Annotated in this window: 58 protein-coding genes, 1 tRNA gene, 1 pseudogene and 1 riboswitch (2 of these 61 running past the window's edge); of the genes and pseudogenes, 34 read left to right on the top strand and 26 right to left on the bottom strand. The window is 61.4% G+C overall.

Annotated features, from left to right (window positions below; genetic code table 11):
• From cyoE to QZ497_RS03805, 4 genes are all read left to right on the top strand, one after another.
• Window positions 1-516 carry the 3' portion of a heme o synthase gene (cyoE, locus tag QZ497_RS03820; RefSeq protein WP_295471213.1) on the top strand. 372 nt of this gene lie to the left of the window's left edge, so only the last 516 of its 888 coding nucleotides appear in the window; the start codon falls outside the window, past its left edge; its stop codon occupies window positions 514-516.
• 234 nt (window positions 517-750) lie between these two features.
• Complete coding sequence (locus QZ497_RS03815; RefSeq protein ID WP_295471212.1) at window positions 751-1632, top strand: glycosyltransferase family 2 protein; 882 nt, start codon at window positions 751-753, stop codon at window positions 1630-1632.
• A gap of 30 nt (window positions 1633-1662) precedes the next feature.
• Window positions 1663-2304 (top strand): CatB-related O-acetyltransferase, encoded by a 642-nt coding sequence (locus QZ497_RS03810; RefSeq protein ID WP_295471210.1) that lies wholly within the window; start codon window positions 1663-1665, stop codon window positions 2302-2304.
• Between the two features lie 94 nt (window positions 2305-2398).
• On the top strand, window positions 2399-3433 hold the full coding sequence (locus QZ497_RS03805) for a branched-chain amino acid aminotransferase (protein WP_295471208.1): 1035 nt from the start codon (window positions 2399-2401) through the stop codon (window positions 3431-3433).
• 45 nt (window positions 3434-3478) lie between these two features.
• Here QZ497_RS03805 and QZ497_RS03800 read toward each other — a convergent pair whose 3' ends face one another.
• Together QZ497_RS03800 and sodC are read right to left on the bottom strand one after the other, a co-directional pair.
• Window positions 3479-4453 carry an ATPase gene (locus QZ497_RS03800; RefSeq protein WP_295471206.1) on the bottom strand — a complete coding sequence of 325 codons (975 nt, stop codon included), beginning with the start codon at window positions 4451-4453 and terminating at the stop codon, window positions 3479-3481.
• A 119-nt stretch (window positions 4454-4572) separates the two neighbouring features.
• Entirely contained in the window at window positions 4573-5100 is a 528-nt protein-coding gene (sodC, locus tag QZ497_RS03795; protein ID WP_295471204.1) for a superoxide dismutase [Cu-Zn] SodC, read from the bottom strand.
• Window positions 5101-5365: 265 nt separating this feature from the next.
• On the opposite strand from sodC, the gene QZ497_RS03790 reads away from it, so the two are divergent.
• Both QZ497_RS03790 and QZ497_RS03785 read left to right on the top strand, forming a co-directional pair.
• A complete protein-coding gene (locus QZ497_RS03790; RefSeq protein ID WP_295471202.1) occupies window positions 5366-6004 on the top strand; it encodes a hypothetical protein in 639 nt (212 codons plus the stop codon).
• 61 nt (window positions 6005-6065) lie between these two features.
• Complete coding sequence (locus QZ497_RS03785) at window positions 6066-6416, top strand: YceK/YidQ family lipoprotein (RefSeq protein ID WP_295471200.1); 351 nt, start codon at window positions 6066-6068, stop codon at window positions 6414-6416.
• A 504-nt stretch (window positions 6417-6920) separates the two neighbouring features.
• On the opposite strand, the pseudogene QZ497_RS03780 reads toward QZ497_RS03785, so the two are convergent.
• A pseudogene (locus QZ497_RS03780) lies at window positions 6921-7364 on the bottom strand (DUF4823 domain-containing protein).
• A gap of 183 nt (window positions 7365-7547) precedes the next feature.
• Window positions 7548-8114, bottom strand: coding sequence for a manganese efflux pump MntP (mntP, locus tag QZ497_RS03775; RefSeq protein ID WP_295471199.1), 567 nt, complete (start codon window positions 8112-8114; stop codon window positions 7548-7550).
• Window positions 8115-8120: 6 nt separating this feature from the next.
• Window positions 8121-8282: riboswitch (yybP-ykoY riboswitch) on the bottom strand.
• 149 nt (window positions 8283-8431) lie between these two features.
• On the opposite strand from mntP, the gene QZ497_RS03770 reads away from it, so the two are divergent.
• Window positions 8432-10210: a bifunctional diguanylate cyclase/phosphodiesterase gene (locus QZ497_RS03770; protein WP_295471197.1), complete on the top strand. Its 1779-nt coding sequence runs from the start codon at window positions 8432-8434 to the stop codon at window positions 10208-10210.
• 112 nt (window positions 10211-10322) lie between these two features.
• Here the strand turns inward: QZ497_RS03770 and QZ497_RS03765 are convergent, their stop codons facing one another.
• From QZ497_RS03765 to QZ497_RS03750, 4 genes are all read right to left on the bottom strand, one after another.
• Window positions 10323-11696, bottom strand: coding sequence for a cytochrome c (locus QZ497_RS03765; RefSeq protein WP_295471195.1), 1374 nt, complete (start codon window positions 11694-11696; stop codon window positions 10323-10325).
• Between the two features lie 11 nt (window positions 11697-11707).
• A complete protein-coding gene (locus QZ497_RS03760; RefSeq protein ID WP_295471194.1) occupies window positions 11708-13477 on the bottom strand; it encodes a GMC family oxidoreductase in 1770 nt (589 codons plus the stop codon).
• A gap of 27 nt (window positions 13478-13504) precedes the next feature.
• Complete coding sequence (locus tag QZ497_RS03755; protein WP_295471192.1) at window positions 13505-14224, bottom strand: gluconate 2-dehydrogenase subunit 3 family protein; 720 nt, start codon at window positions 14222-14224, stop codon at window positions 13505-13507.
• A gap of 573 nt (window positions 14225-14797) precedes the next feature.
• A complete protein-coding gene (locus tag QZ497_RS03750; RefSeq protein WP_295471190.1) occupies window positions 14798-15583 on the bottom strand; it encodes a transporter substrate-binding domain-containing protein in 786 nt (261 codons plus the stop codon).
• A 278-nt stretch (window positions 15584-15861) separates the two neighbouring features.
• Here QZ497_RS03750 and QZ497_RS03745 point away from each other — a divergent pair, with 278 nt between their 5' ends.
• A complete protein-coding gene (locus tag QZ497_RS03745; protein WP_295471189.1) occupies window positions 15862-17040 on the top strand; it encodes a GGDEF domain-containing protein in 1179 nt (392 codons plus the stop codon).
• A gap of 28 nt (window positions 17041-17068) precedes the next feature.
• Here the strand turns inward: QZ497_RS03745 and QZ497_RS03740 are convergent, their stop codons facing one another.
• The 17 genes from QZ497_RS03740 to QZ497_RS03660 all read right to left on the bottom strand — a co-directional run bounded on the left by QZ497_RS03740 (window position 17069) and on the right by QZ497_RS03660 (window position 31328).
• A complete protein-coding gene (locus QZ497_RS03740) occupies window positions 17069-19009 on the bottom strand; it encodes a methyl-accepting chemotaxis protein (protein ID WP_295471186.1) in 1941 nt (646 codons plus the stop codon).
• Between the two features lie 188 nt (window positions 19010-19197).
• Complete coding sequence (locus tag QZ497_RS03735) at window positions 19198-20829, bottom strand: methyl-accepting chemotaxis protein (RefSeq protein ID WP_295471184.1); 1632 nt, start codon at window positions 20827-20829, stop codon at window positions 19198-19200.
• Window positions 20830-21346: 517 nt separating this feature from the next.
• On the bottom strand, window positions 21347-21937 hold the full coding sequence (locus QZ497_RS03730; protein ID WP_295471183.1) for a hypothetical protein: 591 nt from the start codon (window positions 21935-21937) through the stop codon (window positions 21347-21349).
• Between the two features lie 211 nt (window positions 21938-22148).
• Window positions 22149-22835, bottom strand: coding sequence for a hypothetical protein (locus tag QZ497_RS03725; RefSeq protein WP_295471181.1), 687 nt, complete (start codon window positions 22833-22835; stop codon window positions 22149-22151).
• 557 nt (window positions 22836-23392) lie between these two features.
• Entirely contained in the window at window positions 23393-24538 is a 1146-nt protein-coding gene (locus QZ497_RS03720) for a phage major capsid protein (protein ID WP_295471179.1), read from the bottom strand.
• Window positions 24539-24547: 9 nt separating this feature from the next.
• Window positions 24548-25222, bottom strand: coding sequence for an HK97 family phage prohead protease (locus QZ497_RS03715; protein WP_295471177.1), 675 nt, complete (start codon window positions 25220-25222; stop codon window positions 24548-24550).
• Between the two features lie 245 nt (window positions 25223-25467).
• Complete coding sequence (locus tag QZ497_RS03710; protein ID WP_295471176.1) at window positions 25468-25671, bottom strand: hypothetical protein; 204 nt, start codon at window positions 25669-25671, stop codon at window positions 25468-25470.
• Window positions 25672-25791: 120 nt separating this feature from the next.
• The gene (locus QZ497_RS03705; protein ID WP_295471175.1) at window positions 25792-26082 is read right to left on the bottom strand and encodes a hypothetical protein; all 291 of its coding nucleotides are present in this window, start codon (window positions 26080-26082) and stop codon (window positions 25792-25794) included.
• Window positions 26082-27344, bottom strand: a complete 1263-nt coding sequence (locus tag QZ497_RS03700) for an AAA family ATPase (RefSeq protein ID WP_295471173.1) — start codon at window positions 27342-27344, stop codon at window positions 26082-26084. The genes QZ497_RS03705 and QZ497_RS03700 overlap by 1 nt, the downstream gene beginning before the upstream one ends.
• On the bottom strand, window positions 27341-27748 hold the full coding sequence (locus tag QZ497_RS03695) for a virulence-associated protein E (protein WP_295471172.1): 408 nt from the start codon (window positions 27746-27748) through the stop codon (window positions 27341-27343). The genes QZ497_RS03700 and QZ497_RS03695 overlap by 4 nt, the downstream gene beginning before the upstream one ends.
• A 2-nt stretch (window positions 27749-27750) precedes the next feature.
• A complete protein-coding gene (locus tag QZ497_RS03690; protein ID WP_295471170.1) occupies window positions 27751-27999 on the bottom strand; it encodes a hypothetical protein in 249 nt (82 codons plus the stop codon).
• Complete coding sequence (locus tag QZ497_RS03685) at window positions 27996-28244, bottom strand: hypothetical protein (RefSeq protein ID WP_295471168.1); 249 nt, start codon at window positions 28242-28244, stop codon at window positions 27996-27998. The genes QZ497_RS03690 and QZ497_RS03685 overlap by 4 nt, the downstream gene beginning before the upstream one ends.
• Window positions 28241-28399 carry a hypothetical protein gene (locus QZ497_RS03680; protein ID WP_295471167.1) on the bottom strand — a complete coding sequence of 53 codons (159 nt, stop codon included), beginning with the start codon at window positions 28397-28399 and terminating at the stop codon, window positions 28241-28243. Before QZ497_RS03680 ends, QZ497_RS03685 begins: the two co-directional genes overlap by 4 nt.
• A gap of 411 nt (window positions 28400-28810) precedes the next feature.
• Window positions 28811-29035, bottom strand: a complete 225-nt coding sequence (locus tag QZ497_RS03675) for an AlpA family transcriptional regulator (protein WP_295471166.1) — start codon at window positions 29033-29035, stop codon at window positions 28811-28813.
• 112 nt (window positions 29036-29147) lie between these two features.
• Window positions 29148-29831, bottom strand: a complete 684-nt coding sequence (locus QZ497_RS03670; RefSeq protein WP_295471165.1) for a hypothetical protein — start codon at window positions 29829-29831, stop codon at window positions 29148-29150.
• Window positions 29831-31036 carry an integrase arm-type DNA-binding domain-containing protein gene (locus QZ497_RS03665; protein WP_295471163.1) on the bottom strand — a complete coding sequence of 402 codons (1206 nt, stop codon included), beginning with the start codon at window positions 31034-31036 and terminating at the stop codon, window positions 29831-29833. Before QZ497_RS03665 ends, QZ497_RS03670 begins: the two co-directional genes overlap by 1 nt.
• A gap of 207 nt (window positions 31037-31243) precedes the next feature.
• A tRNA-Leu gene (locus QZ497_RS03660) sits at window positions 31244-31328 on the bottom strand.
• Window positions 31329-31451: 123 nt separating this feature from the next.
• Between QZ497_RS03660 and queA the strand changes: the two genes are divergently transcribed.
• The 6 genes from queA (at window position 31452) to QZ497_RS03630 (ending at window position 37541) form a co-directional block, all read left to right on the top strand.
• On the top strand, window positions 31452-32516 hold the full coding sequence (gene queA / locus QZ497_RS03655) for a tRNA preQ1(34) S-adenosylmethionine ribosyltransferase-isomerase QueA (RefSeq protein ID WP_295471162.1): 1065 nt from the start codon (window positions 31452-31454) through the stop codon (window positions 32514-32516).
• A 14-nt stretch (window positions 32517-32530) separates the two neighbouring features.
• Window positions 32531-33646 carry a tRNA guanosine(34) transglycosylase Tgt gene (gene tgt / locus QZ497_RS03650; protein WP_295471571.1) on the top strand — a complete coding sequence of 372 codons (1116 nt, stop codon included), beginning with the start codon at window positions 32531-32533 and terminating at the stop codon, window positions 33644-33646.
• A gap of 53 nt (window positions 33647-33699) precedes the next feature.
• Window positions 33700-34041: a preprotein translocase subunit YajC gene (gene yajC, locus QZ497_RS03645; RefSeq protein ID WP_295471160.1), complete on the top strand. Its 342-nt coding sequence runs from the start codon at window positions 33700-33702 to the stop codon at window positions 34039-34041.
• 61 nt (window positions 34042-34102) lie between these two features.
• Window positions 34103-35971, top strand: a complete 1869-nt coding sequence (gene secD / locus QZ497_RS03640; protein WP_295471159.1) for a protein translocase subunit SecD — start codon at window positions 34103-34105, stop codon at window positions 35969-35971.
• A gap of 9 nt (window positions 35972-35980) precedes the next feature.
• The gene (secF, locus tag QZ497_RS03635; RefSeq protein WP_295471157.1) at window positions 35981-36895 is read left to right on the top strand and encodes a protein translocase subunit SecF; all 915 of its coding nucleotides are present in this window, start codon (window positions 35981-35983) and stop codon (window positions 36893-36895) included.
• A 109-nt stretch (window positions 36896-37004) separates the two neighbouring features.
• On the top strand, window positions 37005-37541 hold the full coding sequence (locus QZ497_RS03630) for a glycine zipper 2TM domain-containing protein (protein WP_295471156.1): 537 nt from the start codon (window positions 37005-37007) through the stop codon (window positions 37539-37541).
• Between the two features lie 92 nt (window positions 37542-37633).
• Here QZ497_RS03630 and suhB read toward each other — a convergent pair whose 3' ends face one another.
• A complete protein-coding gene (suhB, locus tag QZ497_RS03625) occupies window positions 37634-38449 on the bottom strand; it encodes an inositol-phosphate phosphatase (RefSeq protein ID WP_295471155.1) in 816 nt (271 codons plus the stop codon).
• Between the two features lie 215 nt (window positions 38450-38664).
• On the opposite strand from suhB, the gene trmJ reads away from it, so the two are divergent.
• The 20 genes from trmJ to QZ497_RS03525 form a co-directional block, all read left to right on the top strand.
• A complete protein-coding gene (gene trmJ / locus QZ497_RS03620; protein ID WP_295471153.1) occupies window positions 38665-39429 on the top strand; it encodes a tRNA (cytosine(32)/uridine(32)-2'-O)-methyltransferase TrmJ in 765 nt (254 codons plus the stop codon).
• Window positions 39429-40205: a serine O-acetyltransferase gene (gene cysE / locus QZ497_RS03615; protein WP_295471152.1), complete on the top strand. Its 777-nt coding sequence runs from the start codon at window positions 39429-39431 to the stop codon at window positions 40203-40205. The genes trmJ and cysE overlap by 1 nt, the downstream gene beginning before the upstream one ends.
• 143 nt (window positions 40206-40348) lie before the next feature.
• Window positions 40349-40846 (top strand): Fe-S cluster assembly transcriptional regulator IscR, encoded by a 498-nt coding sequence (iscR, locus tag QZ497_RS03610; protein WP_295471150.1) that lies wholly within the window; start codon window positions 40349-40351, stop codon window positions 40844-40846.
• A gap of 44 nt (window positions 40847-40890) precedes the next feature.
• The gene (locus tag QZ497_RS03605) at window positions 40891-42105 is read left to right on the top strand and encodes an IscS subfamily cysteine desulfurase (RefSeq protein ID WP_295471148.1); all 1215 of its coding nucleotides are present in this window, start codon (window positions 40891-40893) and stop codon (window positions 42103-42105) included.
• Between the two features lie 75 nt (window positions 42106-42180).
• Entirely contained in the window at window positions 42181-42567 is a 387-nt protein-coding gene (iscU, locus tag QZ497_RS03600; protein ID WP_002552476.1) for a Fe-S cluster assembly scaffold IscU, read from the top strand.
• A 42-nt stretch (window positions 42568-42609) separates the two neighbouring features.
• Complete coding sequence (iscA, locus tag QZ497_RS03595; protein WP_295471088.1) at window positions 42610-42933, top strand: iron-sulfur cluster assembly protein IscA; 324 nt, start codon at window positions 42610-42612, stop codon at window positions 42931-42933.
• An 11-nt stretch (window positions 42934-42944) separates the two neighbouring features.
• A complete protein-coding gene (gene hscB, locus QZ497_RS03590) occupies window positions 42945-43466 on the top strand; it encodes a co-chaperone HscB (protein ID WP_295471086.1) in 522 nt (173 codons plus the stop codon).
• Window positions 43467-43510: 44 nt separating this feature from the next.
• Window positions 43511-45373 (top strand): Fe-S protein assembly chaperone HscA, encoded by a 1863-nt coding sequence (gene hscA, locus QZ497_RS03585; protein WP_295471084.1) that lies wholly within the window; start codon window positions 43511-43513, stop codon window positions 45371-45373.
• A gap of 3 nt (window positions 45374-45376) precedes the next feature.
• Complete coding sequence (gene fdx / locus QZ497_RS03580) at window positions 45377-45718, top strand: ISC system 2Fe-2S type ferredoxin (RefSeq protein ID WP_295471082.1); 342 nt, start codon at window positions 45377-45379, stop codon at window positions 45716-45718.
• A gap of 19 nt (window positions 45719-45737) precedes the next feature.
• Window positions 45738-45938 carry a Fe-S cluster assembly protein IscX gene (gene iscX / locus QZ497_RS03575; protein ID WP_295471080.1) on the top strand — a complete coding sequence of 67 codons (201 nt, stop codon included), beginning with the start codon at window positions 45738-45740 and terminating at the stop codon, window positions 45936-45938.
• Window positions 45939-46126: 188 nt separating this feature from the next.
• Window positions 46127-46552 (top strand): nucleoside-diphosphate kinase, encoded by a 426-nt coding sequence (gene ndk / locus QZ497_RS03570; protein ID WP_295471079.1) that lies wholly within the window; start codon window positions 46127-46129, stop codon window positions 46550-46552.
• A gap of 31 nt (window positions 46553-46583) precedes the next feature.
• Window positions 46584-47726, top strand: a complete 1143-nt coding sequence (rlmN, locus tag QZ497_RS03565) for a 23S rRNA (adenine(2503)-C(2))-methyltransferase RlmN (RefSeq protein ID WP_295471077.1) — start codon at window positions 46584-46586, stop codon at window positions 47724-47726.
• Between the two features lie 23 nt (window positions 47727-47749).
• Window positions 47750-48508 carry a type IV pilus biogenesis/stability protein PilW gene (pilW, locus tag QZ497_RS03560; protein WP_295471075.1) on the top strand — a complete coding sequence of 253 codons (759 nt, stop codon included), beginning with the start codon at window positions 47750-47752 and terminating at the stop codon, window positions 48506-48508.
• Complete coding sequence (locus tag QZ497_RS03555) at window positions 48508-49545, top strand: RodZ family helix-turn-helix domain-containing protein (RefSeq protein WP_295471073.1); 1038 nt, start codon at window positions 48508-48510, stop codon at window positions 49543-49545. Before pilW ends, QZ497_RS03555 begins: the two co-directional genes overlap by 1 nt.
• Window positions 49546-49548: 3 nt before the next feature.
• Window positions 49549-50658 (top strand): flavodoxin-dependent (E)-4-hydroxy-3-methylbut-2-enyl-diphosphate synthase, encoded by a 1110-nt coding sequence (gene ispG, locus QZ497_RS03550; protein WP_295471072.1) that lies wholly within the window; start codon window positions 49549-49551, stop codon window positions 50656-50658.
• 22 nt (window positions 50659-50680) lie between these two features.
• On the top strand, window positions 50681-51970 hold the full coding sequence (gene hisS, locus QZ497_RS03545) for a histidine--tRNA ligase (protein WP_295471071.1): 1290 nt from the start codon (window positions 50681-50683) through the stop codon (window positions 51968-51970).
• A 71-nt stretch (window positions 51971-52041) separates the two neighbouring features.
• Window positions 52042-52650 (top strand): tetratricopeptide repeat protein, encoded by a 609-nt coding sequence (locus tag QZ497_RS03540; RefSeq protein WP_295471569.1) that lies wholly within the window; start codon window positions 52042-52044, stop codon window positions 52648-52650.
• Window positions 52643-53797, top strand: a complete 1155-nt coding sequence (bamB, locus tag QZ497_RS03535) for an outer membrane protein assembly factor BamB (protein ID WP_295471070.1) — start codon at window positions 52643-52645, stop codon at window positions 53795-53797. The genes QZ497_RS03540 and bamB overlap by 8 nt, the downstream gene beginning before the upstream one ends.
• A gap of 136 nt (window positions 53798-53933) precedes the next feature.
• Window positions 53934-55418 (top strand): ribosome biogenesis GTPase Der, encoded by a 1485-nt coding sequence (der, locus tag QZ497_RS03530; protein WP_295471069.1) that lies wholly within the window; start codon window positions 53934-53936, stop codon window positions 55416-55418.
• Window positions 55419-55566: 148 nt separating this feature from the next.
• Window positions 55567-55887, top strand: the beginning of a protein-coding gene (locus QZ497_RS03525) for a pyridoxal phosphate-dependent aminotransferase (protein ID WP_295471068.1). 828 nt of this gene lie beyond the right edge of the window; the window shows 321 of its 1149 coding nt (coding positions 1-321); the start codon lies at window positions 55567-55569; its stop codon lies beyond the right edge, outside the window.

The following is a 55887-nucleotide window of genomic DNA, read 5'->3' as shown; positions in this document are numbered from 1 at the left end:
AGCCTGTACTTCAAGCGCAAGTCGGTGCATGGCACGCTGATCGGTAGCCTTTCCGGGGCCATGCCACCGGTGGTGGGCTACTGCGCAGTGAGCAACAGCTTCGACTTCGCTGCGTTGACCCTGCTGGTGATGTTCAGCCTGTGGCAGATGCCGCACTCGTACGCCATCGCGATCTTCCGCTTCAACGACTACCGTGCGGCCAAGATTCCGGTTTTGCCGGTCAAGCGTGGCATCCTGGTGACCAAGCGCCATATCCTGCTGTACATCCTGGCGTTCCTGGTCGCGACCCTGATGCTGACGTTCGGCGGCTACGCCGGCCTGAACTACCTGGCCGTCGCGGCGGGCCTGGGCATGTACTGGCTGTACATGGCCTGGAAAGGCTACAAGGCCGTGGACGACACGGTCTGGGCACGCAAACTGTTCGTGTTCTCCATCGTTACCATCACCGCTCTGAGCGTGATGATGTCGGTGGACTTTCAGGTGACCAAGGAGTTATTGGTGACTTACGCCTTCTGAGGCCCACCTGAGCGGTAACCCAAGCCCTGTTCTGCGGAACGGGGCTTTTTTTTGCCTGTCTGTTAGGCGGATTGGGAAAATTCCATGCGCCTGGCAGGGCCTTTCTGGCCGCGCAGTGGAAAAAAACGATCGATTGCACCATCATGTGTCCACTTTGTTAAAAGTTGCTAACCATTCAACGACAATGTCAGGTCCTCACCCGGCGTCAGACCTTATTAAACGATGAGCGACCAAATGATTTCCTCTGCACGGCCGACGGTGCAAAACGCGCCGCTGGTCTCGATCATTGCCCCCTGCTATAACGCCGAGAAGTACCTCGAAGCGGCCCTTGAAAGCATCTTTGCCCAGGACTACGAGAATTTCGAAGTCATCATCGTCGATGACGGCTCGACCGATAACAGCATTCCCATGCTGCAGGCCCTGCAGGCCAAATACCCCTTCCAGCTCCATACCCAAGCCAATCAGGGCGTCAGCGCTGCGCTCAATCATGGCCTGCGCTACGCCAAGGGCACCTACGTCTCCACCCCGGACCTGGACGACATCATGCTGCCTTCCTCGGTGCGCATTCGTGCCGAGTACCTTGACCAGCATCCCGAGGTGGGCTGCGTCGGGGCGTTGATCATCTACATGGACAGCGATGGCAACAACATCAAGTACCAGAGCCGTGATTATGTCGAGCGCCTGCACTTCGACGAGGCCCTGCGGGGTGCGGTCGTGGTGGGCGCCCCGGTGGCTCTCTACCGCATGGAGGCCCTGCAGGCCGCGGGTGGCTATGACCCCGACATCAAGGTGCAGGATTTCCAGATCACCCTGCGCATCGCACGCCAGGGTTACCGCCTGGATGTGCTGCCGGTGTGCGTGACCCGCTACCGTCGGCATGCCAACAACCTGTCGCGCAAATATCGCGTGCTGCTGGACGCCGACCTGAAGACCATCGAGCCGTACCGGGATCATCCCGATTACCAGAGCGGGCGAACGTTCGTCATTCACAAGGCACTCAAGTATGCCGTGGTCACCGACAAGGCTCATGCCTGGGAACTGTTGCGCTCCATCCCTTGGCGATACATGAATCGCACCACCTGGCGACGTTTCAAGCGCCTGATCCTGCACCGCTGAGTGCCCCGTTCAAGAACACCCTGGAGTGCCATGAAATTCCTTGAACTGCTGAGAGAACGCAAAACCAGAAAGCAGCTGCGGCGCATGGACAAGCTGGACCGTTCGGCCGAGAAGATCCGCCTGCGCTACCCACGCTATACGGTGGGGGTGGGCACCTATGGCATTCCCGAAGTGCTGGAGTTCGGTGACGACACCGTACTGCGCGTGGGGTCCTACACCTCCATCGCCGATGGCGTGCGCATCCTGCTTGGCGGTGAGCACCGTACCGACTGGCTGACCACCTATCCGTTCCCGGCGATGATCGACAAGCTCGAAGACATCAAGAACTACGCGCCCAGCAAGGGCGATGTGGTGATCGGCAGCGATTGCTGGATCTGCGCCGACGCGCTGATCCTTTCCGGCGTGACCATTGGCCATGGCGCCATCGTCGCCGCCGGTGCGGTGGTCACACGCGACGTACCGCCCTACGCGGTGGTGGGCGGCAACCCTTGCAAGTTCATCCGCTGGCGTTTCGAGGAAGCGGTGCGCGAGGAACTGCTGCAAGCGGCCTGGTGGGACTGGCCGGTGGACGAGGTCAAGTCAGTGGCGCGTACCCTGTGCAGTTCGGACCTCGATACCCTGCTGGACTACATTCGGCGGCGCAAGGCGGCGCAGAAGGTTCCGGTGGGTTGAAGCTGGCGCTGCCGGTGGCAAGCGTTTTCAGACTCCGGCGCAAAAGTTCTGGCAGAATACGGCATTGGCCTGACTCGTCCAGGCAGTCTGCGAAATGAATGAGGGCGTTATGAGTCAAGAAAGCATCAACTGGGACAAACTGGGTTTCGACTACATCAAGACCGACAAGCGCTTTCTCGCCCACTGGCGCAACGGCGCCTGGGAAGCCGGCAGCCTGACCGAAGACAACGTCCTGCACATCAGCGAAGGCTCCACCGCGCTGCATTACGGCCAGCAGTGCTTCGAAGGCCTGAAGGCCTATCGCTGCAAGGACGGCTCGATCAACCTGTTCCGCCCAGACCAGAACGCCCAGCGCATGCAGCGCAGCTGCTCGCGCCTGTTGATGCCCCATGTGCCTACCGAGATGTTCATCGAGGCCTGCAAGCAGGTCGTCAAGGCCAACGAGCGTTTCATTCCGCCTTACGGTTCCGGCGGCGCCCTGTACCTGCGCCCGTTCGTGATCGGCGTGGGTGACAACATCGGCGTGCGCACTGCCCCCGAGTTCATCTTCTCGGTGTTCGCCATCCCGGTTGGCGCCTACTTCAAGGGCGGCCTGAAGCCGAACAATTTCGTGATCTCCAGCTACGACCGCGCCGCGCCGAACGGTACCGGCGCTGCCAAGGTCGGTGGCAACTATGCCGCCAGCCTGATGCCGGGCTCCGACGCCAAGAAGAACAACTTCGCCGACTGCATCTACCTCGACCCACAGACCCACTCGAAGATCGAAGAAGTGGGCTCGGCCAACTTCTTCGCCATCACCGAAGACGGCAAATTCGTCACTCCGCGTTCGCCTTCGGTCCTGCCAGGCATCACCCGCCTGTCGCTGATGGAGCTGGCCAGCAGCCGTCTGGGCCTGACCGTCGAGGAAGGCGACGTGTTCATCGACAAGATCGCCGAGTTCAAGGAAGCCGGTGCCTGCGGCACCGCCGCAGTCATCACCCCGATCGGCGGGATCTCCTACAAGGACAAGCTGCACGTGTTCTACAGCGAGACCGAAGTCGGCCCGGTGACCCAGCGCCTGTACAAGGAACTGACCGGCGTGCAGTCGGGTGATGTCGAAGCGCCTGCTGGCTGGATCGTCAAGGTCTGAGCCGTTCGCCGCACACGAAAAAGGGAAGCCCAGGCTTCCCTTTTTTCATGGCGCCGCGTCGCCGTCCTTGGGCGGACCCAGCACGATGGCCAAGTGGCGCAGGTCGTCCACCTCCAGGCTGAAGCTCTTGCCGGAGGGACTCTGCACCAGCTTGCCCAAGGCGTAGAGGGTGAAGAACTTCACCTCGCCAGCATGGCTGAGCAATTCTTCGATGTAGCGACTGGAGCGGTAGGCCTGCATCTGTGCGGGCGAAACGTACAGCGTCACCCGCTTGCCTTCGAGGCGGTCGAAGAACTGGAACTTGAAGCCCTTGCCGTAGCGTTTGTCATCCAGCAGCCCACCGCCGTACAGCACCCGTTGGTTCTCACCCGGTTGCGCGTACTTGATGTGCCGGAAATAGCTGCGCAGGGCCACCTCGCCCTGGCCGGCAACGCGCAGGGTCAGTTGCTTGAAGTCGTCTTCCGGCAATTCGGCGCGCGCCTGGCGGTAGAAATCCACCAGGCGCTCCAGGTTGCTGGTGCGCGTCTCGCTGTAGCGCGGGGCCGCAGGCTCCTTGAGCGCATCGACCGGGGCTGCTTCGCGGGGCGCGGCGGCATGGCCTGCTGGTGCCGTCAGCGCCGGTTCCTTGACCGCCTGGCGCAGGGTGGGATCGAACACGTCGATGTTGTCGTCCAGCTTGCGCCGCGCCTGTCGCAGGCGCTGCTGCGGGTCGCTGGAGGCTTCGTCCGGTTCGTCGACGGCCTCGTCTTCCTCGACCCACTCACAATCGGGCTGGTGCTGGTAATGCGGGTTGGCACGAAAATGTGCCGCCACGAAGGTGGGATTGTCCTGAGGCTTCACGTCGTAACGCACGCCCGTCACCTTCACGCCCTGGGCGCGACAGGCTTCGCTGGAGCACAGAAACTCGAAGCGCTGGCGCGGCGGTTCCTGGGAGAAGTATTCACGGCGCGCGGCGGTGATCGACAGTTCTTGCTGCAGCTCCACGCACCAGGCGCGGGTGATGGTCTTGCCGGGTTTCATGCCTTACGTCTTCCTGATCCGTCGGGAACCCCGACAGATTGAAAGCTTTGTCCGGCCGCGACAAGAAGTTTCAGGCCCCCGGCCCGTCCTTCCGCTCACGGCCGAACGCTGTGCGTCGCTCAGCCCTTGATGACGCCGCAGGCCATACGGTCACCGCCGCCGCCCAGCGGTGCCGGGTGGTCAGAGTGGTTGTCGCCGCCGACATGCACCATCAGCGCACGGCCTTCGATTTCAGCGACCTTCTTGATACGTGGGGCCAGTACGGGATATTCGGCCTTGCCGTCGGCGGTCACGTAGATCGCCGGCAGGTCGCCCAGATGGCCGGCGTCGTCATAGGGGCCGAGGTGCTTGCCGGTCTTCTTCGGGTCGTAATGGCCGCCGGCGGCCAATGCGGCGACGGTCTTGCCGTCCTTGGTGCCGGAGTCGCAGCTGGGGTTTTCATGCACATGGAAGCCGTGAATGCCCGCTGGCAAGCCGCTCAGCTTGGGGGTGAACAACAGGCCGTACTGGGTCTCTTCCACATGCACACTGCCGATGGCCTTGGGCGCGCCGTCGGCGCTGACCAGGTTCATCGGCACGTCCAGTGACGCGGCGTGGGCAGAGAGAGAAAGCGCGCCGAGAAGGCCAAGGCAGAGGATCTTTTTCATAGGCGTTCAACACATCCTGTTTTCAGCGAAGAGGCGTGGCGCCCGGCCTGGAGTGAGGCCCGCCGGGCTGCCGTCCTGCCTTCCGGTGCGGCCACGAAGGCCTTAGCAAGCGTGGGAGGCATCGGTTTGGGCAATGCCTCCGGCGCTTGGTTCAACCCGCCTGCCGTCGCATCCTGGCGTGCGGACACGGCAAAGCGCACGGGCGTTGGCTAGGCTGAAAGGGTCACCTGAGCGATCCCGCCTTGAACGATCAATTGGTTCGAAGATGAGAGATCCTTATGCCTTCGGGTTCTACAGCGCTTGCCTGGCCCTCGTCGTGCTGGTCACCGCCGCCTTGCTCAGCGCCCGTAGCGGGCAGGCCTACGCGGTGCTCGACTCGGCCTCGGCGGTGATCGAAGCCCTGGCCGCCAGCGGCATCGCCGGCATTGCCTTTGCCGCCTACGGTGCGTGGAAGCGCGACGTGCGCCAGCACAAGACCCTCACCGTCATCTGGGAGGCCAGCGTAGCTTTTCGCGAAATCGAGATCGGCTTCAACGAATGGTTCTTCGGCCCCGCCACCGAACAACTGCATGAGCCCGACCCCGGCCGCCTCAACGCGCAACTGGCCACCAGCCCACTCGGCCAGGCTCTGCGCGCCTTCAAGAAGCAATGCATCCTGCTCGACAAGGTCGTGCTGAAAGAAAGCTGGCGTTGGGTCAACCACGCCACCGAACTCGACGTCCTGGCCCGCGCCCTGACCGCCGAATTCTTCGGCACCATGGCCAAAGGCAAAGTGCGCCCAGGCATCGTCGACTTTCTCTACCCCCACGAAGGCCAGGCCCGCCGCAAGACTCAGGCGGAATGGGAGGCGCTGATGGACACCATCGAGCGGGAGCTTGCCGAGCTTGAGGAGCGGTTTGGCTGAATGTCTTACTCATGACCCGCTATAGTGCTGCGCTAAGCAAACCGATGACTTAGTGAGAACCATGAAAAAAGGACTTTTATTGCTGGCCGCTCTGTCGCTTAGCGCCTGCGGCACCCTCGATACTGTTGTTCGAGACGACGAATACAGCCGCCGTGAACTGAGTGAGCGCGGCAGCCACTGCGATGAAATCACCCGAGTGTATAGCGGGGTCGTTTATGACTTCTGCCAACTACACGCCGATCCCGATAAGAGCGCGCATCGAACCGGTCCATTGTTACCCGGCATGATCCTGGACATGGCTTTTTCGGGAGTCCTGGATACCGTCGTGTTGCCTTACACCGTCTATCGGCAGGTTGCGGATGGCAATATCGTCATTCCGCATTCGACCTGGAAACCCTCGGATCGCTTGTAACAGGGTGGCGACGATATTGTTCGGCACTGTCGGGGAAGTTACGGGGTAATAAAGCTGCTTGTTCGGCAGTGAAGTGCCCGGTGAGTCCGGAGTCTTTGTCGTAGTATTTCTGAGCTGGCTATGCGGCAGTGAAGAAGGCGATCAGCAACGGCGCCAAGGGCAACCATTTCTGAGCTGCCTATACGGCAGTGAAGCGGGTGATGCGGCCGACCTGCTGCGCATAGAGTTTCTGAGCTGCCTACACGGCAGTGAAGCGAGCACTCGCGGATCAGCTCGTACACTGTCTTTTCTGAGCTGCCTACACGGCAGTGAAGTAGGCACTTTGATCTCTATGTCTCCGTTTTTAAAGAGCAAATACACCTAATTCATGCATTGACCCTCTTTTGGGCCTCTCATCTAACCCATTGATTTATATGGGGGGCTAAACCCGGCCCAGAAAAAGGGTTTGGTGAGCAGGTTCCACAGGTTTCATGAAGGGGCGGAAGTTGCCTGCTCGTGGTTGCTTTACTGCCCGTAGGCAGGACCCTCGAACAACGCCTTTACGAATTCGTCCACCGGTTCAGGGAGCAAGTCTTGAGGATGATCGCCGCCGAACGTGGCGAGTCCGCTGCGACCTTTGATGATCGCTGAGCTAAGGGCATCGCCGGTGGCGACTTGAATGACCTCGATCTTGACCTAGACGCGGTCGGGGATCATCGACCATTCGGTGGCTCGGTCTTCCCAGTGCAAGATGCTGGGAAAGATCAGCAGGTCCTGATCGGCCTGCTGCGCGGCGGCCAGGGCCTGGTCGAAGTCGTCGGTCTGGATGCCGATGCGGGCGGCGCGTACCTGACGCGCCAGAGAGGCCTGAATGATCTGTGCGGTGTTGCGGCCTGAGCCGATATAAGTGTGATCGCCATATGCGCCGTCGGTGGGCGTGGAGACATAGAACTTCTGTGTGCGTAGCACAGGGGCTAGCGCTTGCTGTTGGGGTGTCCACTGGTGTGAGTCGGCGCAACCGGCAAGAGCCATCGCGGCAGCGAGTAGTAGAGGAAAGCGCATCGACAGGTCCTTGTCAGAGGTTATGGCTTTGTAATATCAACCAAAGCACAAGCGCTGTCGATGGCATGCGAGGGCGAGCGCCGGCTCTCATCAGGCACTCAGGTGCTCATACAAAATCGTCGCCCCCACCAACATCAGCACCACACCCCCGATGATCTCGGCGCGCTTGCCGACCAGGGTGCCAAGCACGCGGCCGAGCATTACGCCGAGGGTGACCATCACCAGGGTGGCCAGGCCGATGGCGGCGGCGGCGATGAAGATGTTGACGTCGACGAAGGCCAGGCCCACACCCACGGCCAGGGCATCGATGCTGGTGGCGACGGCGGTGACGGCCAGGATCAGGAAGGAGTGCTGGCTGGATTTTGCTTCTGCTTCTTCGTCATCGCTCTTCAGGCCGTTGTGGATCATGTGCAGGCCCAGGCACACCAGCAGGGTGAAGGCGATCCAGTGGTCCCAGTCGGCGACCCACAAGGAGGCGGCGTGGCCGATGGCCCAGCCGATCATGGGGGTGATGGCCTCGATGACGCCGAAGATCAGGCCGGTGCGCAGGGCTTCGATCAGGCGCGGCTTGTGCAGTGCGGAGCCTTTGCCGATGGCGGCGGCGAAGGCATCGGTGGACATGGCCAAGGCGAGAAATACGAGGGAAATCGGGTTCACGGTTTGCTTCCAGCCGGGCTATGGAACAACGACACCGCCACGCGCCCGGCTTCAGGCGTGTGCAATGTCGCTGGTCTCACCAACCTTGAAGGTGTTCGTACCACGGCTGTCGTGCCGAGAATGTTGATACGAACGCTGACGGTTGCTCGTCAGCAGGCTACTCCCCAACGGAAGCGGCGATTATATACAGGTCTTGGGCAAGGTGTCTGGTGGAGCACGCGGATCGCTCTGCGGTGCTACCTGACGGCGACCCTTCGGCGCTTTTTTGCCTTTGGCCCGGCCATTTCTTTTACAGTGTGTCTAGATAGCACCCCGCCATGAGGTACCCGTCAGTGCAGGATGAAACCCCTTGCTTGCTCAATACCCCGGCACGACAGGAAGCCGTGAACGCCCTGGCGTGTTTCAAGGGCGTCAGGGATGAGATGTTCGATGAACTGATCCGTCTGGCAACCCAGCACTTCAATGTACCCATCGCGTTGATCTCGATCCTGGAAAACAATCGCCAGTGGTTCTGGGCCCAGGCCGGCATGGGCGTAGACCAGACACCCCTGGTGGATTCGTTCTGCGCCACGGCGATCCTGGCCGATGACTTCTTCCAGGTCAGTGATGCCACCACCGATGCGCGCTTTCGCGACAACCCGCTGGTGCAGGGCAGCCCTGGCATTCGTTTCTACGCGGGTTACCCGCTGGTGACCCTCGAAGGCCTGCCGCTGGGCATGTTCTGCCTGATCGATACCGAGCCGCGCGAAGGGCTGACGCGGGAGCAGCAGGCCACCCTGCAGCAACTGGCCAAGCTGGTCATGCTGCGCATCCAGGCGCTGCGCGAGAGCAGCTATGTGGACGCCACCATCGGGCTGTTCAATCGCATCAAGTTCGAAAAGGATGTCGAGGCCTATCGCTGGTCTGATGAGCCGGTCACGGTGATTGCTGCCGACATGATTTCCCCGGCCTTTCTCAACGAGATCGTCAAATCGCTGGGGTATCCGTTTTCCACGCGGGTGATGTTGCTGCTCAAGGACAAGCTCAAGCAGATCATCGGCGACCGCGACTTGTACAAGATCAGCCCCACCCGCTTTGGCTTCATGGTGCCCGGTGAGGTGGAGCTTTCGGGGCTGATCGAGCGTTTGTCCCGGGAAGTCCAGCAGCCCATCGAGTGCTCTGGCATTCCCCTGCAGCCGCGTGCCGGGTTGGGCATGCTCAAGCTCAGCCAACAGACATGGCACGATGACTGGCTGCGTTGTCTGGTCAGCTCTGCCGACCACGCGCGGCACCGTGGCAAGGGCTGGGTGTACTTCGAGCCTGAGCTGGATCACGCGCAGGTGCGGGCTTTCAGGCTGCTCACGTCGTTGTCCAAGGCGGTGGAGCAGGAAGATCAGTTCTACCTGGAGTTTCAGCCCAAGGTGCATGCCGCCAGCGGCAAGATGTGTGGCGCCGAGGCGTTGCTGCGCTGGAAGCACCCGGAACTGGGCCTGATCAGCCCGGCCGAATTCATCCCCCTGGCGGAAAAGACCCCGCTGATTCGCCAGATCAGTGCCTGGGTGGCACGACGTGTCTTGCAGCAGATGTCGGCATGGCAGGCTCAGGGGCATCGCTGGCTGGTGTCATTCAACGTTTCGGCCAGCGACATGGCTGACTCGGCATTCGTCGAGCGGATGATCGGCCTGTTGCGGCAGCAGACCATCGAGCCGAACCTGGTCGAGCTGGAGTTCACCGAAAGCGCCCTGATGACCACCCCGGAGCTGACCCACAGCAACCTGCAACGTATCCGTGCCTGTGGTATTCGCCTGGCCATCGATGACTTCGGCACCGGCTACAGCAACTGGACCTATCTGCGTACGTTGCCAGCGACCACGGTGAAGCTGGACCAGTCGTTCATGCGCGATGCCTGCAGTAACCCCAAGGACCGCGCGGTGGTCACCTCGATTATCCAGCTGGCGCAGAACATCGGCTACGAGGTGGTGGCCGAGGGCGTGGAGAGCGAAGAGCTGTTCGAGCAGTTGCGCAGTTGGGGCTGCGATCAGATCCAGGGCTATTACGTCGCTCGGCCGATGTCTGCATCGGCTCTGGTGGACTGGGCTCGGAGTCGCCAGGTCTGAGTGCACGCAAGACGGCATGCACTGGATGGGAAATCGAGATAGCCAGCCTGCTTGCGAAGATGACGCCTTTTAGGCGGTGTTCTCCGCGAGCAGGCTCGCCTGCGGCTCGGCCTTACTGCGGTCGTGAAGGGGCGAGGGCGGGTTTGGCCACTTCATGACCCGCTTCGACCTGTTGGCGTACGGCACGAACCTGCTCGGCGGACACCGCGCTCGCCTGGTTCGACCAGCCTTCGCGCAGGAAGCTCACCAGTGCCGCGGTCTCGTTGTCATCCAGGCGCCAGGCGAAAGCCGGCATCGGCAGCACGGCCGGGGCGCGGGCGGTCGACGGCGTCTGGGTGCCGGCGAGGATCACATGGATCAGCGCGGTGGGGTTGTCGGCATTGACGATGCTCGCGCCGTCCAGGCGCGGGAACACCCGCGAAGCGCCTTCACCAGCTACGAAGTGGCAAGCCCCGCAGTTGTCCAGGTAAAGCCGTTCGCCCAGGTTCAGGTCCTTGGCTGCCGTCAGCCTGGCGGTGGTCGCTGCGCTGCGTTGCGGATCATGCCGGTAGGCGGCGTTGGCTGAAGGCAGCGACTTGAGGTAGACGGCAATGGCCTGCAGGTCGGCATCGCTCATATGCGAAGTGCTGTTGGCGATGACGTCGGTCATCTCGCCGCCCACCGAGGCCTTGGCGTTACGGCCGCTGCCCAGGTAATCGACCAGTTCCTCCTCGGTCCAGTGCGGTACGCCGCGCAAGGCCGGTACCGACCAACCGTTGAGTTCGCCACCGGCCAGGTAGGTCGCGCTCTTTTCGTCCAGGCCGCGCTCCTGCATGGTCAGCGCACGGGGCGTGTGACACGAGCCACAGTGGCCCAGGCCCTGGACCAGGTAGGCACCGCGGGCAACCTGTGCCGCCTTGCCGTCGGTCGAGTCCTTGAGCGATACGGCGGCGTCTTCTGGCAGCGGCGCGAACAGCGTGCGCCAGTAGGCCAGCGGCCAGCGGATCGACAATGGCCAAGGAATGTCATGCGCTTTGTTGGCCTGGCGGACCGGTGCGACAGCGTTCATGAAATAGGCGTACAGCGCTTGGGTGTCGGCGTCGGAGGTACGGGCATAGGACGGGAACGGCATGGCTGGGTACAGCGCACTGCCGCCGTGGCCGATGCCGCGACGCACCGCGCGTTCGAATTCACCGTAGCTCCAGCCGCCAATGCCGGTGGCGCGGTCAGGCGTGATGTTGGTGGCGTAGATCGTGCCGATCGGCGACTCGATACCGCGCCCGCCGGCGAACGGCTGGCCGCCATGGGCGGTATGGCAGGCCACGCAGTCACCGGCACGGGCCAGGTATTCGCCTTGCTTGATCAGCGCCGGAGTCACCGGTTGGTCCAGCTGCGCGCTGGCGTCGCCAGAGCGGTTCAGCAGGCCGCCGACCAGCCAGCCCGACAAGGCCAGCAGCACACCAAGAGCAATCAGGATGAGCAGCAGAGAACGGGGTCTGGATTTCACTTTCGCACTCCTCATGCCTGCACCAGTGGGCCAGGGTTCTTCAGGTACTGATCCTTGATGGCCTGAGCCGCGAACAGCGTCAGTGCGCCGATCATGGAAGTGGGGTTGGCCTGGAAGTTCTGCGGGAACGCGTTACCGCCCGGCACGAACACGTTGTGCACGTCCCAGCTCTGCAAGTAGCGGTTCAGCGCGCTGGTCTTGGGCGAGTCGCCCATCACGGCGCCGCCGACGTTGTGGGTCGACACGTACTTGGTGATGTCCCAGTGCGCGTCCATGGCCAGGAAGCTTTCCGAAAAGCTGTCCGGGCCCAGTTCCCGAGTGATGTCCAGGACGATCTTGCGCAGGTACTGTTGCAGCTTCAGCTCGTTCTGTTTCCAGTCGAAGGTGATACGCGCCAGCGGCAGACCCCACGGGTCCTTGTAGGTCGGGTCGAGGTCCATGTAGTGATCGCGGTACGACATGCAGCTGGTGGTGATGCTGACTTTCATCGAGTGGCCGTACCAGTCGACCATGCCTTCCTTCCAGCCCTTGCCCCAATCGGCGGTACCGGGTGGCAGCGCGGTGCCGATCGGCGCACCGGTGGCCTGGGAACTGTGGATCTTGGCACCGCCGATGAAGCCCAGCGACGGGCCATCGACATTGCCTGGCGAGACGTCGTTGAACATCTGCCCGGTGGCACCGGCGGTGGCGAACGGGTTGAAGTGCTTGTCCTTGAAGAACAGCGTGGCGCCGCCATTGCTGAGGAAGGCGTAGCTGCGCCCGACGGTACCGGTTTCGGTGATCGGGTCGTAGGGCTTGCCGATGCCCGAGAGCAGCATCAGGCGCACGTTGACGAACTGGAAGCCCGCCAGCACCACGATCCTGGCTGGCTGGAACACGGTGTTGCCGTCAGCGTCGGCGTAGGTCACGCCCTTGGCGGTCTTGCCATCAGGGTGCAGCTCGACCTTGAGGACATTGGCATTGACCTTGTAGTCGAAGTTGGGCATGCGCTTGAGCGCATCCAGCACGGCGGTTTGCGGCGAGGCCTTGGAATAGTTCAGGCACGGGTACTTGCTGCAGTAGCCACAGTAGTTGCACGGTGCGATCTGGTTGCCGTAAGGGTTGGTCCATGCCTGCGAGACATTGGCCGACGGGTTGGGGAACGGATGGTAGCCCAGCTTGCGCGCCGCGTCGGCGAACAGTTTGTTGTTCAGGGTGTCTTGCAGCGCTGGCAATGGGTAGGGGTTGGAGCGCGGCCCCTCGAACGGGTCGCCGCCTTCCATGATCTGCCCACGCAGGTTGCCGGTATTGCCCGACAGGCCGCAGATCAGGTCGAACTTGTCGAGGAATGGCTCGATCTCGTCCCAGGTGAACGGGTAGTCACCGATGCGCATGTCATCCTGCAGCACGCCCTTCCTGTATGCCTGATCGGCATAGGTCTTGAGCTTGATATCGGTGGGTGTCGGGCGGATCAGTACACCGGTCCAGTGCAGACCCGAGCCGCCCACGCCGGTGCCTGGCTCGAAGGCACCCCACTTGCGGGTGGGCAGGGCTGTGGCGTTCATGTTGTGGCGGACGGTCATCGCCGCGGCCTTGGGGGTGGCCATGATCTTGTTGCGCACGCCGTAGGCGTACTGATCGGCTGGCTTGGGGTAGGCGAAGTCGGCATTGGTGCGATCTTCGCCGCGCTCCAGGGCGCGGACCTTCAGGCCGGCCTGGGCCAGCTCGATGCTCATCAGCGAACCGGCCCAGCCGAGGCCGACGACGACGACATCGACTTCGTCATTGGTAATGTTTGCCATAAGAAACCTTGCGAGTATTCGGGGGGATCAGCCGCGCTGGCCGCTGATGCTGACCGGCCCGAGTGGATACTTGACGTTGTGTTGGGCGACCCATTCCACGTAACTGGCGCGCGCGCCCGGGAAGCCGATGGCGATCCACGCCTTCATGCCCTTGTTGCCGCCGTAGATCGGGTCGGAAAGGTAGCCCTGCTTGGTATGGCCGAGCAGTTCGCCGAAGAACTGCTTGGACTTGAGCACGTCCTCGCCATAAGCCTTGAAGTCGATCTCGCCGCCTTGCAGCTTCTTGAGCACATCGTTTTGCGTGGCGGCGTCGAGCACCGCGAAGTTGTCGCGGTGGGTCGCCTGGCACCAGGCGTTCAGCGCCTTGATCGCATTGCGGTAGATCTGCTGTGGCGTATATGGAATCTGATAGCCCATGGTTGCCGGCGGGTTGGCCGGGAAGGGGCCTTCCAGGTAGATCTCGCTGCCCAGGTCGCCAGCCAGTTGCTGGTCGATGAACACCGGTACGTTGGTCTCCAGCGCACCCGGCCCGCGGCCGTCGGCCGGAATCAGCTTGTCGGTGGCGGCAAGGATGAAGGCCCATTCACCGGCGCTGAAAAAGCTCGGTTGGTAGGTATCCAGGCCCGGCGCGATCATTTCCGCCGCTGCGGCGGCGCTCAGGCCCTTGACGGTTACGCCCAGCGCAGGCAAGGCAATCAGAGAGGAAAGCAGGAACTTCCTTCGCGATGTCGGCTTGTTTATCAGCATGTAGGGATCACCTATGACGGCTCACAAGAAAATCCCGGACGGCACAAGCCTGCGCAGGTGGCGATATGGCCGACCTTGCCCTCTGCTGCAACGCTGGCGGCAGGTTCCCGGCCATCGCCTGGCCTGCCGATCCTTTTCTGAGGGCGAGCGCAAGCGCACGTCCACGACGAGGGGGCATGACAGGGGAGAGGTCTTCGGGAACAGGACTGGCGGGCCTGGCTGGCCGCTCTCATTGTGGTTCGTTTGCAGCGGGGTGCCGAAGCCGGGAATCGCCCGGCTTCGGACAGCGAGGTGCGACACTATGGCCGCTTGCTCATCACGGGTTGTACGATGTTAACAGACTCATTCAAGGATGTAACGAATGATTTCAATGTGATGTGATGGCTCTAAATTGCGGTTCTCGGCTAATAATGGCGCGACTTTCGAAAAAACGGAGCGGATGAAAGGCGAGCTTTAATAACCAGTTGTCTGATGAGTTAAGGCGTTTTTCACCTGCCAGTCCGCGTCTACCCACCGCGCCTCGCCACCCCCTCCTACGTTGCGGGAGGGGATGACGTCAGCCGCCAGAGGGCTTCACTCGCCAGGCATGGCCAGCCATTCGCCCTGGATCTTCTGATACGCCCCGGTGGCTTTGCTCAGATGCAGCCACTGGTCCACGTAGCTTTTCCAGGCCACGTCGTCGCGCGGCAGCAGGTAGGCCTTCTCGCCATATTGCATGTAGTGCGCAGGGTTCACCGCGCACAGCCCCGGCAGGCGCTTCTGTTGGTACAGCGCCTCGGAGGAGTCGGTGATCATCACGTCGGCTTTCTTGTCCAGCAGTTGCTGGAAGATGGTGTTGTTGTCGTGGAACGCCAACTGCGCCTTGGGCAGGTGGGCACGGGCGAAGGCTTCGTTGGTGCCGCCGGCCGGTTCGATCAGGCGCACCGAGGGTTGGTTGATCTGTTCGACGGTCTGGTACTTGGCCTGCTCTTCACAGCGCACCAGCGGGATCTTGCCATCGACGTCCAACGGGTTACTGAAGAAGGCTTTCTTCTGCCGTTCCAGGGTCACGGAAATACCGCCCATGCCGATGTCGCATTTGCCGGCCTGGAAGTCGGGCATCAGGGTTTTCCAAGTGGTCGGCACCCAGGTCACTTTGGCGCCCAGGCTTTGCGCCAGGCTGCGCGCCATGCTGATGTCGATGCCTTCGTAGTCGCCATCGGTACGCAGGAAGGTGTAGGGCTTGTAGTCGCCGGTGGTGCATACCGTCAATTCGCCGCTCTGCTGCACCTTGTCCAGGTGCGACGACGGTTGCTCGGCCTGGGCCAGGCCGGAAAGCCCCAGCAGCAGGGCGGTAAGGGCACGGGTTTGCAGTTTCATCGGCGGTTACTCGCTTGTTGGTATGAAGGCCGACAGGGTAGCCGGTTTTGCCAGGGCCACGCACCTTGGCGAGGCATGCTGCCTGCCCGCTCGCAAGCCGGGATATTTGTGGCAAATGGCTGCTATCGGTCTGCCCCGAATGGCGGCGATGAACTACCATGTTGCAGTCCAACCCCGGGCACCGGCACCGGGCGTCGCAGTAATGGAAAATTCGCTGTCCGACGCCCAGGAAATGCATACAATCCGCCCCTTTTTTCCCGATACAGGTCCGGCAGTCTATGGCCCTCGACCCCGTTACCATGCTGGTCCTCTCTCTAGCCCTCGCGGCGTCGGCAGCGTTGCACCTGGCCATCGAGTGGCGCAGCGTGCGAGCGCCGGCGCTGTTGTTCTGGAGCGCGGGGTTCGCGACCATCTTTCTGGGCTGTGGCCTGTCGTTGCTGCGCACCAGCGGCATCCTCATTCTGGGTATCTGGTTCGCCAACGGGCTGTTGATCTTCGCGCACTGGTTGTTCCTGTTCGGCGTGGCGCGCTTCACCGACACCCGGTTGTCCCGAGGCTGGTACCTGATCGTGCCGTTCTGGGTGGCGCTGTTGCTGCTGCCGGAAGGGCCGCAGTGGTCGAAGACCATGTTGTTGGTCAATTCGCTGCTGGTGGCGGCATTGGCTTTGCGTGCCAGCCTGTTGCTGCAGCCTCATGGCCGTTCGCTGAGTGTCGGGGCGGTGCAGCTGCGTTTCGTGCTGCTGCTTCACGGCCTGTTCTATCTGCTCAAGGGGCTGTCGGTGTTCCTGCCTGGCACCTTGCTCGACCTGGCGGCGCTGCGTGGACAGATCATCCAGATTTCCCTGGTCGAAGGGGTGATGGCGATCATGTTGATCGCCGTGTCGATGACCGGCTCCGAGCGTCACCGTCGGGAAAAACAGATGGCCCACCTGGCCGCACGCGACCCGCTGACGGCGCTGTACAACCGTCGTGCCTTTGAAGTCCGCGCCGCTGCGCTGCTCGATGAGGTGTCTGTGGTAACGCCGGGGGCGCTGCTATTGATCGATGTCGACAACTTCAAACCCGTGAACGACCTGCACGGGCACACCGCCGGTGACCACCTGCTGGTCACGCTCAGTGAGCAGATACGTTCGCTGCTGCCCGAGCAGGCACTGGCGGCCCGTCTGGGAGGCGATGAGTTCGCGATTCTCCTCAAGCACGCCTCGCGTGAGCGGGTGGAGAGCATCGGCAATGCGCTGCGCGAGCAGTTCAATGCCGTCACATCGGCCAGCTTTTCCACGCCCCAGCCGGTGACCCTGAGCATTGGCGCCAGCCTGTTCGACCAGCCGCCCGGTAGCCTGGCGGTGCTGATCGAACAGGTGGACGAGGCCCTTTACCAGTCCAAGCGCGGCGGGCGCGACACGCTGCAGCTTGTAGACCGTACGCGCCTGGGTGTGGCCAGCCGTCAGCCGGTCTGAGCCCAAAACGCCGGGTAGCGGTTGCGCCTCAAGACTTGAAGCGACCCACCAGCCCGTTGAGTTCATCCGACAGCTGCGACAGGCGACCTGAGTCTTCCTGTGCCGAGCTGGCCAGGTTCTCCACCAGCTGGGCTTCGTCGTAGATCTGCTGAATGTGCCGGTTGATCTCTTCGGCCACGCTGTGCTGTTCTTCGGCGGCTGCGGAAATCTGCAGGTTCTGGTCGCGGATTTCGTTCACCGAAAGCTGGATGCCTTCGAAACTGTCCAGCGCGTTCTCGATGGAAGACACGCTGGCTTGCGACAGCTCCAGGCAGCTGTCCATCTTCTGAGCGACTTCATGAGTCTTGTTGCCCAGCGCATTGAGCAACTGGTCGATCTCGCCGGTGGAGTCGGCCGTGCGCTTGGCCAGGGCCCGCACCTCGTCGGCCACCACCGCGAAGCCACGGCCCTGGTCGCCGGCGCGGGCCGCTTCGATGGCCGCGTTGAGGGCTAGCAGGTTGGTCTGCTCGGCAATGGCACGGATGGTGCCGAGGATCTGGTTGATATTGCGGCTGCCTTCTTCGAGCTTGACCATGGCCTGGGACGACTCGCCGATACGACGGCTCAGGCGGTTGACGTTCTGGGTGCTCAGCTCGATCTGCTGCTTGCCTTCGGTGACCCGCTGATGGCCGCTCTCGGCCGAGGAGGCGGCGGCGCTGCACGAGCGGGCCACCTCGTTGGCGGTCGAGACCATCTGGTTGAAGGCCGTGGACACCAGCTCTACCGACTGGCGCTGACGCCCTGCGGCCTGGTTCATGTCGCTGGCCACCTGGCTGTTGACGTGCGAGGCATCCTGCAGGTTGGCCGAGGCTGAACCGATGCGTTGCACCAGTTGGCGAATCGCCGCCAGAAACTGGTTGAACCAGCCGGCCAGCTCGGCGGTTTCATCCTTGCCTTGCACCTTGAGGTCGTTGCGCAGGTCGCCTTCGCCATCGGCGATCGATTGCAGGCCGCTGCTGACCTGGCCGATGGGACGTACGATGACCTTGGCCAGAGCGGCGGCCAGGCCGGCGAGGATCACCACCAGCACGGCCACGATGGCCAGGGTCAGGTAGGTCATCTGGGTGGCGCCGGCCATCACTTCGGAGCGTTCGATCAGGCCGATGTAGCGCCAGCCCAGCACTGGCGAGGTCCAGACGTTGGCCATGTAGGTGACGCCGTTGATCTCCACCTCGGTCATGCCTGAGGGGGTGGCGGCCAGCTTGGCATAAGGTTCGCCGAGGTCCTTGAGCGGCTTGAAGTTGTGCGCCGCGTCACGCGGGTCGACCAGCACCGTGCCGTCTTCGACCAGCATCACGTAGCCGCTCTGGCCGAGCTTGATGCTCTTGAGCAGTTCGGTGAGATTCTTCAGCGAGACGCTGACCACGAACACGCCCTTGGCCTTGCCGGTTTCGTCGAGCAAGGTCCGCGCGGTGCCGACCAGAGCCACGGCGTCCTTGTCGTAGTAGTAGGCGGGTGTGCGCACGGTCTTGCCGGGGCTGGCCATGGCCGCCTTGTACCAGGGGCGTGCGCGTGGGTCGTACTTCGACAGTTGCGGGTCGTCTGGCCACTTGGCGTAGGTACCGTCTTCCAGGCCGATGGACAGGATCGCTGCCGCCGGATGGTTCTTGCCGTAGCGGGCGAACTCGTCGATGACCCGCTGTGCCTCGGCCGGCAACGGCTGGCTGGCGGCATCGGCGCCGGTGTAGTTCTTCAGGCTCTTGGCCGAGGTGTAGATCGGGTCGGTGGCCATCTGGTCGACGTTCTGCACGTTGGCATCGAAGAACTGCCGGATGTTGCCGTCGATCTGGCGAATCTCTCGGGTACTGCCGTCGACGAACTGATCCACCGCCTGGGTGCGGATGTTCAGCACGGAGATGACCGCGACCAGGCTGACGGGCAGGAAGGCCGCCAGCACGAACGCGAGGATGAGCTTGTTCTTTATTTTCATCAGAATGCCACCGTCCAAGGAGAAAGACGCAAACGACCAGGCAGGAAAGTGGCCATTTGATGCTTGTCTGAATCTTCGGCTTGAACGGTGAATACTTTATGAAGGGTTGGTGTACAAAGCGGGCGGGATTGTTGCTGGCGTTGCGATGATCGCCGAGGCCCGTGCAGGCCTCGGCTTGGCGGGAGGGGTCAGTACACGAAGACCCGCACCTGACGTTCCAGATCTTGCGCCAGGGCCTGCAGCGCGCGGGCGGTGGTACTGGTCTGTTCTACGGCCTGGCTGTTCTGCTGCGACATCTGCGCGATGCGCTCGACATTGCGCGCCACGTCCTGGCTGGCCATGCTCTGCTCCTTGAGCGCCAGGGAGATCTGGTCCACGACCCGGACCACAGTGCCCGAGGACTCGCGGATATTGACGATTGCCTCGCCGGCCTGCTGAGCCAGCTCGACACCGCTCTTTACCTGGGTGACGCCCACCTCCATGCTGCCCACCGCCTCCTGAGTCCCTTGCTGGATCTTCACCACCATGTCGGTGATTTCCTGGGTGGAGTTGGCGGTGCGCTGGGCCAGCAAGCGCACTTCATCGGCCACCACGGCGAAGCCTCGGCCCTGCTCGCCGGCACGTGCCGCCTCGATGGCGGCGTTGAGGGCCAGCAGGTTGGTCTGCTCGGCAATGCCCTTGATGACACTGACGATGCTGGAAATCTGTTCGGCGTGCTGGTCCAGCGTGGCGATCTGGCTGGCGGACGCCTGCACCGTGTCGGCGATGCGCTGCATGCTGCCCAGGGTGCTCTGAATCACGTTGCCGCCTTCGGTGGACTGGCGTCCGGACTCGGTCGACAGCGCGTGGGCGTCGCTGGCGTTGTCAGCCACATGATTGATGCTGACGGTGAGTTCTTCGACGGTGGCGGCCATCGAAGACGCCGCCTGGGATTGCTCCTGCGCCGATGCGGAAAGCTGCGTCGAGGCGCTGGAGATGTTCTGCGAGGCGCTGACCAGTTGCTCGGCGCCCATGCGGATCTGGCCGATCATGCTGCGCAGACGCTCCTGCATGGCGGCGAAGGCCTGCAGCAGGGTGCTGACTTCGTCGCCTTCTTTGGCTTCGATGGCATTGTCCAGGCGACCGCCGGCAATGGCTTTGGCCACTTCGACAGCCTGGCTGATACGCCGCACCAGGGCGCTGGACAGCGACCAGGCGATCAGTACGGCGAGCAGAGCGGCCACTGCACCGCCCCCGACCAGCATGCTCAGGGCAAATGACTTGGCGTCGTCCATGGCCGCGGTGCGCTGGCTCTGCAGAGCCACCTCGGCGTCACGCAGCTCACCCAGCACCTGGCGCATGGCGTCCATGCGAGCCTTGTCACGACCGGTGCTGATTTCCGTTACCAGGGCGCTGAATGGCTGGCTGCCGTCGTTGACGGCCCGGCGCAGCGCCAGCTTGCCCTGGATACCTTCGCTCATCCACTGCTGATAGTTGCTGCGCAGGCGCTCCAGGCGCGCCTGCTGCTCGGCATTGTCGGCGGTGCTGCGTTTGATTTGCGCGAATTCACGGTCGAAGTCGTCAGAACCCTGCTTGAGCGGATCGAGGAAGTCCTCTTTTCCGGTCAGCGCATAGCCGCGCATGCCGGTCTCGATGTTCACCAGACTGCGCAGCAGTGCATCGGCCTGGTTCAACACTGCATAGCTATGAATGTTGCTGCGTACGCTGGTGGATACCTCGTTGAAGCCATGCCATGACACCGCGACGAGCAGAGCGATGATAAGGGTGACAATGCCGAAGCCTGCGTACAACTTCTTGGAAATGCTCAGGGACGAGAACATGATGATCTGCTCATTGGCCGTTGACGAAATGCCCCACCGGCAGGCTCGTTCATGAGTGTCGAGGTGATGGCTTATTGACTTCATTCCATGATGTCGTTGAGATTTGGCTTGTACAGATAAAGTTCCTTGTACAAGTTTTCTTTGCTCAACTATTTTTCGGGCGAGGTCGGGCAGGGCGCGGACGAAGCCCGTAGGTTGGATTCAGGGGGCGAGAGAGGGGGTAGGGACGGCGCGGTGATGGAGCGAGGCAGGGCGTAGCCGGGACGCAGGCGAAACGGCGGACACAAAAAAACCGCCAGATTGGCGGTTCAGTTGGGTTTTGCTGTGATGCAGATGCATCTGCAAACCTGTAGATGGTGCCCGAGGGAGACTCGAATTGTTACGTATAGCCCCTTTAAATACTGAAATGTGAGAAGAGTTTTCTTCCGGTCTACTCACAATCCTACTCACATTTGGAATGGTGTTCTTATCACCGCTTACCTTTGCACTTCGCGATGTAATCTGCTCGACAAACGCCTCACCCAATTGACGAAAGAATCGATGCCACCGCTGACCCGATGCTTGCCACCGACGGAAGGGCGTCCAGCAGGGCTTTGACCACTGTCTTGTTTGGCTTGTCGGTTGAGAGCTGCTGCTCTACAGCTTCCAGCACATCAGAGGCCTCTTTAGTCTGCTCTGGCGAAAGGTTGGCAGATGCGAGGCCGCTCCTGATTGTCTCCAGGTGGCCGAAAGCCTGCGACCCGGTGTTGATGGTATTCGTGGAATTGTCTGTCGAGTTTGAGTTGACGCGCGCACCCGCGCCGGTGACGTTGAACGTGATGCTTTGAACATGCTGCTTCGCTTCGGGTACTCCGAGCTTTTTGACCACTATCTGATAGTTAGAGGGTATGCCTCCATGGCCCTCGTGGAAAACTGGGTCGATTACCTGGTAGGTTTCTTCCGCCCCGTTTGAGGTGACTCTTATCAGCAAATCGTTCGGCTCGATGATGACCGAGCTGTCGAATGTGATGATCTTGTCTCTCTGTACACTGCTTTTTATCCCGGTTTTACGTGTTCCATCCTGCTTAAGCAGGTCGATCTGGTCCTTCATCATTGATTGAAAAGGCATCCTGTTTACTCCATGTTGTGGGTGCAGTGAGCATCCACACTAGCAGATGCCCTCGGGTTTGAGGCGATCTCACTCGGCTGCAGCACGTGCGGCTCTGGTGCACGGACCGTGCCCGGCTGGTTACCCATCGGCGGCCAGAACTAAGATGGCTCTGTCTGAAGCTATCTACTGCGTTTGACCTACGGGGGAGTGGCCGATTATAGAAAGGTGCTCAGCTTTCAAGCGGCTCATGCTCGAACGTTGTTGGATATGCAAAGGCTATCTTCATTCCATCAAAAAAAACGGCATGTATAACCTGCCCGTCTTCATCATCAACAACTTGGTAGTAAAAAACGTCTTGATTGCTGCCCAATCGGGGAAGGCTTCGCAACAAACCTGCTGAGCGTGCGGCGATACTAATGGCGGCTGCGTTCGCGCTTTGATCACTGTCCGTGAGTCCTTGAAGAGGGATAACGATCAAAGGGCTGAGCCATTTCGATTTGTAATGCCAGAAGTACAGCGCACGCGCTATGTGCTCCAACTGAGTATTGACGCGCTCTCTGTCTAGGAGAAATGCACATGTTTCTTCAATCCTACCTTGGCCTTTATCCAAGGTGGCGGGCATGGAGTTTTTCAACATCTCTGCAAACACATGCGGTTTACGCTCGACGATTCTCATCAGTTTCGTTTGCTGGTGGAGAATTCCGACCTGATTCGCGCTTGCGCAACTGGCCATATAAATCAGAAAGAATTCGTCTTCTTTTGACTTTCTTGAGTTATGAGCATCGCACGAGGGAACCGTAAAAAGATTGGTTCGGTAGGTTTTTCGCGGAGAATCTTTACCCTCAGGAAAGATGCAGCGAGGAGGGACATGCTCTTTTCCGGTCTGAGGCTGGTCGCACATGTAGCAGGTTTCCATACCTATTTTCCTCTTTGGCTTGTGGTGACCCTATGCAAAATTTGCACGCTCAAGGTAACAGTTTGTTGGACAAAGATTGATGGTTAAACGCTGGTGCGTATCGATTGCAGGTTTTCTTATCAGCAGCGACGTACCCGGAGGATAGGATTTGCCACGCGCGGGTGGTTACTGTTGATCTTTGTGCCACCGTTGACCAGGCCGGCAAGGGGGCCATGGGAGAGCTTGCAGGCGCTGCGCGGGAAATCGTCCCCCGCCCATAGCGCTCATTAATCCGTAGTTTTTTCCCTGATTTTTGACCCGATTCGGGACTGAAAAAAAGGTCCCATTTCGCGGTTTTGCGTAAAGAGGGCGGGGGACGATTTCCGCTGAAAGACGTTGAAGTTTCGACAGCCCCATCCGCCAGGCATGAAAAAGCCCGATCTGAATCCCTCAGTCGGGCTCTATGCTCGCCACCGGCTCGGTGCAATCTCTGTGGTGATCCGTGCGAGCTGTCGGGGTTAATTCCGATCCAGGGTACTCACCGACTAACCCCTGTCCTAAAGCCCCTCTCGGGCCGCTTAGGCTGCGGTAATGGCAACCGAGTAAACAGCCGCCTCACTGAACACGGCAAGGCCGGCGCGCAGTTCGGCCAGCAGGGTAATCATGTTCGTCACCATGTTGTCGCGGTCGAATCGACTGGCAATCACAGCAGGGGCCATGCGGTCCAGCACCGCCACCTGGGCACTGTCCAGCACCAGCGCTGTGCCACGGGGGATCCCCGGCGTCGGCACTACGGTGCAATTCCACAAGGTCTGAGGCGCAGGGTTCTGCGGCGAGCCCATCAGATAGGTGCCGGAGCCGTCCGCCTTGGTCTTGGTGATATCGAACCAGTCCAGGGCGTTGATAACGATCACATTCGGGTTCCATCCGGCAGCCTTCATGTTGGCCACGGCACTGCCCAGGCGATCGGTCGGGCTGTCGGTGGTGGCCGGCACGAATGGCGTGGACTGCGCCACCAATCCCTCGATCTTGCCGGTGGCAGACGTGCCTACCAGCAGTTCGCGCTCAAGTTTCTGCATGGCGCCGTAGGTCAGGAGGTTGCTGACGTAGACCTCCAGGCTTGGGGCATCGTCCAGGATCTGCACCGAGGCACGGGTCCAGTGCGCGATGGTGCTGATGTTGGCAGTGGCCGGCACCAGCTCGAAGTCCGTCTCTGCCTTGAGGTCGCCTTCCTTCACCTGGTAGTCAGCGCCGCCGGTGATGGCCTTGAGCTGGGTGTACTCATAGCTCCCGCTGGTGACCGGGATACTGGGCAGCATTGACAGCAGAGAGAGTACCGGGCGCGGATCGTTGTAGATGCCAGCAGCACGCTGTGGCGGGACGATGACACCGCTGTCACCAGCCTGGCCACGACCATCATTGACCAGCGCCTTGATGCTCACCTGCGCCAGCTCTACACGGCCAGTGCTTTGAGCGCCTTCCTGCATCGACTTCAACTGCGCCGACTTGGTGAAGGTCTTGATAGCCGTTTCTGGCCGCGATCCCAGCCCGCTCTGGCTGCCGCTGTCGAGCCAATCAGCACCACTGGCAGCGCCTTGCTCCAACACGAACATGCGATTGCTCAACTGTTTGATACCCTCCTGGGCCTCATCGATCTTGCCGCCGATTGCTGCAACAGCAGCGCCGTGGTCGGTAACGGCTTTGGTCAACAGTTCCAGTGACATAAGTATTCCTCAGCGGCCTTGAAGGCTCGCAGTGATGGCTTGGAGTTTTGCCGCGATGGCGGCAAGTTCTGCGCTGTCGTCGGGCTGTTCATCGCGAACAAGTCCGTTCCAGCCGCCCGACATAAGCCGTTTGGCTTCGCGGGCCGAGAGCCCCAGCACATCACGTGCGGCGCGTTCAAAATCCCGAGGGTTCGGGTTGCTCGGATCGAAAGCACTTTTCACGCTGACGATCCGGGCGCTTGGATTGGCAGCGATGGCCACAAGGCTCACCTCCACCAGGTCAATTTGTTTCAACAGGCGAGCACCATTCACCAGCTCGGCACCACCGGGTGGGATCGAGTAGCCAATGCTCAGCGCCAGCGCGCCGTCTTTGGCCAGGGCGTGGGCTGCTTTTGCTTGCGGTACGTCAAGGGTCAGGCGACCCACGACCAGCAGGCCCTGAGCGTCTTCCTCAAAGGAATCCCACACGCCGACGGGGTTGGCTTGATCGTGCTGCCATAGCAACGCTGGACGAGTGCCGGCCGCAGAGTGCTTGGCCAGGCTGGCAGCAAACGCACCGGGTGCGATCACGTCACCGTGTGAGTCTGGATCGCCACCAAAGGTCGAGGCGTAGCCGGTGAAGCTGCCCACCGCTTGGTCAGCGGCGAACTTGAGTTGCAGGGGCGCGGTTTGAAATGGGCGCATAGGTGTTCTCTCTCAGAGCAAATAGGATCATTTGCCGCTCAGGGAACGCATCACGCGCAACTGGACGGGGTACAGCACATCACGCGCTGTATGGGTAGCCAGTATACGGTGGCGCGACCAGAGCGCCAAGCTCACTTCGGAAGGTCGGGGAGTCGCTATATGCGCCACTCCCGAACTTTATATTTCGCGGGTACAGAAGAAAGCTGGGGAGGACCATTTCCTGCCTGGAGCTCTCAGACTTTCGGTTAGCCCCCCTGGGTCAACCCAAGTTCGCGGGCGATCTGGTCAGCGCTGACGCCCATACCGATGGCTCGCTTCGCGTCCCTGACCATCTGCTCAATGGCTCGATCTTCGAACTCTTGGGCCATCCTGCTGGCCTTTGCTGCTATCAGTGCGGCCAGTTCACGCGGAAACGCGCCGCGCACGTTTAGCTGCCGTTGCTGGGTCATGATGAATTCCTCCTCAGTTATAGAATCGGGTTAGCTGCTGTAGGCCTTGAATGACGGGGCCTACAGCGGTTTTGCGAAAACACGAATTAGGTTTCTGTAAGGTCTGCATTGTGGCTGTCGCTATCGAATATCAACGTCAGGCCACCGCCAGCGAGCGTTTCCCAGTGCTTCTGCTCGCGTCATCGGTTCACCCACCATGGTGCAGAGCGGCTCACCATTGCGCGTGACCTGCCAATGGCAGCGCCGCTCTATGCCATCGTTGGAAGCCAGCTCGGCGATCAGCTCCAGGCGGTGGTTCTTGATGTAGGCGCGGATCGGGTCAGTGAGCTGGCTGGCTGGTGAAATCCGTACCCGCTTTCCGCTCAACCTTGCGGAAAAGCCCAGGCCGGTGAGGTAGGCGAGTGCGGCCATCAGATCTCCTCCGAGTCATCTTCGAAGAGCTGCGGCGGGAGTCCTTGCTTGATGAATCCCTTCCAGTCGTGCCCTTTTTCTCCAGTCGTGCCCATGCCCAAGGCTGGGCACGACTGGTCATCAGTGGGCACGACTGGCGGAAAGGGGGCGAACTCGCCAGCTGCTTGCGGGAGTGACCAGCGCACTACAGTCTCTCCACCGAACCCAGATCGAGCGGTCACAACGCCCAGCTTTTCCCGTGCATTGCGGATCTGCTTTTGCGTGTAACCGTTGCCGGTCATCAGGCGTTTGGCTTCCTTGCCTGTGAGTGGTCCGCTGGTGAGGATGCGGCGCAGCGCCTCGGCAGGGTCGTCGCTGTCGTCCAGACGTTCGTCATCGACCGCCTCAACGTCGCCCAGGATCTCGCGGGCCGATCCCGTCACCATGTCACCCCAGGCCACGCAGGTGGTCTCGATACCACCGTCAATGGTGCAAGGCTCGATGGTGTAGGACACACCGCCTTCATCGGTGCCGATGTTCGACTTGGCACGCGCCAACACTCGGGCATCGGAGTCTTGCTGCTTGGCGGCCACCAGCACGGTACGGGCCAGGGCCGAGAAAGCTTGCGAGCCGATCACCCGATCTGCTGGACTGGTCCCCATGCCGCCCTTGGCAAAGTGGGAGATACCCACCACGGCGCACAGGTTCTGCTCGGCAAAGTCCACCACGCCCTGTAGGCCGCGGCGCACATCGTTGGCTTTGTGCATATCACCCTTCACGGCGCTGACCACCGGGTCGAGCATCAGCAGGGACACGCCGCCCATTTCGCGGGCTGTCTCGCGCAGCAGGCCGATATCATTCGACGGGTCGAAGGGGTCAGCCTCTCCACGGACGTTGATCCGGCCCTGGATGATCGCCACGCGGTTGAGGTCTGCACCTGCAGCGATCAGCCGCGGCACCAGCGTATCGGATGGGTCATCCTCGGCGGACCAGATCAGCACGTTACCGGGCTGGCCGCAGTGCTCGCCATCCGGCCAGCGACCGGCAGTGGTGATCGTGGCGATCAGACCCAGGAGCAAGGTGGTTTTCCCTGTACCTCCAGCGCCTGCCAAAATGTGCAACTTGCCTTGCGCCAGCCAGCCAGGCCACAGCCAGCGGATCGGTACCGGCTTGATATCGGCGGCGCGCACGGCATTTACTCGCCAGAGCATGGGTGGCTCTGTGCGCTGCTGTGCGGGGGCTGCGCCTTCCCACTGCGCGGCATACGGATCTTCTTTTTTCATACGACCCCCAGGCGCTGCTTGGCCAGGTTGAAACGCTCCAGGTCTTTACCCGTCAACGGGCCTTGCTCAAGGAGCGCCGACCCGATGCGGTAGATGGTTTGTTCGTGTTGCACAGCGGCACGGCTCGGGCCGTTGCGTTCGCGCTTCACGCCGGGAAACAGGTCGCGCAGCTCAAGGCCGATGGCGCAAACAATGTCCAGGGCCGTGCAGCCAGCCCAGCACTTGAGCAGAACCACACCGTCAGAAGCTTCCTTAATGCTCAAGCTGGGGCTCTTGTCGTCATGTGCCGGACAGCACGCATTCCATTTACCAGCGCCAGCAGATTTAACTTTGTCGAGGCGGCTCAGTACGTTTTCCAGGCAAGCCGATCCCGTCGGCGCAAGTGCGCCGTTTTGAGTTTTCATGGTCAGTTACCTGCGTTGGAAGCGAGAAGCCGCTTATCTAACAAGTTGATTTCGTTACCCAGGCACTCGCTGTATTCACTTGCCAGATAGCCTGCAACGCCTACAAGGGTTTGGGTATGTTCTGGGCGGTCGTTCTTGAGTGAGTCTTTTATCGACCAGATAAACGCCCCCAACCAGTCCACTTGCTCCTTGGCTGCTTGAAGTTGATCGAAGGCGGTATTTGCAATATCGGTATTTGGCGAGCTCTTCATTGGAAACCCTCTATGCAAAGATTATCCAGCTCAGTCTGCATAAGGTCAGCCCACTGGGCGCTACGGGTAAGCCAGTCTTCAACTTCTAACAATCCAAGTAGAGTCAGTTCTGGAATCGGAGATTTAGCGGAAGGGTGGTCTTGAATTAGGGTTAGAACGGCTTTGATATTTAAAAAGCCTTCTTGTATAGAATAAATGCTGTCCAGGCCATCGACTGCAATACGGACTGCTGGAGGAAGGGTCATTGCACACCGCCTTGGCCTTCCAAGGCGCGGACTTGTTCCATGTGGTGGTTGTAGCGTTTCAAGCGAACAGAGAGAGAAGATTTTGCGCGAAGGGCACTCAATGCCATGCGGCGGTGAGCAAGTGCGCGGATTGCTGGCGGAATGATGCTAGTCATGGGCGTAGCTCCTTGATTCGAGGAACTGCCACGATCCTTCCTACGGGATTGGGTGGCAGCTGTGTGCAGGGTAGGAATACCGGGAATCAAGGAATCCGGCCAGGCCGAAGCCTGCCCACACACAGCCGCCATAAAAAATGCGGGCGTAAAAAAAGCGCCTGCAATCGTAATGGGGGCGCTGTTGCGCCTTGATCCTTCCGGGTTCCTACGCCCGACCATGGGATTGACCATGGATTTGACCGGAAGATAACGCGACTCACGACTGCTTGCAAGGCCGATTATCTGCCATTCGTCGTGATGGCGCAATGATACTGCTTTGTGCAGTCGTGCCCTTGTGCCCTCAGTAGTGCCCAGCGTAGGGCATGGGCACGACTGGAGAAAAAGGGCACGACTGGAGTGCAGAATGGTCACTTAGGCCACCTCGGAACGCGATTCTGCGATACGGTCGTCGCACCAGGTAATGATCTCGCTTTCGACCCAAACAACGGATTTTGGCCCGAGAGTGATTTGCTTAGGGAAGGTGCCAGCGGCAACGCGACGATAAATCTCGGTGCAGGAGAGGCCGGTGATCGACTCGACTTCTTGGCGCTTGATGAAGCGGCGGGAAGGTTGGGAATTGCTGGAAGTGGTAGCCATCGTCTGCGCCTCCTGGGGCGGTGTGGGTTGCGATGGCTACTGATTGAATAGAAACGGCAACGTGACATACAACGCTGACATGGTGACGCGTCATAGCGTCACTCTGCGAGTGTCATCGTTCGCTCGGTGCATCGTCGGGCCTTATTGCGGCGGCTAGAGTGTTTGTTGTTCGGTTCGGGCCGTCCAATCCTAATGACTCAGCAATGAAGACTGAAACTGTCTTTTGAAGTGGGGGTCTTTGATGATCGAAGCTTATCCAAAAGTGTTCTGCGGCTTTCTTCATAGCGTTTAGCTGTCTGGTTGAGTATGGAAATCCATTAGTAGTTTTCTCTAAGTTTGGGCTGCCTTTGAGCAGGTTTATTGGTATGTCGGAAACTAAGCTGGCGCCTTTTCCAGGAATCCATGCAACGCCGAGCGACTCGATGAACTCGATCCAGGCTGATGGCCTAAATACAATAAATTGGTCGCCAACACTCTCGGTTATTTCATCTTTTCGATGACATTCAACTGTGCCAGGGAATACACACTTGTTTAGGTATTCAATAACTGATTGAACGCTAACTGAGTATCGGTTGTGTGCATTTTCTGGGTTTTTTGGGGTGCTTACCCAGCAAGAATCTTTAGGTAAGAACTTTTCATTGAAGTTCTGGGCAATCATTTTGAAAAGCTTGTGTAAGTGCATTACCGATTCGAGCTTGCTACAGCCAAGCTCGCTCGGGGCGCTCACAGTGACCATTTCTTGAAGAGAGACAACATCACTCCTGGGTCCGGCTGAATTTTTGAACTCAAGGCTCATTAGGCTCTCCTGATAGGTACAACATTGTCACCATTGCAAAGTGCGTCTACCGCATCAGCCCATGCCTGCATCATTTCCCGGCGCTGTTCCAGGTAATGCGCATGGTTGTAGGTGTCGCGGATCGAATCCTGATCGCCGTGGGCAAGCTGACGCTCAATCCAGTCGCGGTTGTAGCCTCGAGAGTTGAGGCTTGTGCTCAGCAGGTGGCGGAAACCGTGGCCGGTCTGGCGACCTTCGTACCCCATTGTGGCGAGGGCCTTATTAACGGTGTTCTCACTCATCGGCCTGGAGCGGTTGTTGCGTCCAGGGAAGGCGATGGGGTAGGTGCCGGTCAGTTCGTGCAGGTTGCGCAGCAGGACGACGGCCTGGCGCGGCAGAGGGACGATGTGGGGGCGCCTGGCCTTCATCCGGGCCGCTGGAATCGTCCAGGTCGCCGTATCCAGGTCGAACTCATCCCACGGCGCCAGCCGTAGCTCTCCAGGTCGAACAGCAGTGAGCAGCAAGAGGCGTATAGCTATCTTGCTATGGATATCGCACTGCGCGGCCTCCAGCCTCTCCAGCAGCTCCGGCAATTCGCTTTCTGATACGTGCGGATGATGGCGGGTGCGAGGCGCATGGGCGGCCACCACGTCCAGATCGGTGGCTGGGTTGCCGGGCACCACACCCTTGGCGAGCCCGAAGCGGAAAATCTGGCTCAGCCATTGACGAACCTTGCGCGCCACGTTGAAGGCTTCGCGCTTCTCGATCCTGCGCACCAGGTCGACCAGCTCCGGGCGCTGGACCTCGGCGGCAGGTCGCTTGCCGATCACCGGAAATATGTCAGCCTCCAGATACTGGAGCGCCTTGGCGGCGGTAGCCGGTGCCCATCGTGGCTGGTTGTAGTCGAACCACTCTCGCGCCAGCGTCTCGATTGTCAGCGCCTGGGCGGCGGCTGCGGCCTTTTCCTGCTGTTTATGGGCGCTGGGATCAATGCCTTGTGCAAGCAGCTTGCGTGCAGCGTCTCGGCGCTCGCGAGCTTGGGCAAGCGTAACAGCAGGGTAGGGGCCAAGGCCCAGCATCTTGGCCTTACCGTCGAAACGGTAGCGCAGGCGCCAGAGTTTCCCGCCAGCAGTCGTCACTTCCAGGCATAGGCCCTGAGCATCTGCGAGACGGTAGAGTTTGTCGCGGGGTTTTGCGGTGCGGATGGCGGTATCTGTGAGTGCCACGGGCGTTCCTCGCAGTGGCCGGCCGGCGCAGGATTGCGGCCGTTTTGTGAGTAGGATTCAGGACCGAACTCGGCCTACTCACAAATCTACTCACATCACATTGGGCTTACAAGGGAATCGCTGGGAACTATGGACACAAAAAAACCGGCTCAATGGCCGGTTTCTCTGGTTATCCGGGTGTTTTGGGTAACACTGGATAAGTATACATGGTGCCCCGAGGGAGACTCGAACTCCCACTCCTTTCGAAAACGGATTTTGAATCCGCCGCGTCTACCAATTCCGCCATCAGGGCTCAGTGGCCGCGAAGTATAGGGAGGCCCTGGCAGGCGGTCAACCATGATTTCCGAGGGTTTTTTACTATTGCTGGCAAAACCGCTAAACTTCCCGGCCCTGCTGGACGACCCCCCTCACCATCATGCGTGTTGCCGACTTTACCTTCGACCTTCCCGATGCCCTGATCGCGCGCCATCCCCTGGCCGAGCGGCGGGCTAGCCGCCTGTTGACCCTGGATGGCCCTACCGGCGCCCTGGCTCATCGTCAATTCACCGACCTGCTGGAGCACCTGCGCCCCGGAGACCTGATGGTGTTCAACAACACCCGGGTGATTCCGGCGCGGCTGTTCGGCCAGAAGGCTTCCGGCGGCAAGCTGGAAATTCTCGTGGAGCGTGTGCTGGACAGCCATCGCGTGCTGGCCCACGTGCGTTCGAGCAAGTCGCCCAAGCCCGGCTCGTCGATCTTGGTCGATGGCGGCGGCGAGGCGACCATGGTGGCGCGTCATGACACGCTGTTCGAGCTGGCCTTCGCCGAGCCGGTGCTGGCGCTGCTGGACCGAGTCGGGCATATGCCGTTGCCTCCTTATATAGACCGCCCCGACGAAGGCGCCGACCGCGAGCGCTACCAGACGGTGTATGCCGAGCGCGCCGGTGCCGTGGCCGCGCCGACGGCTGGCCTGCACTTCGACGAGCCGCTGCTCGAAGCCATCGCCGCCAAGGGCGTAGAGACCGCCTTCGTGACCCTGCATGTCGGTGCCGGGACCTTCCAGCCGGTGCGTGTCGAGCGCATCGAAGACCATCACATGCACAGCGAATGGCTGGAAGTCAGCCAGGATGTGGTCGATGCCGTGGCCGCCTGCCGGGCGCGGGGTGGGCGAGTCATCGCCGTGGGCACCACCAGCGTGCGTTCGCTGGAGAGTGCCGCGCGTGACGGCCAGTTGAAGCCGTTCAGCGGCGATACCGACATCTTCATCTACCCAGGCCGGCCTTTCCATGTGGTCGATGCCCTGGTGACCAATTTCCACCTGCCGGAGTCCACGCTGCTGATGCTGGTTTCCGCATTTGCCGGTTACCCCGAGACCATGGCCGCCTACCAGGCTGCCGTCGAAGAGCGGTACCGCTTCTTCAGTTACGGTGATGCGATGTTCATCACCCGCAATCCCGCGCCCACGGGGCCCCGGGAATCCAACCCGGAGGATCACCCATGAGCCGCACCTGTCGTATGTCTTTCGAACTGCTGGCCACCGACGGCAAGGCCCGTCGTGGCCGCCTGACCTTCCCGCGTGGCGTGGTGGAAACCCCGGCGTTCATGCCGGTGGGCACCTACGGTACGGTGAAAGGCATGCTGCCGCGTGACATCGAGGCCATCGGCGCGCAGATCATCCTCGGCAACACCTTCCACCTGTGGCTGCGTCCGGGCACCGAGGTCATCAAGGCCCACGGCGACCTGCACGATTTCATGCAGTGGAAGGGGCCGATTCTCACCGACTCCGGCGGCTTCCAGGTGTTCAGCCTGGGCGCGATGCGCAAGATCAAGGAGGAGGGCGTGACCTTCGCCTCGCCGGTCGACGGCGCCAAGGTGTTCATGGGCCCGGAAGAGTCGATGCAGGTGCAGCGCGACCTGGGTTCGGACATCGTGATGATCTTCGACGAATGCACGCCGTACCCGGCCAGCGAAGACGTTGCGCGCACTTCCATGGAGCTGTCGCTGCGCTGGGCCAAGCGCTCGAAGATCGCCCATGGCGACAGCGACGCGGCGTTGTTCGGCATCGTCCAGGGCGGCATGCACGAGAACCTGCGCATGCGCTCGTTGGAAGGTCTGAGCGAACTGGACTTCGACGGCCTGGCGATTGGCGGCCTGTCGGTCGGCGAGCCGAAGGAAGAGATGATCAAGGTGCTCGATTACCTGCCCGGCCAGATGCCAGCAGACAAACCTCGTTACTTGATGGGAGTAGGCAAACCCGAGGATCTGGTCGAAGGTGTGCGCCGCGGTGTGGACATGTTCGACTGCGTCATGCCGACCCGTAATGCCCGCAACGGTCATCTGTTCATCGACACCGGTGTATTGAAGATCCGCAATGCGTTCCATCGCCATGATGATTCGCCGCTGGATCCGACCTGTGACTGCTACACCTGCCAGAACTTCTCCCGCGCCTACCTGCACCACTTGGACAAGTGCGGGGAAATGCTGGGTAGCATGCTCAATACGATCCACAATTTGCGGCATTACCAGCGGCTGATGGCTGGTTTGCGCGAGGCTATCCAACAGGGTAAATTGGCCGACTTCGTTGAAGTCTTCTATGCCAAGCGCGGCCTTCCGGTGCCGCCTTTGGGCTGAAACACCGCGAGTTTTTCCTGCTTTACATACCAATTATGAAAATGGAGCGCTAAATGAGCTTTTTCATCTCCCCCGCTTTTGCGGACGGTGCTGCACCTGCGGCCGCTGCTGGTCCGGCGGGTACTGGCTTTGAGTGGATCTTCCTGGTCGGCTTCCTGGTCATCTTTTATCTGATGATCTGGCGTCCACAGGCCAAGCGCGCCAAAGAGCAGAAAAACCTGCTGGGCAACCTGCAGAAAGGCGATGAAGTTGTGACCGCTGGCGGTATCGCCGGAAAAATTACCAAAGTCACTGACGACTTTGTGGTGATCGAGGTGTCGGATAACGTCGAGTTGAAAATCCAGAAGGGCTCGGTTGTAGCCACTCTGCCAAAGGGCACCCTCAAGGCGCTCTGAGTTCCATATCTACCAATCGACGGGGCGCGCAAGGCGCCCCGCGTTCTAAGCGGGCGGCGTGATGCTGAACAAATACCCTCTGTGGAAATACCTACTGATCCTGGTGGTACTGGCGATCGGTTTCATTTATTCCGCACCCAACCTCTATCCTGATGATCCGGCGATCCAGATCAGTGGCACGAGCACGGCCCTGCAGGTTGACCAGTCCGATCTCGACAAGGCCAGCAAGGCGCTGACCGACGCGGGTATCTCGGTCAAGGCGGCGAGCCTCGCCGCGAATGGCAAGGGTGGCCTGTTGCGCCTGACCCGCCAGGAAGACCAGTTGCCAGCCAAGGACGTGGTGCGCAGGGCGCTGGGTGACGACTACGTCGTAGCCTTGAACCTGGCCCGGACCACTCCGGCCTGGCTGCGCAACCTGGGCGCTCACCCGATGAAGCTGGGCCTGGACCTTTCGGGCGGTGTGCACTTCCTTCTCGAAGTGGACATGGACAAGGCCATCGATGCGCGCCTGAACGTGTACGAGGGTGAGGTCAAGACCTTGCTGCGCAAAGAGAAGCTGCGTTATCGCAGCCTGCCGCAGCAGAACAATGTCATCCAGCTGGGCTTCAGCGACAATGCCGAGCGTGACCAGGCCCGCGACCTGATTCGCAAGAATTTCACCGATTTCGAAATTACCCCGTCCGAGCTGAACGGTATCGTCACCCTGCGCCTGGCCCTGACCCAGGCCAAGCTGGCGGAGATCCGCGAATACTCCATCAAGCAGAACCTGACCACGGTGCGCAACCGGGTCAACGAGCTGGGTGTGGCCGAGCCGCTGGTACAACGCCAGGGCGCCAACCGCATCGTGGTCGAGCTGCCAGGTGTGCAGGACACCGCCGAGGCCAAGCGTATTCTCGGCAAGACCGCCAACCTGGAGTTCCGTCTCGGCGCCGGCCCGGATGACACCAAGGCCACCACCGAGACCTTCGAGTTCCGTGAAGGCAATCGTCCGCCTGCCGCTGTCGAGCGTGGTCTGATCATCACCGGTGACCAGGTCACCGACGCCCAGGCCAGCTTCGACGAGCACGGTCGTCCGCAGGTGAACATCAAGCTCGACGGCCATGGCGGTGAGCTGATGAGCCGTGCGACCCGCAGCAACGTGGGTCGCAGCATGGCGGTGATCTTCATCGAGCAACGCCCGGTGACCACCTATGCCAAGCAGATGGTCGATGGCGTCGAGAAGGAAGTGCAGCTGCAGACTTTCAAGGAAGACAAGAAGATCATCAGCCTGGCGACCATCCAGTCGCCGTTGGGCAGCCAGTTCCGTATCACTGGCCTGAACGGCCAGGGTGAGTCGTCCGAGCTGGCCCTGCTGCTGCGCGCTGGTGGCCTGGCTGCACCGATGTACTTCGCTGAAGAGCGCACCATCGGCCCGAGCCTGGGCGCCGACAACATCGCCAAGGGTATCGATGCCTCGCTGTGGGGCATGCTCTTCGTGTCGTTGTTCATCATGGCGATCTACCGCTTCTTCGGTCTCATCGCTACCGTGGCACTGGCCTTCAACATGGTCGCGCTGCTGGCGCTGATGTCGCTGCTGGGGGCTACGCTGACCCTGCCGGGCATCGCCGGTATCGTGCTGACCATGGGCATGGCGGTCGACGCCAACGTGCTGATCTTCTCGCGTATCCGTGAAGAGCTGGCCAATGGCATGAGCGTGCAGCGTGCCATCAACGAAGGTTTCGACCGTGCCTACACGGCGATTCTCGACGCCAACCTGACCAGCCTGCTGGTCGGCGGCATTCTCTACGCCATGGGTACCGGCCCGGTGAAAGGCTTCGCCGTCACCCTGTCGCTGGGTATCTTCACCTCCATGTTCACGGCCATCATGGTGACTCGCGCAATGATCAACCTGATCTTCGGCGGGCGTGACTTCAAGAAGTTGTGGATTTAAGAGGCTGCCATGAAGTTAAAAACCATCAACTTCATGGGCGTGCGCAACGTCGCGTTCGCCCTGACCATGCTCCTGACCCTGCTGGCGTTGTTCAGCTGGTTCCACAAGGGGCTCAACTTCGGCCTGGACTTCACCGGCGGTACGCTCATCGAGCTGACCTATGAGAAGCCGGCAGACCTGGGTAAGGTGCGCCAGGAGCTGGTCGCAGCCGGCTACCACGAAGCCGTGGTGCAGAGCTTCGGTGCGACCACCGACCTGCTGGTGCGCATGCCGGGCGATGACCCGCAGCTGGGCAGCAGTATCGCCAATGCCCTGCGCCAGAGTGGCGCGGACAACCCGGCCACCGTCAAGCGTGTTGAGTTCGTCGGCCCGCAGGTGGGTGAGGAGCTGCGCGACCAGGGCGGTATCGCCATGCTTCTGGCACTGGGCGGCATCCTGATCTACCTGGCGTTCCGCTTCCAGTGGAAGTTCGGCGTCGGTGCGATCGTCTCGCTGGTTCACGACGTGGTCGTGACCATGGGGATTCTGTCGTTCTTCCAGATCACCTTCGACCTCACCGTGCTGGCGTCGGTCCTGGCGATCATCGGCTACTCGCTCAACGACACTATCGTGGTCTTCGACCGGGTGCGGGAGAACTTCCGTGTGCTGCGCAAGGCGTCGTTGATCGAGAACATCAACGTTTCGACCACTCAGACCCTGCTGCGCACCATCGCCACCTCGGTGTCGACGCTGCTGGCAATCGTCGCGCTGTGGATGTTCGGCGGTGACAGCCTGGAAGGTTTCTCCATTGCCTTGTTCGTCGGCGTGCTGGCCGGTACCTACTCGTCCATCTACATCGCCAACGTGGTGCTGATCTGGCTGAAGCTCAGTGCTGAAGACCTGATTCCACCGGTAACCACTGACAAGGTCGACGATCTTCCGTAAACGGCGGGCTTGTTCAGAAAAAGGCGCGAGTTGAACTCGCGCCTTTTTTTATGCTCCAAGGCTAGGCAGTGCGTAGGAATGACTACGTTTTAGAGGTCAGGAGGTTCAAGTGAACAAGTCTCTGTTGGTGGGTGCCGTGTTGGGGGCCGTTGTGGTGACAGCGGGTGGCGCGTTCGCCACCTACAGTCTCGTCAAAGGTCCGGAATACGCCGATGTCCTGGCTGTCGAGCCGGTCAAACAGCAGATCAAGACACCCCGAGAAGTGTGCAAGGACGTGACGGTTACCCGCCGTGCGCCCGTTAAGGACGAGCATCAGATCGTTGGTAGTGTGCTGGGTGCCGTGGCCGGTGGTCTGCTGGGTAACCAGGTGGGCGGTGGCAATGGCAAGAAGATCGCTACGGTGGCCGGTGCTGTAGGTGGTGGCTACGCCGGTAACAAGATCCAGGAGGGTATGCAGGAGCGTGATACCTATACCACCACCCAGACCCGCTGCAACACCGTCAATGACGTCAGCGAGAAGGTCGTGGGCTACGACGTGAAGTACCAGCTGGGCGACAAGGTCGGCAAGGTACGCATGGAGCAGGAGCCCGGTAACCGCATTCCGGTGGACAAGAATGGTCAGTTGATCCTGGGTCAGGCCCAGTAAGCTGCAGTCTTGAGGCTGCTCGCGGGCGGCTTCAAGGTTGTCCAGACACAAAAAAACCGGTCATCAGGACCGGTTTTTTTGTGGCGCTTCGATCAGCGTTTGATCGAAGCGGGCAGGTGAGGTGCGATGGAGGTCAGCACGGCCTTGAAGCACTTGGCATTGCCCGCCACCACGTGACCTTTTTCCAGGAATTCATGACCGCCGGTGAAGTCGCTCACCAGGCCGCCAGCTTCCTGGATGAGCAGGGCGCCTGCGGCGATATCCCACTCGGAAAGGCCCGACTCCCAGAAGGCGTCGAAGCGGCCTGCGGCGACATAGGCCAGGTCCAGGCTGGCGGCGCCGGCGCGGCGGATGCCGGCGGTCTGGCCAATCAGGCTGCGGAACATGCCCAGGTAGTTTTCCAGGTTGTCCAGCTGGTTCTCGCGGAACGGGAAGCCGGTACCCAGCAGTGCGCCTTCCAGGCTGCGACGCGAGCTGACCCGCAGGCGGCGGCCGTTGAGGGCGGCGCCACGGCCACGGCTGGCGGTGAATTCTTCCTGGCGTACCGGGTCGAGCACTACCGCGTGCTCCAGGCGGCCACGGTATTTGCAGGCGATGCTGACGGCGAAGTGCGGGATGCCACGGACGAAGTTGGTGGTGCCGTCCAGGGGGTCGATGATCCACAGGTAGTCGGCGCCTTCGCCCTTGCCGGCGTGCAGGCCGCTTTCCTCGCCGAGGATGCCGTGGTCCGGGTAGGCCTTGCGCAGTGCGGTGATGATGCTTTGCTCGGCAGCGCGGTCGACTTCGCTGACGTAATCCTTGGCTTCTTTTTCATCGACCTTGATGGTATCCAGGCGCTCGATGGAGCGGAAAATCAATTCGCTGGCGTTGCGTGCGGCGCGCAGCGCGATATTCAGCATGGGCTGCATGGATAAATCACCTAGGGTTGTTAAAGAGAGCCGGCCATTTTAGAGGCAGCGACGAATTATTTCCAGCTTCGAGTGTCGTTGCGCCGCGTGCTTCGTCGACCTGAGAAGCGGGGGTGCGGTGTCTATCCGGTCGGTGCTCGACCAAGGCCGCGTGGCGCAAAGCCGACTGCTTCGGTAAGATTTGCGCCCTTGATTTTTCTCAGTGAGCGCTAGCGGTGTTGCAGAACATTCGTGTTGTCCTGGTCGGTACCACGCACCCCGGAAACATCGGTGGGGCGGCGCGTGCCATGAAAAACATGGGCCTGTCGCGCCTGGTGCTGGTCGAGCCGCGGGTGTTCCCTTCGCCCGAGGCTGATGCGCGGGCATCCGGCGCGGACGATATCCTGGCTTCGACCCAGGTGGTGGCTAGCCTGGAGGAGGCGCTGGTGGGTTGCAGCCTGGTGCTGGGTACCAGTGCCCGCGATCGCAGCCTGCCCTGGCCGATGCTCGATCCCCGCGAGTCGGGGATGAAGGTCGTCGAGCAGGCGGCCCTTGGGCAGGAAGTGGCGCTGGTGTTCGGTCGCGAGCATGCCGGCCTGACCAACGAAGAACTGCAGCGCTGTCATTATCATGTGCATATCCAGTCCAACCCGGAGTTCAGTTCGCTGAACCTGGCGGCTGCCGTGCAGGTATTGAGCTATGAGGTGCGCATGGCCTGGCTGGCCGCTGCCGAGCAGGCCTCCGTGGCTGTCGATGCGCCGGGTCGCGATGTGGAGCTGGCGACCATGGACGAGATGGAAGGCTTCTATGCGCACCTGGAGCAGACCCTGGTGGCCATCGGTTTTCTCGACCCCGAGAAGCCTCGCCACTTGATGGCGCGGCTGCGCCGCCTGTACGCACGCAGCGAGGTCGAGCGGCCGGAGCTGAGCATTCTCAGGGGAATCCTCACGGAAACCCAGAAAGCGGCACGGGGTGAGCCCCATAAACGGAAGGATCAGTGATGTTCGAGCGTTTGCGAGAAGATATCCAAAGCGTTTTCCATCGTGACCCGGCGGCGCGCAATGCCTTCGAGGTGCTGACCTGTTATCCCGGCATGCATGCCGTGTGGATGCACCGCCTAGCCCACAAGCTGTGGACCGGCAACTGGAAGTTGTTGGCGCGGATGGTCTCCAATTTCAGCCGCTGGATGACCGGCATCGAGATTCATCCGGGGGCGAAGATCGGTCGACGCTTCTTCATCGACCACGGCATGGGTATCGTCATTGGTGAAACTGCCGAGATCGGTAACGACGTAACGCTTTATCAGGGCGTGACCTTGGGCGGCACCAGCTGGAACGCTGGCAAGCGTCATCCGACGCTGGAAGATGGTGTAGTGGTAGGGGCGGGGGCCAAGGTGCTGGGGCCCTTCACTGTCGGTGCGGGGGCGAAGATCGGCTCCAACGCGGTGGTCACCAAGGCGGTGCCGGCCGGTGCAACGGCGGTGGGCATTCCGGGGCGTATCATTGTCAAGACCGACGACGAGGTGGAGGCCAAGCGCAAGGCCATGGCCGAGAAGCTGGGGTTCGATGCCTACGGTGTCGGCCAGGACATGCCAGACCCCATCGCCCGCGCCATCGGGCAATTGCTCGATCACCTGCAGGCCGTCGATGTCCGTCTGGAAGGCATGTGCGGTGCACTGAACAAGTTGGGCAGTGATTACTGCGCCGGTGAATTGCCGGAGCTGCGCGACGAGGTCTTCGAGTGCGTCAAGGATCGCCCGGAGCAGGCGCAGGCTTGAAATGTGTCAATGTGCGCCCATGTTTGCTATGATGCCGCCCGCTATTTCGGGGTAAATCCGAGTGTTTTGCTTGGTTTTATAGTTGACTCAAATACTCGGGAATAGCATACTCGCACCCATTCTGAACCATTGCGGTACATGCCATGCGATTGACTACCAAAGGCCGATACGCTGTGACAGCCATGCTCGATCTGGCTTTGCATGCGCAGCACGGTCCCGTCTCTTTGGCCGATATCTCCGAGCGCCAGGGCATTTCCCTGTCGTACCTGGAGCAGCTGTTCGCCAAGCTGCGGCGCAGTAACCTGGTGTCGAGCGTGCGGGGCCCCGGTGGGGGCTACCAGCTTTCGCGTGACATGAAAGGCATCCAGGTGGCCCAGGTGGTCGATGCGGTCAACGAGTCGGTCGATGCCACCCGTTGCCAGGGTTTGGGCGATTGCCACGCCGGTGATACCTGCCTGACCCACCACCTGTGGTGCGACCTTAGTCAACAGATCCACGAGTTCCTCAGCGGTATTAGCCTGGCCGACCTCGTCACTCGCCGTGAAGTGCAGGAAGTCGCTCAGCGCCAGGATCTGCGTCGCTGCTCGAACACGAGCAACATGTCGCAACTGGGTAAGATTGAAACGTCCGCCGTCGAATGAACGCAGATGAATGAGCGGTGCGCCTGCCTGATAGGAGATATGCAATGAAGTTGCCGATTTACCTCGATTATTCCGCGACGACGCCGGTCGATCCGCGTGTCGCCCAGAAGATGATGGATTGCCTGACTGTCGACGGCAACTTCGGTAACCCGGCATCTCGCTCCCATGTGTTCGGCTGGAAGGCCGAGGAAGCCGTCGAGAACGCCCGTCGCCAGGTCGCCGATCTGGTTGGTGCCGACCCGCGCGAGATCGTCTGGACCTCGGGTGCCACCGAGTCCGACAACCTGGCCCTCAAGGGCGTGGCGCACTTCTATCACACCAAGGGCAAGCACATCATCACTTCCAAGATCGAGCACAAGGCGATCCTGGACACCGCGCGCCAGCTGGAGCGCGAAGGTTTCGAAGTCACCTACCTCGAGCCGGGCGAAGACGGCATCGTCACCCCAGCCATGGTCGAGGCTGCCCTGCGTGAAGACACCATTCTGGTGTCGGTCATGCACGTCAACAACGAGGTCGGTACCATTACCGACATCGCCGCCATTGGCGAGCTGACCCGCTCGCGCGGCGTGCTGTTCCATGTCGATGCTGCTCAGTCGCCAGGCAAGGTCGAGATCGACCTGTCGAAGATGAAAGTCGACCTGATGTCCTTTTCCGCGCACAAGGCCTACGGCCCCAAGGGCATCGGTGCCCTGTACGTGAGCCGCAAGCCGCGTGTACGCCTGGAAGCCACCATGCACGGCGGCGGTCACGAGCGCGGTATGCGTTCCGGCACCCTGCCGACCCACCAGATCGTCGGCATGGGTGAAGCCTTCCGCATCGCCAAGCAAGAGATGGCCGCCGAGAACCAGCGTATCAAGGCCCTGAGCGAGCGCTTCTTCAAGAAGCTCGAAGACCTCGAAGAGCTGTACGTCAACGGCAGCCTGACCGCCCGTATTCCGCACAACCTGAACCTGAGTTTCAACTACGTCGAGGGTGAGTCGCTGATCATGGCGCTCAAGGACCTCGCCGTGTCGTCCGGTTCGGCCTGTACTTCGGCATCCCTGGAACCGTCTTACGTCCTGCGTGCCCTGGGCCGCAACGACGAGCTGGCGCACAGTTCGATCCGTTTCACCTTCGGCCGCTTCACCACCGAGGAAGACGTCGACTACGCCGCCGAGAAGGTCCGCGAGGCGGTGACCAAGCTGCGCGAACTGTCGCCGCTGTGGGACATGTACAAAGACGGTGTCGACATCTCCAAGATCGAGTGGGCGGCGCACTAATCGAAAGCCGCCTCCCGGACAGGCCGCCGCCGCGCGGCCTGCAGAGCGGCACCCTGATGTGAGAGGAACAGAACCATGGCTTACAGTGAAAAGGTCATCGACCACTACGAGAACCCCCGCAACGTCGGCAAGATGAATGCCGAGGACCCGGATGTCGGTACCGGCATGGTCGGTGCTCCGGCTTGTGGCGACGTCATGCGCCTGCAGATCAAGGTCAACGAGCAAGGCGTGATCGAAGACGCCAAGTTCAAGACCTACGGTTGCGGTTCGGCCATTGCCTCCAGCTCCCTGGCCACCGAGTGGATGAAGGGCAAGACCCTGGACGAAGCCGAAACCATCAAGAACACCCAGCTGGCCGAAGAACTGGCCCTGCCGCCAGTCAAGATCCACTGCTCGGTTCTGGCCGAAGATGCGATCAAGGCCGCTGTGCGTGACTACAAGCAGAAGAAAGGCCTGCTGTAAGCCGCCTTTCCCTGCATCGCTGGGCAAAACCAAGGAGCTCCGATGGCAATCAGCATGACAGAAGCCGCCGCCAACCACGTTCGCCGTTCCCTCGACGGGCGCGGCAAGGGTGAGGGCATTCGCCTTGGCGTGCGTACCACGGGCTGTTCGGGTCTGGCCTATGTGCTGGAATTCGTCGACGAGACGGCCCCGGAAGATTCGGTATTCGAATCCCATGGCGTGAAGGTCATCATCGACCCCAAGAGCCTGGTGTATCTCGACGGCACTGAGCTGGACTTCGTCCGCGAAGGGTTGAACGAAGGCTTCAAGTTCAACAACCCCAACTCGCGCGGTGAGTGCGGCTGCGGCGAAAGCTTCAACGTCTGAGGCGATCGATCGTGGGAACTCCTTGTCATTTCGCGTTGTTCGACCTCAAGCCCGGCTTCGAGGTGGACGTCGACCAGCTGGCCAGCCGCTACCGCGAACTGGCGCGCAGCGTACACCCGGATCGTTTCGCCGATGCCCCCGAGCATGAGCAGCGCCAGGCGCTGGAACGCTCGGCCAATCTCAACGAGGCCTACCAGACGCTGCGCAGCGCGCCGCGTCGCGCTCGCTACCTGCTGGCCTTGCAGGGCGGCGAGGTGCCGCTTGAGGTGACGGTGCATGACCCGGACTTCCTGCTTCAGCAAATGCAGTGGCGCGAAGAACTCGAAGACCTCCAGGACGACGCAGACCTGGACGGCGTCGCCGCCTTCAAGCGCCGCCTCAAGGCTGCCCAGCAGGAACTCAACGACAGCTTCGCCGCCTGTTGGGACGACGCAGCGCAACGCGAACAGGCCGAGCGCCTGATGCGGCGCATGCAGTTTCTCGACAAGCTCTCTCAAGAAGTGCGCCAGCTCGAAGAGCGCCTCGACGACTAACCCTGTGCGGTTGCGGCCGCACGCCTGTGATTATTCTTAAAAGCATGGCCTTACTGCAGATCGCCGAACCTGGCCAGAGTCCACAACCGCATCAGCGCCGTCTGGCTGTCGGTATCGACCTGGGCACCACCAATTCGCTGGTCGCTGCTTTGCGCAGCGGTCTTTCCGAGCCGCTGCCCGATGAGAACGGTCAGGTCATCCTGCCGTCGGCAGTGCGCTACCATGCCGACCGTGTCGAAGTCGGGCAGGCTGCCAAAGCGGCTGCCTTGCTGGACCCGCTGAACACCGTGCTTTCGGTCAAGCGCCTGATGGGGCGTGGCCTGAGCGACGTCAAGCAGCTGGGTGAGCAATTGCCCTATCGCTTCGTCGAAGGTGAGTCCCACATGCCATTCATCGACACCGTACAGGGCGCCAAGAGCCCGGTGCAGGTGTCGGCCGACATTCTCAAGACCTTGCGCCTGCGCGCCGAATCCACCCTCGGTGGCGAGCTGGTCGGTGCAGTGATCACCGTGCCGGCCTATTTCGACGATGCCCAGCGTCAGGCCACCAAGGACGCGGCCAAGCTGGCCGGCCTGAACGTGCTGCGCCTGCTCAACGAGCCGACCGCTGCGGCGGTGGCCTATGGTCTGGACCAGCAGGCTGAAGGTGTCGTGGCCATTTATGACCTGGGCGGCGGTACGTTCGATATTTCCATCCTGCGCCTGACCGGTGGGGTGTTCGAAGTGTTGGCCACCGGCGGAGATACAGCGCTGGGTGGTGACGATTTCGACCACGCCATTGCTCAGTGGATCATCCAGGGTGCCGGCTTGTCCGCCGACCTGGCGCCTGCTGCACAGCGCAGCCTGTTGCAGGCGGCTTGCGCGGCGAAGGAAGCCTTGACCGACTCGGCGAGTGTCGAGGTGGTCTACGAATGCTGGCGTGCCGAGCTGACCCGTGAAGCCTTCAATGCGCTGATCGAGCCGATGATCGCGCGCAGCCTCAAGGCGTGCCGCCGTGCCGTGCGTGACGCGGACATCGAGATCGACGACGTTCAGGCCGTGGTCATGGTCGGTGGTTCGACCCGTGTGCCGCGCGTGCGGGAGGCCGTGGCCGAGCTGTTCGGTCGCCAGCCGCTGACCGAGATCGACCCTGATCAGGTGGTGGCCATCGGTGCGGCGATCCAGGCCGATACCCTGGCGGGCAACAAGCGTGACGGTGGCGAGCTGTTGCTGCTCGATGTCATCCCGCTGTCGCTCGGTCTTGAGACCATGGGCGGGCTGATGGAGAAAGTCATCGCCCGCAACACCACCATTCCGGTGGCGCGTGGCCAGGAATTCACCACCTACAAAGACGGCCAGACAGCCATGATGATTCATGTGCTGCAGGGCGAGCGCGAGCTGATCAGCGATTGCCGCTCCCTGGCGCGCTTCGAGTTGCGTGGCATTCCGCCGATGGTCGCCGGTGCGGCGAAGATTCGCGTGACCTTCCAGGTCGATGCCGATGGCCTGCTCAGCGTCGCGGCACGTGAGCTGGGTTCGGGTGTCGAGGCCAGCATTCAGGTCAAGCCGTCCTATGGGCTGACCGATGGCGAGATTGCCCGCATGCTCAAGGACTCGTTCCAGCATGCCGGTCAGGACAAGGCGGCGCGCGCCCTGCGCGAGCTGCAAGTGGATGCCGAGCGTCTGCTGGAGGCCGTTCAGGGTGCCCTGGAAGCCGATGGCGAGCGCCTGCTCGACGAAGAAGAGCGCCTGGTGATCAGGCTGCAGATGGATGAACTCCGTGAACTGATGCAAGGCACCGATGGCCCGGCCATCGAGCAGCAGACCAAGCGTCTGTCGCAGGTGACCGATGCATTTGCTGCCCGACGCCTGGATTCGACGGTCAAAGCCGCATTGGCGGGGCGCAACCTGAATGATATCGAGGAATAATTGATGCCGAAGGTGACTTTCCTGCCCCATCACGAGCATTGCCCTGAGGGGATGGTCGTCGAGGCCGAGCCGGGGGTTTCGATCCTCGAACTGGCCCATGAGCATCACATCGAGATCGAGAGCGCCTGTGGTGGCGTATGTGCCTGCACCACCTGCCACTGCATCATCCGCAAGGGTTTCGACTCGACCGGCGAGCTGGACGAGCTGGAAGAAGACATGCTGGACAAGGCCTGGGGTCTTGAGCCGCAATCGCGCCTGGCCTGTCAGGCCCGGGTCGGTGACCAGGACATCACCGTCGAGATTCCCAAGTACTCGCTCAACCATGCTGCCGAGCCGCCGCACTGATTCCTGAGGAAAACCGTTCATGAGTCTCAAATGGGTTGATGTGCTGGAAATCGCGATCCAGTTGGCTGAAACGCGGCCTGACGTGGATCCGCGCTATGTGAATTTCGTCGACCTGCGCGACTGGGTGACCCAGCTGCCGGAGTTCGATGATCAGCGTGATCGCGGCGGAGAAAAGGTCCTGGAGGCCATTCAGGCTGCCTGGATCGAAGAACTCGACTGAAAGTGCGGTCGGCGGCGCGGGCGAGCAATCGTTGCCCTGGGGCGCAAGGCCCGATTTTCCGGGCCGTAACGCCTCGGCGACAGGTCCGCACTGGTGGTTCTATGCATCGCGTTAGGCAATACCTCATAACCCGCGTATAATTCGCGGGTTTAATTTTTCGCTTTAATCTCTGTTTCTGGAGTTTCACCATGGCTGTTCAACGTACCTTCTCCATCATCAAGCCAGACGCCGTTGCCAAGAACGTCATCGGCAAGATCACCTCTCGCTTCGAAGAAGCCGGTCTGCGCATCGTTGCCTCGAAAATGAAGCAACTGTCCAAGGCCGAAGCCGAAGGCTTCTACGCCGAGCACAAAGAGCGCGGCTTCTTCGGTGACCTGGTTGCCTTCATGACTTCCGGTCCGGTTGTCGTTCAGGTTCTGGAAGGCGAGAACGCTATCGCTCGCAACCGTGAGCTGATGGGCGCTACCAACCCTAAAGAAGCTGCTGCTGGCACCATCCGTGCCGACTTCGCCGAGTCCATCGACGCCAACGCCGTCCACGGTTCCGACTCCGAAGCCGCTGCTGCACGTGAAATCGCTTACTTCTTCGCTGCAACCGAGGTAACCGCTCGCTAAGCCTTCGGGTTATCGAGTGAAGGGTGAATCCATGATTGCGACCACTGGTAAAACCAACCTGCTGGGCCTGACCCAGCCGGAAATGGAAAAATTCTTCGAGTCCATCGGGGAGAAACGCTTCCGTGCCGGTCAGGTCATGAAGTGGATTCACCACTTTGGCGTCGATGATTTCGACGCCATGACCAACGTCGGCAAAGCCCTGCGCGAAAAGCTCAAGGCGTGTGCCGAGATCCGCGGCCCCGAAGTGGTCAGCGAGGACATCTCCAGCGACGGTACCCGCAAATGGGTCGTGCGCGTGGCGTCCGGCAGCTGCGTCGAGACCGTGTTCATTCCCCAGGGCAAACGTGGCACCTTGTGCGTTTCGTCCCAGGCAGGCTGTGCCCTGGACTGCAGCTTCTGCTCCACCGGCAAGCAAGGCTTCAACAGCAACCTCACCGCCGCCGAAGTCATCGGCCAGGTGTGGATCGCCAACAAATCCTTCGGCAGCGTACCCGCCACCATCGACCGTGCCATCACCAACGTGGTGATGATGGGCATGGGTGAGCCGCTGCTGAACTTCGACAATGTCATCGCCGCCATGCATCTGATGATGGATGACCTGGGGTATGGCATTTCCAAGCGCCGGGTGACACTGTCCACCTCCGGCGTGGTACCGATGATCGACGAACTGGCCAAGCACATCGACGTGTCCCTGGCACTGTCGCTGCATGCGCCTAACGACGAGCTGCGCAACAAGCTGGTACCGCTGAACAAGAAATACCCCCTGAGCGTGCTGCTCGACTCCTGCCGCCGCTACATGGCTGCGTTGGGTGAAAAGCGCGTGCTGACCATCGAGTACACCCTGCTCAAGGATGTCAACGACCAGCCCCAGCACGCCACCGAGATGATCGAGCTGCTCAAGGACACCCCTTGCAAGATCAACCTCATCCCGTTCAACCCGTTCCCGCATTCCGGCTACGAGCGGCCTAGCAACAACGCCATCCGCCGCTTCCAGGACATGCTGCACAACGCCGGCTACAACGTCACCGTACGGACTACCCGTGGCGAAGACATCGATGCCGCCTGTGGCCAGCTGGTCGGCCAGGTGATGGACCGCACACGGCGCAGCGAACGCTACATCGCCGTTCGTGAGCTTGAAGCCGGGACCGGGCAGGACCGTCGCGCGGCTTCTTGAACCTGACTGCAAAGAGAGACTCCATGTCTGTGCGTGCCTCGCTGCTGTTATGTTTCGCCTTCTGGCTGGCAGGATGTGTTTCGTCGGGTGACGTCAACCCGTTGTCCACCAGCAAGGGGCGCGAAGAGGCACGCAAGGCCTATGTGCAACTGGGACTGGGGTATCTGCAGGAAGGGCAGACCGAGCGCGCCAAGGTGCCCTTGAAGAAGGCCCTGGACCTCGACGGCAACGACCCTGATGCCAATGCCGCCCTGGCCCTGGTGTTCCAGGCCGAGATGGAGCCGAAGCTGGCCGACGAGTACTACCTCAAGGCGATCGCCGCCAGCAAGGGCGATGCACGCATCGTCAACAACTACGGCAGTTTTCTCTACGAGCAGGGGCGTTATAAGGACGCTTACGCGCGTTTCGAACAGGCCGCCGCCGATAACCTGTATCCTGAGCGCTCCCGCGTCTTCGAAAGCCTTGGCATGACCGCCCTGAAGCTCGGGCAGCGTGAACAGGCTCGTGAGCATTTCATCCGTGCCCTGCGTCTGGACCGGCGTCAGCCGCGCGCGTTGCTGGAAATGGCAGAGCTGTATTACGAAGATGGGCAGTACGTCCCGGCGCGTGAATACTACGAACGTTACAGTCAGCTCAGCCAGCAGAACGCTCGCAGCCTGCTGCTCGGCCTGCGCCTGGCGAAGATCTACGAAGACCGCAACACTGCAGCCAGTTATGGTCTGCAGTTGAAAAGACTCTATCCCGGTACGCCGGAATATCAGCAATACCTGTCGGAGCAATGATGAAAACGGCGCATCCCGAAGTTGTAGCAGCCCATCGCGCAAATCCTGGGGAGACCCTGCGCCAGGCCCGTGAGCATCAGAATTGGTCGTTGCCTGACGTGGCCCACCGGCTCAACCTCACCGTCTCCTCGTTGAACCACGTCGAGAACGGCGATTTCGACAGGCTGCCCGGTCACACCTTCGCGCGCGGTTATGTGCGGGCCTATGCCAAGCTGCTGGGGCTCGACCAGGCTGCGCTGGTCGCGCAGTTCGACCAGTACACCGGTACCGACGGCAAGGGCAGCGAAGTCCACTCGCTGGGGCGTATCGAAGAGCCGGTGCGGCTGTCGCACAACATCCTGCGTATCGTCAGCCTGCTGTTGCTGCTGGTGCTGGTCGGTGGCGGCTTCCTCTGGTGGCAGGACCAGGCTGCACAGCGTGGCAAGGACCTCACCGGCCTGGTGATGGAGCACGTCGAAGTCGAAAGCGCCGATGGCACCACGCAGATTCACCCGATCGACGAGCCGCAGCAACCGGCCCCGGCGCCTGCTCAGGCCAGCGAGGGGGGCAGCGCGCCATTGCCATTGAACCCGTCCTCGACCGCGGCGCCGGCCCCTGAGTCCATCGCCAGCGCTCCTGCGCCAGCCGTCCAGGCGCCGAGTGCCCCGTCCACCACCCCTGCGACCCCGGCAGTCCAGGGCAGCAGCACTCAGCAGGCCCCGAGCGCCCCGAGCGTAGCGCACACCCCGGCAGGCACGGCCCCGGCGGCGCCTTCCGCACCGGCCTCTTCCGAGCCTATCGCGCCGATCCTGCCGGGTTCCGCCCAGGTCACCATGAAGTTCACCGCCGACTGCTGGACCCAGGTGACCGACGGTAATGGCAAGGTGCTGGTCAGTGCCCTCAAGCGCAAGGGCGAAAACCTCGAAGTCAGCGGCAAGCCGCCGTTTTCGGTCCGCCTGGGCTTCGCACGAGGGGCCGAGGTCAGTTATAACGGACAGCCTGTAGACGTCGCTCCATTCACCACCGGCGAAACCGCTCGCCTGAAGCTAGGGCAATAAGTCATGCACGGCCATTCCCCCATCAAGCGTCGCGAATCCAGAAAGATCTGGGTCGGTTCCGTACCGGTCGGTGGCGATGCCCCGATCGCCGTGCAGAGCATGACCAACAGCGACACCAACGACGTCGCCGCCACGGTCGCGCAGATCAACCGTCTGGAAGCCGCCGGTGTCGACATCGTGCGCGTTTCGGTGCCGGACATGGACGCCGCCGAGGCGTTCGGGCGCATCAAGCAGCAGGTCAAGGTGCCGCTGGTCGCCGACATCCACTTCGACTATCGCATTGCCCTGCGCGTGGCCGAGCTGGGTGTCGACTGCCTGCGCATCAACCCCGGCAACATTGGCCGTGAGGATCGCGTCAAGGCGGTGGTCGATGCGGCGCGTGACCGTGGTATCCCGATCCGCATCGGCGTCAACGCCGGTTCGCTGGAAAAGGACCTGCAGAAGAAATACGGCGAGCCGACCCCCGAAGCGCTGGTCGAGTCCGCACTGCGCCATGTCGAGCACCTGGACCGCCTGAACTTCCAGGACTTCAAGGTCAGCGTGAAGGCGTCCGACGTGTTCATGGCCGTCGAGGCCTACCGCCAGCTGGCGCGGCAGATCGTCCAGCCCCTGCACCTGGGTATCACCGAAGCCGGTGGCCTGCGCTCCGGTACGGTGAAGTCCGCCGTGGGCCTGGGGATGCTGCTTGCCGAAGGGATTGGCGATACTATCCGCATCTCGCTGGCCGCCGACCCGGTGGAAGAGGTCAAGGTCGGTTACGACATCCTCAAGTCGCTGCACCTGCGTTCCCGTGGTATCAACTTCATCGCCTGCCCGAGCTGCTCGCGGCAGAACTTCGATGTGGTCAAGACCATGAACGAACTCGAAGGTCGCCTGGAGGACCTGCTGGTGCCCATGGATGTCGCGGTCATCGGCTGCGTGGTCAATGGCCCGGGTGAAGCCAAGGAGGCCCATATCGGCCTGACCGGTGGCAGCCCGAACCTGATCTACATCGATGGCAAGCCGTCGCAGAAGCTGGGTAACGAGAACCTCGTCTCCGAACTGGAGCGCCTGATTCGCGAGAAGGCCGCTGAAAAGGCAGAAGCCGACGCCGCCGTGATCGTGCGCGGCTAATCAAGATTGCTAAGGATTTTTTGTGAGTAAGTCTCTGCAAGCCATTCGTGGCATGAACGACATCCTGCCCGAGCAGACCCCGCTGTGGCGCTATTTCGAAGGCACCGTATCGGGTCTGCTGGACAACTACGGCTATCGGCAGATCCGTATGCCGATCGTCGAGTTCACCGAGCTGTTCAAGCGCTCTATCGGCGAAGTGACCGATATCGTCGAAAAAGAGATGTACACCTTCGCCGACCGCAACGGCGATTCCCTGACCCTGCGCCCCGAAGGCACCGCAGCCTGCGTGCGTGCGGTGCTGGAGCACGGCATCACTGGCGGTGGCCAGGTGCAGAAACTCTGGTACATCGGCCCGATGTTCCGCCACGAGCGTCCGCAGAAGGGCCGCTACCGGCAGTTCCACCAGATCGGTGTGGAAGTCTTCAACCTCGACGGCCCGGACATCGACGCCGAGCTGATCGTGCTGACCTGGCGCCTGTGGGGGCAGTTGGGCATTCGCGATGCGGTCAAGCTCGAACTCAACAGCCTGGGCACCAGCGAGGCGCGTGCCCGCTACCGTGACGCCCTGGTCGAATTCCTTGCCGCACGGCATGAACAGCTCGACGAAGACAGCCAGCGTCGTCTGAAGACCAATCCGCTGCGTATTCTCGACACCAAGAGCCCGGAAACCCAGGCCCTGTTGGTAGACGCGCCGAAACTGGCCGACTACCTCGACGAAGAGTCGCGGGTGCATTTCGAAGGTCTCAAGGCGCGTCTGGATGCCGCTGGCATTCCTTACGTGATCAACCCCAAGCTGGTTCGCGGCCTGGATTACTACAGCAAGACCGTATTCGAGTGGGTCACCGACAAGCTGGGTGCCCAGGGCACCGTTTGCGCCGGTGGCCGCTACGACGGCCTGGTCGAGCAGATGGGCGGCAAGCCGACGGCAGGCGTAGGCTTCGCCATGGGCATCGAGCGCCTGGTCCTGCTGCTGGAAACCCTGGAGCAGGTGCCGGCCGATCTGGCCCGTCAGGTCGACGTCTACCTCTGCGCCTTCGGTGAGCAGGCCGAGCTGGCTGCCCTGGCGCTGACCGAGCAGGTGCGTGACCAGTTGCCCAACCTGCGTCTGCAGGTCAACGCCGGCGCCGGCAGTTTCAAGAGCCAGTTCAAGAAAGCCGACAAGAGCGGCGCACTGTTCGCACTGATCCTGGGCGAAGAAGAACTGGCCAACCGGCAGATCGGTGTCAAGCCGCTGCGCGGGCAGGGCGAGCAACAGAACATTGCCTGGGAGGCTCTGGCCGAGCACCTGGCGAACAGCCTGGCACAGGCTTGAACGAATAAAACAGCTGATTTGGCGATAGGAGTATTGGGGTGTCGCGTACCGAAGATGAAGAGCTGGCGGTAATGAAGGACTGGTGGCAGCGTAACGGCAAACCCCTGGTAACTGGCGGTCTGCTGGCGTTGATCGTGGTCTTCGGCTGGCAGTACTGGCAAAAGTATCAGCGTACCCAGGCCGCCAACGCCTCGGTGCTCTACCAGCAACTGCTGGAAACTTCGCTGACGCCGACCGGTGAGGCTGATCCTGCTCGCGTGGCCGACCTGGCCGGCAAGCTCAAGAGCGAATACGGCGGCACCGCCTACGCGCAATACGCCAGCCTGTTCGTCGCCAAGGTCGCGGTAGACACCGGCAAGCTGGACGACGCGGCCGCCGAACTCAAGGCTGTAGCCGACAAGCCCGCCAATGCCACCCTGGGCGAGATCGCCCGTCAGCGCCTGGCACGTGTGCTGGCTGCGCAGAACAAGGCCGAAGACGCGCTCAAGCTGCTTGCTGGCGACGCCGACAAAGCGTTCCTGGCCAGCCGTGAAGAACTCAAGGGTGACCTGCTGGTGCAACTCGGTCGTACCGACGAAGCCCATGCGGCGTACCAAAAGGCCAAGTCCGCGCTGTCGCCCGACGCCGCGGTGGGTGGTCTGCAAATGAAGCTCGACGATCTGGCCAAAGGGGATGCGTGACGTGATTCGTTGGAAACATGCAGCATTGCTGGCTCTGGCCGTTATGGCCGTGGGTTGCAGCAGCAACAGCAAGAAGGAATTGCCTCCGGCCGAGCTGACCAGCTTCAAGGAGGAGGTCGTCCTGCAGAAGAAGTGGAGCCATTCGGTCGGTGACGGCCAGGGCAAGACTTACAACATGCTGGTACCGGCCATCGACGGTGATCGTATCTACGCCGCCGACGTGACCGGCGAGATCGTCGCCCTGGATCGCATGACCGGCGAGACGCTGTGGAAGAAGGATCTGGACCTGCCGGTGTCCGGCGCCGTGGGGGTCGGTTACGGCCTGCTGACCATCGGCACCCTCAAGGGTGAAGTGGTGGCTCTGGACTCCAGCACCGGTGACGAGAAATGGCGTGCACGGGTGACCAGTGAAGTGCTGGCGCCACCGGCCAACAACGGCGACGTGGTGGTGGTACAGACCCAGGATGACCGCGTGATTGGCCTGGATGCCTACACGGGCTCGCAACGCTGGATCTACGAAAGCACACCGGCGGTACTGACCCTGCGTGGCACCGGCGCGCCGATCGTGACCAACCGCCTGGCCCTGGCCGGCCTGTCCACCGGCAAGGTGGTGGCGCTGGACATCAGCAATGGCGTACCGGTCTGGGAGCAACGCGTTGCCATCCCGCAAGGTCGTTCGGAGCTGGAGCGCGTGGTCGACATCGACGGCGGTCTGCTGCTGTCTGGCGGTACCCTGTACGTGGCCAGCTACCAAGGCCGCGTCGCCGGCCTGGACCTGCAGAGCGGTCGCGTGCTGTGGCAGCGCGATGCGTCGAGCTACGATGGCGTGGCGCAGGGCTTCGGCAGCGTCTACGTGAGCCTGGCTTCGGGCACCGTGGAAGGCATCGACGAGCGTTCGTCCACCGCGCTGTGGAGCAACGATTCGCTGGCCCGTCGTCAGCTGAGCGCCCCTGAGGTGTTTTCCAGCTACGTGGCCGTGGGTGACTTCGAGGGTTACCTGCACCTGCTGAGCCAGGTGGACGGCCGCTTCGTCGGGCGTGAGCGCATCGACAGCGACGGCCTGCGGGCACGCCCGCTGGTGGTCGGCGACATGATCTACGTGTATGGCAACAGTGGCAAACTCGAAGCCCTGACCATCAAGCAATGATCGCCAAGGCCGGAGCTGCCCGCTCCGGCCGACCCTGCTCCGGCAGGGCTGCGGGCTCTTCGGAACCCGCCCAGAACTCCGGCCGCTGCCTAGCAGCGGCTTTTGTATTTTCTGAAATAACGCAGTGGAGAGCCGCATGGTTCCCGTAATCGCCCTGGTGGGCCGACCGAACGTCGGCAAGTCCACCATGTTCAACCGCTTGACCCGAACCCGAGACGCCATCGTCGGCGACCTTTCCGGTCTGACCCGAGATCGCCAGTACGGAGAGGCGAAGTGGAAAGGGCGCTCGTACATTCTGATCGACACCGGTGGTATCTCCGGCGACGAGCACGGCATGGATGAAAAGATGGCCGAGCAGTCGCTGATGGCCATCGAGGAGGCCGATGTCGTCCTGTTCCTGGTCGATGCCAAGGCCGGCTATACCGCCGCCGACCAGATGATTGGCGAGCACCTGCGCAAGCGCAACAAACGCAGTTTCGTGATCGCCAACAAGATCGACAACATCGACGAAAACCTGGCCCGCGCCGAATTCAGCCCCATGGGCCTGGGTGACGCCATTCCGGTGGCCGGCGCCCATGGGCGTGGTGTTTCGCAGATGCTCGACATCGTCCTGCAGGGGCTGACCTGGGACGAAGACGAAGAAGCCGCTGCCGCCGAAGGCGAGGAAGACGAAGAGGTCGCCGAAGGCGAGGAAGCCAAGCGCATTCCTGGCCCGAGCGAAAAGGATGGCATCAAGATCGCCATCATCGGTCGCCCCAACGTTGGCAAGTCGACGCTGGTCAACCGCATGCTCGGTGAAGACCGGGTCATCGTCTACGACCAGCCCGGCACCACCCGCGACAGTATCTACATTCCGTTCGAGCGCAATGAAGAGAAGTACACCCTGATCGACACCGCCGGGGTGCGCAAGCGCGGCAAGATCCACGAGGAAGTCGAGAAGTTCTCGGTGGTCAAAACCCTGCAGGCCATCAAGGACGCCAACGTGGTGATCTTCGTGATGGACGCTCGTGAAGGCGTGGTCGACCACGACCTGAACCTGCTCGGTTTCGCCCTGGAGTCTGGCCGTGCCATGGTCATCGCCCTCAACAAGTGGGACGGCATGACCCCTGGCGAGCGCGACTACGTGAAGATCGAACTGGAGCGCCGGCTGTTCTTCGTCGACTTCGCCGACATCCACTTCATTTCCGCGTTGCACGGCACCGGTGTGGGTAACCTGTACGCTTCGGTACAGAACGCCTTCAAGTCGGCGGTGACCCGCTGGCCGACCAGCCGCCTGACGCAGATTCTCGAAGATGCGGTCAGCGACCATGCGCCGCCGATGGTCAATGGCCGACGCATCAAGCTGCGCTATGCCCACCTCGGTGGTGCCAACCCGCCGCTGATCGTGATCCACGGCAACCAGGTCGAGGCCGTGCCCAAGTCCTACGTGCGCTACCTGGAGAACACCTACCGCCGCGTGCTCAAGCTGGTCGGTACGCCGATCCGCATCGAGTTCAAGGGCAGCGACAACCCGTACGAGCACATCAAGAACAAGCTGACCGACCGCCAGGTCAACAAGAAGCGCCGCCTGATGTCGCACCACAAGAAGGCCGACAAGAAGCGCCGCGACAAGAAGCGCTAGAAGCAGCGGCAAGCTGCAAGCCATAAGCGGCAAGAAAAAGCGGTGCGCGCTCTGCCTTGGCTTTTTCTTGTGGCTTGCAGCTTGTAGCTTGCAGCTCAAACCTGCGCTAGGGTTGAACCCTTCGGTTCATCCCCAGCGCAGGCCTTCCATGCTCGACAGCAAGTTGCCCAATGTGGGCACCACCATCTTTACCGTCATGTCTCAGCTCGCGGCGCAGACCGGGGCGATCAACCTGTCTCAGGGCTTTCCCGATTTCGATGGGCCGCAGGCGCTGCGCGATGCGGTGGGCCGGCACGTGGCCGAGGGACGCAACCAGTATTCACCGATGACCGGCCTGCCCGCTTTGCGCGAGCAGGTGGCGGCGAAGATCGCTCGCCTGTATGGCGCGCAGGTCGATGCCGACAGTGAGGTGACCATTACGCCCGGTGCCACCCAGGCCATCTTCTGCGCCGTGCAGGCGGTGATCCGG

Source organism: uncultured Pseudomonas sp., from assembly GCF_913777995.1.
Classification (GTDB): Bacteria; Pseudomonadota; Gammaproteobacteria; order Pseudomonadales; family Pseudomonadaceae; genus Aquipseudomonas.
This window is presented reverse-complemented; position numbering and strand designations above follow the sequence as displayed.

Coding starts and splice junctions, on each gene's coding strand:
- tgt (WP_295471571.1), top strand. CDS start 32,531: ATGTCTTTCGAACTGCTGGCCACCGACGGCAAGGCCCGTCGTGGCCGC.
- QZ497_RS03730 (WP_295471183.1), bottom strand. CDS start 21,937: ATGCCTTTTCAATCAATGATGAAGGACCAGATCGACCTGCTTAAGCAG.
- QZ497_RS03810 (WP_295471210.1), top strand. CDS start 1,663: ATGAAATTCCTTGAACTGCTGAGAGAACGCAAAACCAGAAAGCAGCTG.
- iscR (WP_295471150.1), top strand. CDS start 40,349: ATGCGATTGACTACCAAAGGCCGATACGCTGTGACAGCCATGCTCGAT.
- QZ497_RS03785 (WP_295471200.1), top strand. CDS start 6,066: ATGAAAAAAGGACTTTTATTGCTGGCCGCTCTGTCGCTTAGCGCCTGC.
- QZ497_RS03720 (WP_295471179.1), bottom strand. CDS start 24,538: ATGTCACTGGAACTGTTGACCAAAGCCGTTACCGACCACGGCGCTGCT.
- QZ497_RS03605 (WP_295471148.1), top strand. CDS start 40,891: ATGAAGTTGCCGATTTACCTCGATTATTCCGCGACGACGCCGGTCGAT.
- QZ497_RS03750 (WP_295471190.1), bottom strand. CDS start 15,583: ATGAAACTGCAAACCCGTGCCCTTACCGCCCTGCTGCTGGGGCTTTCC.
- yajC (WP_295471160.1), top strand. CDS start 33,700: ATGAGCTTTTTCATCTCCCCCGCTTTTGCGGACGGTGCTGCACCTGCG.
- QZ497_RS03790 (WP_295471202.1), top strand. CDS start 5,366: ATGAGAGATCCTTATGCCTTCGGGTTCTACAGCGCTTGCCTGGCCCTC.
- QZ497_RS03710 (WP_295471176.1), bottom strand. CDS start 25,671: ATGACCCAGCAACGGCAGCTAAACGTGCGCGGCGCGTTTCCGCGTGAA.
- pilW (WP_295471075.1), top strand. CDS start 47,750: ATGTCTGTGCGTGCCTCGCTGCTGTTATGTTTCGCCTTCTGGCTGGCA.
- ndk (WP_295471079.1), top strand. CDS start 46,127: ATGGCTGTTCAACGTACCTTCTCCATCATCAAGCCAGACGCCGTTGCC.
- QZ497_RS03670 (WP_295471165.1), bottom strand. CDS start 29,831: ATGAGCCTTGAGTTCAAAAATTCAGCCGGACCCAGGAGTGATGTTGTC.
- QZ497_RS03540 (WP_295471569.1), top strand. CDS start 52,042: ATGAAGGACTGGTGGCAGCGTAACGGCAAACCCCTGGTAACTGGCGGT.
- QZ497_RS03740 (WP_295471186.1), bottom strand. CDS start 19,009: ATGAAAATAAAGAACAAGCTCATCCTCGCGTTCGTGCTGGCGGCCTTC.
- QZ497_RS03755 (WP_295471192.1), bottom strand. CDS start 14,224: ATGCTGATAAACAAGCCGACATCGCGAAGGAAGTTCCTGCTTTCCTCT.
- sodC (WP_295471204.1), bottom strand. CDS start 5,100: ATGAAAAAGATCCTCTGCCTTGGCCTTCTCGGCGCGCTTTCTCTCTCT.
- suhB (WP_295471155.1), bottom strand. CDS start 38,449: ATGCAGCCCATGCTGAATATCGCGCTGCGCGCCGCACGCAACGCCAGC.
- QZ497_RS03815 (WP_295471212.1), top strand. CDS start 751: ATGATTTCCTCTGCACGGCCGACGGTGCAAAACGCGCCGCTGGTCTCG.
- QZ497_RS03690 (WP_295471170.1), bottom strand. CDS start 27,999: ATGAAGAGCTCGCCAAATACCGATATTGCAAATACCGCCTTCGATCAA.
- QZ497_RS03805 (WP_295471208.1), top strand. CDS start 2,399: ATGAATGAGGGCGTTATGAGTCAAGAAAGCATCAACTGGGACAAACTG.
- iscU (WP_002552476.1), top strand. CDS start 42,181: ATGGCTTACAGTGAAAAGGTCATCGACCACTACGAGAACCCCCGCAAC.
- QZ497_RS03675 (WP_295471166.1), bottom strand. CDS start 29,035: ATGGCTACCACTTCCAGCAATTCCCAACCTTCCCGCCGCTTCATCAAG.
- QZ497_RS03745 (WP_295471189.1), top strand. CDS start 15,862: ATGGCCCTCGACCCCGTTACCATGCTGGTCCTCTCTCTAGCCCTCGCG.
- rlmN (WP_295471077.1), top strand. CDS start 46,584: ATGATTGCGACCACTGGTAAAACCAACCTGCTGGGCCTGACCCAGCCG.
- iscA (WP_295471088.1), top strand. CDS start 42,610: ATGGCAATCAGCATGACAGAAGCCGCCGCCAACCACGTTCGCCGTTCC.
- secF (WP_295471157.1), top strand. CDS start 35,981: ATGAAGTTAAAAACCATCAACTTCATGGGCGTGCGCAACGTCGCGTTC.
- cysE (WP_295471152.1), top strand. CDS start 39,429: ATGTTCGAGCGTTTGCGAGAAGATATCCAAAGCGTTTTCCATCGTGAC.
- QZ497_RS03760 (WP_295471194.1), bottom strand. CDS start 13,477: ATGGCAAACATTACCAATGACGAAGTCGATGTCGTCGTCGTCGGCCTC.
- iscX (WP_295471080.1), top strand. CDS start 45,738: ATGAGTCTCAAATGGGTTGATGTGCTGGAAATCGCGATCCAGTTGGCT.
- QZ497_RS03725 (WP_295471181.1), bottom strand. CDS start 22,835: ATGGAAACCTGCTACATGTGCGACCAGCCTCAGACCGGAAAAGAGCAT.
- QZ497_RS03800 (WP_295471206.1), bottom strand. CDS start 4,453: ATGAAACCCGGCAAGACCATCACCCGCGCCTGGTGCGTGGAGCTGCAG.
- QZ497_RS03695 (WP_295471172.1), bottom strand. CDS start 27,748: ATGAAAACTCAAAACGGCGCACTTGCGCCGACGGGATCGGCTTGCCTG.
- QZ497_RS03715 (WP_295471177.1), bottom strand. CDS start 25,222: ATGCGCCCATTTCAAACCGCGCCCCTGCAACTCAAGTTCGCCGCTGAC.
- QZ497_RS03680 (WP_295471167.1), bottom strand. CDS start 28,399: ATGACTAGCATCATTCCGCCAGCAATCCGCGCACTTGCTCACCGCCGC.
- QZ497_RS03705 (WP_295471175.1), bottom strand. CDS start 26,082: ATGGCCGCACTCGCCTACCTCACCGGCCTGGGCTTTTCCGCAAGGTTG.
- QZ497_RS03770 (WP_295471197.1), top strand. CDS start 8,432: ATGAGGTACCCGTCAGTGCAGGATGAAACCCCTTGCTTGCTCAATACC.
- hscA (WP_295471084.1), top strand. CDS start 43,511: ATGGCCTTACTGCAGATCGCCGAACCTGGCCAGAGTCCACAACCGCAT.
- QZ497_RS03700 (WP_295471173.1), bottom strand. CDS start 27,344: ATGAAAAAAGAAGATCCGTATGCCGCGCAGTGGGAAGGCGCAGCCCCC.
- bamB (WP_295471070.1), top strand. CDS start 52,643: ATGCGTGACGTGATTCGTTGGAAACATGCAGCATTGCTGGCTCTGGCC.
- QZ497_RS03555 (WP_295471073.1), top strand. CDS start 48,508: ATGAAAACGGCGCATCCCGAAGTTGTAGCAGCCCATCGCGCAAATCCT.
- QZ497_RS03735 (WP_295471184.1), bottom strand. CDS start 20,829: ATGTTCTCGTCCCTGAGCATTTCCAAGAAGTTGTACGCAGGCTTCGGC.
- secD (WP_295471159.1), top strand. CDS start 34,103: ATGCTGAACAAATACCCTCTGTGGAAATACCTACTGATCCTGGTGGTA.
- ispG (WP_295471072.1), top strand. CDS start 49,549: ATGCACGGCCATTCCCCCATCAAGCGTCGCGAATCCAGAAAGATCTGG.
- QZ497_RS03685 (WP_295471168.1), bottom strand. CDS start 28,244: ATGACCCTTCCTCCAGCAGTCCGTATTGCAGTCGATGGCCTGGACAGC.
- queA (WP_295471162.1), top strand. CDS start 31,452: ATGCGTGTTGCCGACTTTACCTTCGACCTTCCCGATGCCCTGATCGCG.
- der (WP_295471069.1), top strand. CDS start 53,934: ATGGTTCCCGTAATCGCCCTGGTGGGCCGACCGAACGTCGGCAAGTCC.
- fdx (WP_295471082.1), top strand. CDS start 45,377: ATGCCGAAGGTGACTTTCCTGCCCCATCACGAGCATTGCCCTGAGGGG.